The sequence below is a fragment of the Nocardia nova genome (genome assembly GCF_002933465.1).
In the GTDB taxonomy this organism is placed as follows: Bacteria; Actinomycetota; Actinomycetes; order Mycobacteriales; family Mycobacteriaceae; genus Nocardia; species Nocardia nova_B.
Genome location: NZ_PSZE01000039.1, coordinates 1 through 57,020, shown reverse-complemented (window position 1 = coordinate 57,020; position 57,020 = coordinate 1). Strand labels below are relative to the sequence as shown.

35 protein-coding genes and 4 pseudogenes are annotated in these 57,020 nt (G+C 67.1%); 26 read left to right on the top strand and 13 right to left on the bottom strand.

Going from position 1 to position 57,020, the window contains the following annotated elements:
- Positions 1-342, bottom strand: a pseudogene (locus C5E41_RS30270) (N-acetylmuramoyl-L-alanine amidase); the annotation flags it as partial.
- 353 nt (positions 343-695) lie between these two features.
- Between C5E41_RS30270 and C5E41_RS30265 the strand changes: the two are divergent.
- From C5E41_RS30265 to C5E41_RS30185, 17 genes and pseudogenes are all read left to right on the top strand, one after another.
- Positions 696-2,321: a SpoIID/LytB domain-containing protein gene (locus C5E41_RS30265; protein ID WP_258081361.1), complete on the top strand. Its 1,626-nt coding sequence runs from the start codon at positions 696-698 to the stop codon at positions 2,319-2,321.
- A gap of 69 nt (positions 2,322-2,390) precedes the next feature.
- Positions 2,391-3,593, top strand: a complete 1,203-nt coding sequence (glf, locus tag C5E41_RS30260) for a UDP-galactopyranose mutase (protein ID WP_104379127.1) — start codon at positions 2,391-2,393, stop codon at positions 3,591-3,593.
- A gap of 37 nt (positions 3,594-3,630) precedes the next feature.
- A pseudogene (locus C5E41_RS30255) lies at positions 3,631-5,589 on the top strand (glycosyltransferase); the annotation flags it as partial.
- A 155-nt stretch (positions 5,590-5,744) separates the two neighbouring features.
- Entirely contained in the window at positions 5,745-6,278 is a 534-nt protein-coding gene (locus tag C5E41_RS30250; protein ID WP_258081364.1) for a phosphatase PAP2 family protein, read from the top strand.
- Position 6,279: 1 nt separating this feature from the next.
- Positions 6,280-7,254, top strand: coding sequence for a decaprenyl-phosphate phosphoribosyltransferase (locus tag C5E41_RS30245; RefSeq protein ID WP_104379124.1), 975 nt, complete (start codon positions 6,280-6,282; stop codon positions 7,252-7,254).
- Positions 7,255-7,258: 4 nt separating this feature from the next.
- A complete protein-coding gene (gene zomB, locus C5E41_RS30240; RefSeq protein WP_258081360.1) occupies positions 7,259-9,217 on the top strand; it encodes a flagellar motor control protein ZomB in 1,959 nt (652 codons plus the stop codon).
- A 288-nt stretch (positions 9,218-9,505) separates the two neighbouring features.
- Complete coding sequence (locus C5E41_RS30235; RefSeq protein WP_258081359.1) at positions 9,506-10,510, top strand: alpha/beta hydrolase; 1,005 nt, start codon at positions 9,506-9,508, stop codon at positions 10,508-10,510.
- A 368-nt stretch (positions 10,511-10,878) separates the two neighbouring features.
- A complete protein-coding gene (locus C5E41_RS30230; RefSeq protein WP_258081358.1) occupies positions 10,879-11,889 on the top strand; it encodes an alpha/beta hydrolase in 1,011 nt (336 codons plus the stop codon).
- Between the two features lie 491 nt (positions 11,890-12,380).
- Positions 12,381-13,310, top strand: a complete 930-nt coding sequence (locus C5E41_RS30225; protein ID WP_036525379.1) for an alpha/beta hydrolase — start codon at positions 12,381-12,383, stop codon at positions 13,308-13,310.
- Positions 13,311-13,543: 233 nt separating this feature from the next.
- Positions 13,544-15,352 carry an alpha/beta hydrolase-fold protein gene (locus tag C5E41_RS30220; protein WP_104379120.1) on the top strand — a complete coding sequence of 603 codons (1,809 nt, stop codon included), beginning with the start codon at positions 13,544-13,546 and terminating at the stop codon, positions 15,350-15,352.
- Between the two features lie 133 nt (positions 15,353-15,485).
- Complete coding sequence (locus tag C5E41_RS30215) at positions 15,486-16,034, top strand: DUF732 domain-containing protein (RefSeq protein ID WP_181063489.1); 549 nt, start codon at positions 15,486-15,488, stop codon at positions 16,032-16,034.
- On the top strand, positions 16,031-17,023 hold the full coding sequence (locus C5E41_RS30210) for a cutinase family protein (RefSeq protein ID WP_181063488.1): 993 nt from the start codon (positions 16,031-16,033) through the stop codon (positions 17,021-17,023). Before C5E41_RS30215 ends, C5E41_RS30210 begins: the two co-directional genes overlap by 4 nt.
- Positions 17,024-17,238: 215 nt before the next feature.
- Positions 17,239-18,231 (top strand): LLM class F420-dependent oxidoreductase, encoded by a 993-nt coding sequence (locus C5E41_RS30205; protein ID WP_258081363.1) that lies wholly within the window; start codon positions 17,239-17,241, stop codon positions 18,229-18,231.
- A gap of 242 nt (positions 18,232-18,473) precedes the next feature.
- Positions 18,474-20,396 (top strand): long-chain-fatty-acid--AMP ligase FadD32, encoded by a 1,923-nt coding sequence (fadD32, locus tag C5E41_RS30200; RefSeq protein ID WP_181063487.1) that lies wholly within the window; start codon positions 18,474-18,476, stop codon positions 20,394-20,396.
- A gap of 376 nt (positions 20,397-20,772) precedes the next feature.
- The gene (gene pks13 / locus C5E41_RS30195; RefSeq protein WP_439956362.1) at positions 20,773-26,073 is read left to right on the top strand and encodes a polyketide synthase Pks13; all 5,301 of its coding nucleotides are present in this window, start codon (positions 20,773-20,775) and stop codon (positions 26,071-26,073) included.
- The gene (locus C5E41_RS30190; protein WP_104379116.1) at positions 26,070-27,614 is read left to right on the top strand and encodes an acyl-CoA carboxylase subunit beta; all 1,545 of its coding nucleotides are present in this window, start codon (positions 26,070-26,072) and stop codon (positions 27,612-27,614) included. The genes pks13 and C5E41_RS30190 overlap by 4 nt, the downstream gene beginning before the upstream one ends.
- 181 nt (positions 27,615-27,795) lie before the next feature.
- Complete coding sequence (locus C5E41_RS30185) at positions 27,796-27,996, top strand: DUF5988 family protein (RefSeq protein WP_036497026.1); 201 nt, start codon at positions 27,796-27,798, stop codon at positions 27,994-27,996.
- A gap of 93 nt (positions 27,997-28,089) precedes the next feature.
- Here the strand turns inward: C5E41_RS30185 and C5E41_RS30180 are convergent, their stop codons facing one another.
- From C5E41_RS30180 to C5E41_RS30170, 3 genes and pseudogenes are all read right to left on the bottom strand, one after another.
- A complete protein-coding gene (locus C5E41_RS30180) occupies positions 28,090-31,461 on the bottom strand; it encodes an arabinosyltransferase domain-containing protein (RefSeq protein WP_439956354.1) in 3,372 nt (1,123 codons plus the stop codon).
- 112 nt (positions 31,462-31,573) lie between these two features.
- Entirely contained in the window at positions 31,574-34,825 is a 3,252-nt protein-coding gene (locus C5E41_RS30175) for an arabinosyltransferase domain-containing protein (RefSeq protein WP_104379114.1), read from the bottom strand.
- A gap of 50 nt (positions 34,826-34,875) precedes the next feature.
- Positions 34,876-36,436 (bottom strand): annotated as a pseudogene (locus C5E41_RS30170) (glycosyl transferase).
- A 68-nt stretch (positions 36,437-36,504) separates the two neighbouring features.
- Here C5E41_RS30170 and C5E41_RS35810 point away from each other — a divergent pair.
- The 4 genes and pseudogenes from C5E41_RS35810 to C5E41_RS30150 all read left to right on the top strand — a co-directional run.
- Positions 36,505-36,732 (top strand): annotated as a pseudogene (locus C5E41_RS35810) (hypothetical protein); the annotation flags it as partial.
- A 280-nt stretch (positions 36,733-37,012) separates the two neighbouring features.
- Positions 37,013-37,435, top strand: a complete 423-nt coding sequence (locus C5E41_RS30160; protein ID WP_146097742.1) for a hypothetical protein — start codon at positions 37,013-37,015, stop codon at positions 37,433-37,435.
- Positions 37,436-37,440: 5 nt separating this feature from the next.
- On the top strand, positions 37,441-40,017 hold the full coding sequence (locus tag C5E41_RS30155) for a DUF4132 domain-containing protein (protein ID WP_104379112.1): 2,577 nt from the start codon (positions 37,441-37,443) through the stop codon (positions 40,015-40,017).
- 280 nt (positions 40,018-40,297) lie between these two features.
- Entirely contained in the window at positions 40,298-40,879 is a 582-nt protein-coding gene (locus C5E41_RS30150; protein WP_104379111.1) for a recombinase family protein, read from the top strand.
- Here C5E41_RS30150 and C5E41_RS30145 read toward each other — a convergent pair.
- The 3 genes from C5E41_RS30145 to C5E41_RS30135 form a co-directional block, all read right to left on the bottom strand.
- Positions 40,857-42,821, bottom strand: a complete 1,965-nt coding sequence (locus C5E41_RS30145) for a galactan 5-O-arabinofuranosyltransferase (protein ID WP_258081356.1) — start codon at positions 42,819-42,821, stop codon at positions 40,857-40,859. The two genes, C5E41_RS30150 and C5E41_RS30145, sit on opposite strands and share 23 nt — an antisense overlap.
- A gap of 175 nt (positions 42,822-42,996) precedes the next feature.
- Positions 42,997-43,758 carry a decaprenylphospho-beta-D-erythro-pentofuranosid-2-ulose 2-reductase gene (locus C5E41_RS30140; protein ID WP_104379130.1) on the bottom strand — a complete coding sequence of 254 codons (762 nt, stop codon included), beginning with the start codon at positions 43,756-43,758 and terminating at the stop codon, positions 42,997-42,999.
- 16 nt (positions 43,759-43,774) lie between these two features.
- Positions 43,775-45,265 carry an FAD-binding protein gene (locus tag C5E41_RS30135; protein ID WP_439956355.1) on the bottom strand — a complete coding sequence of 497 codons (1,491 nt, stop codon included), beginning with the start codon at positions 45,263-45,265 and terminating at the stop codon, positions 43,775-43,777.
- 192 nt (positions 45,266-45,457) lie between these two features.
- Here C5E41_RS30135 and C5E41_RS30130 point away from each other — a divergent pair, with 192 nt between their 5' ends.
- On the top strand, positions 45,458-45,940 hold the full coding sequence (locus tag C5E41_RS30130; protein WP_104379108.1) for a GtrA family protein: 483 nt from the start codon (positions 45,458-45,460) through the stop codon (positions 45,938-45,940).
- 25 nt (positions 45,941-45,965) lie between these two features.
- Here C5E41_RS30130 and C5E41_RS30125 read toward each other — a convergent pair whose 3' ends face one another.
- The 3 genes from C5E41_RS30125 to C5E41_RS30115 all read right to left on the bottom strand — a co-directional run bounded on the left by C5E41_RS30125 (position 45,966) and on the right by C5E41_RS30115 (position 49,770).
- Positions 45,966-46,586, bottom strand: a complete 621-nt coding sequence (locus C5E41_RS30125) for a pyridoxamine 5'-phosphate oxidase family protein (RefSeq protein WP_104379107.1) — start codon at positions 46,584-46,586, stop codon at positions 45,966-45,968.
- A gap of 369 nt (positions 46,587-46,955) precedes the next feature.
- Positions 46,956-49,169: a molybdopterin-dependent oxidoreductase gene (locus C5E41_RS30120; RefSeq protein WP_104379106.1), complete on the bottom strand. Its 2,214-nt coding sequence runs from the start codon at positions 49,167-49,169 to the stop codon at positions 46,956-46,958.
- 118 nt (positions 49,170-49,287) lie between these two features.
- Positions 49,288-49,770: a hypothetical protein gene (locus C5E41_RS30115; RefSeq protein WP_104379129.1), complete on the bottom strand. Its 483-nt coding sequence runs from the start codon at positions 49,768-49,770 to the stop codon at positions 49,288-49,290.
- 369 nt (positions 49,771-50,139) lie between these two features.
- On the opposite strand from C5E41_RS30115, the gene C5E41_RS30110 reads away from it, so the two are divergent.
- Positions 50,140-50,841: a DUF4282 domain-containing protein gene (locus C5E41_RS30110; protein WP_104379105.1), complete on the top strand. Its 702-nt coding sequence runs from the start codon at positions 50,140-50,142 to the stop codon at positions 50,839-50,841.
- 125 nt (positions 50,842-50,966) lie between these two features.
- Positions 50,967-51,839 (top strand): helix-turn-helix domain-containing protein, encoded by an 873-nt coding sequence (locus C5E41_RS30105; RefSeq protein WP_104379104.1) that lies wholly within the window; start codon positions 50,967-50,969, stop codon positions 51,837-51,839.
- Between the two features lie 79 nt (positions 51,840-51,918).
- On the opposite strand, the gene C5E41_RS30100 is transcribed toward C5E41_RS30105, so the two are convergent.
- Positions 51,919-52,272, bottom strand: a complete 354-nt coding sequence (locus tag C5E41_RS30100) for a MarR family winged helix-turn-helix transcriptional regulator (RefSeq protein ID WP_258081362.1) — start codon at positions 52,270-52,272, stop codon at positions 51,919-51,921.
- Positions 52,273-52,508: 236 nt separating this feature from the next.
- Here C5E41_RS30100 and C5E41_RS30095 point away from each other — a divergent pair, with 236 nt between their 5' ends.
- Positions 52,509-53,975, top strand: a complete 1,467-nt coding sequence (locus C5E41_RS30095; RefSeq protein WP_104379128.1) for an MFS transporter — start codon at positions 52,509-52,511, stop codon at positions 53,973-53,975.
- 53 nt (positions 53,976-54,028) lie between these two features.
- Here the strand turns inward: C5E41_RS30095 and C5E41_RS30090 are convergent, their stop codons facing one another.
- Positions 54,029-54,586 carry a dTDP-4-dehydrorhamnose 3,5-epimerase family protein gene (locus tag C5E41_RS30090; protein WP_104379102.1) on the bottom strand — a complete coding sequence of 186 codons (558 nt, stop codon included), beginning with the start codon at positions 54,584-54,586 and terminating at the stop codon, positions 54,029-54,031.
- A 1-nt stretch (position 54,587) separates the two neighbouring features.
- Positions 54,588-55,478, bottom strand: coding sequence for a glucose-1-phosphate thymidylyltransferase RfbA (gene rfbA, locus C5E41_RS30085; protein ID WP_104379101.1), 891 nt, complete (start codon positions 55,476-55,478; stop codon positions 54,588-54,590).
- A 229-nt stretch (positions 55,479-55,707) separates the two neighbouring features.
- Between rfbA and C5E41_RS30080 the strand changes: the two genes are divergently transcribed.
- The gene (locus tag C5E41_RS30080) at positions 55,708-56,739 is read left to right on the top strand and encodes an alpha/beta hydrolase (RefSeq protein WP_104379100.1); all 1,032 of its coding nucleotides are present in this window, start codon (positions 55,708-55,710) and stop codon (positions 56,737-56,739) included.
- The last annotated feature ends 281 nt before the right edge of the window (positions 56,740-57,020 follow it).

Genomic DNA, 57,020 nt, shown 5'->3' with positions numbered 1-57,020 from the left:
GGCATATGGCGTCGGGGTCGGGGTGGTGGTCGTCGGATCACCGAAGCGGGGTAGTGGGATCTCGCTGGGTAGCTGTAGGCCCGGCGGGGCGGGTAGGCCGGGCGGGACGGGAATCGACGTCGGCAGCGGGAGTTTCCGCAAGTCGGACAGGCGCAGATCAGGCAGGTTCAAGCCGGTGAGTTCGCGCAGCGGCAACACGATGTCAGGGGCGGACGCCAAGGCCACTTCGGCGAGTTGCGCGGGTATCGCGGCGAGATCGCTGTCGCCCGCTGGACGATAGCCGGGAGAGTCGCGCAGGGCCAGCGTCGCGAGCGGGGCGGCGACCGCGAGAGTCGCGACCACGGGGAGGACGACGGAACGTTTCGGGCGGCGGTACGGCACGAGCATCTCCCATTCAGGTAGAACCGGTGACCGTCAGCGTGGAACAGGGTGGCGCGCGGGGTTGATTCCTGACGGATCGATGGTCACACTAGTCCCAAATGCCACAGATCTAAACCTTTGGTTGAGGATTAGTTCTAGGATAGCTCGAATGTAACTTTCCAGTAGCCACACAAGGTTGGGACATGCCGAGCGAGCGGTGCGTTCGATCAACCACCCGGCTCGCCGAACCCGTTGGGAGGCACGATGGCTCACCGTCGCCCGAGTGCGCGCAGCGACAGCCGAGGGGCGCTGTCCACACACCGCAGGAGGGTTCGATGACCCGGCCCGAAGCCGCCCACACCGGCGCCGCGCCGCCGCCGGATCACTCGAACAGCGCGCCCGCGGACGGGGTGGTGGGCGGATTCCGGAGCCGACTTCGGCGTCGGCACGGTGAGCTGCTGCGTCGTCGGCGAATTCGGCGCGGCGCGCTGATCGGATTGGTCGTGGTCCCGGTGACCGGCGGGATCGTCGTCGCCTTCGCGGTGCCGATGTTCGGTTCGGGCACACGCAACGCTGCTTATCAGGCGGCCGCGGGCCCCGGGCATGGGCGCGGGATGAGTCAGGTGGGCGCGTTCGACCAGGCCACGGCGGGCGCGACGGCCGACGGCATTCTGGCGCACTACTACCCGGGCGCCCAACTCGGAACGATCGGGCCGACCGCGGTCCGGGTGCGGCTCACCGTCTACGACAACGAAACGCTCGACGTGTACTCCGATTCCGGGCTGACCGTCGCCGGCCGCCGGGTGGTGGCGGGACAGGCCGCGCACCTGACCCCGACTCCGGACGGCGGCGCGAACGTCGTGGTGACCATCGGTTGTGACGGTGATGTGCTGTGGCAGGGCTCCACCGACGACCCCTGGGCCTACCCCGCCGACCCGGGTCCCGATCGGCCCGCGGCCGAACATCTGAAGGTGTGCGACGGCTCGAGTTTCCGTGGGGTTCTCGGGGTTACGCAGGACAACGGGCAGCCCGTGACGGTGAATCAGCTCGACGTCGAGGACTACGTGCTCGGCGTGGTTCCAGCGGAGATGGAGGCCAATTGGGCCGACAAGGGCGGTGCGGAGGCGCTGCGCGCGCAGGCTGTCGCGGCCCGCTCGTACGCCTTGGCCGAACACCGCTACCCCTATGCCCAGACCTGCGACACCACCGACTGTCAGATGTATCCCGGCACCGACAAGGAAGATCCGCGCGCGGCCGACGCGGTCCACTCCACCGCGGGCCAGGTGCTGACGCGTGACGGCCACATTCTGCGCACCGAGTATTCGGCGGCGCCCGGCGGCGGGCAACCGATCGACATCACTACTCTCGAGGTCGGGCCGACACCCGCGGAACTGGAATCGGCGCCCGCCGCGCCCGCCGCGCCCGCGGCTCCGGCCGCCCCCGCCCCGGCGGTCCCCGAACAGGCGGTCCCCGAACAGGCGGTCCCCGAACAGGCGGTGCGCGGCAATACCGCCATCGATGCGAAGTATGCCGAAAGTGGCGGCGCGGCAGGACCTTTGGGCGATCCGATGGGTCCGGAGTCATTGTTGCCCGGCAAGGTCGGAACCTTCCGCTTGTACAAGGGTGGCGTCATCATCGCGACCCCGACCCTCGGTGCCCAGATCGTCGATTACGCCCGCCTGCTGCAGATCGCGCCGCAGGTCGGCCAGAGCGCGGGGGAGGGCGCCGGGGTGCAGGCCGCGGCGCCCGGCGGCACCCGCACGCCGGGGACTGCGGCGACTCCCACCCCGCCACCGGCTCCTACCGGGCAAAACGCGGCCACCGGCCCCGGCCCGGCGGACTCTGCCGGCACTCCGGCCGCCCCGGTGTCCGCGTCAACCCCCGGTGACACCCCGGTGAACACTTCCCGGCCCCCTCGCGGCGATATTCCGCTACCCGTCCCGGTCCGCGCACGGCCGTGACCACCGTCCCCGCTACCGAGACCTACGGCGTGCAGACGCGGTGACCCGCTACGGCTACGCTGGGCTCCCGTGACCGTCGCAGCTCCCTTCGATCTGATCGTCGTCGGCTCCGGATTCTTCGGGCTGACCGTTGCCGAACGCACCGCCAACCTGCTGGGAAAGCGGGTGCTCGTGGTCGAGCGCCGCTACCACCTCGGCGGTAACGCGTATTCGGAGGCGGATCCGGAAACCGGAATCGAAATCCACAAGTACGGTGCCCACCTCTTCCACACCTCCAACAAGCGAGTGTGGGATTACGTCAATCAGTTCACCGAGTTCACCGGTTACCAGCATCGGGTCTTCGCGATGCACAAGGGGCAGGCTTACCAGTTCCCGATGGGACTGGGGCTGATCTCGCAGTTCTTCGGCCGTTATTTCAGTCCCGAGGAGGCGCGGGCGCTGATCGCGGAGCAGTCCGCCGAGATCGAGACCAAAGATGCCGCGAATCTCGAGGAAAAGGCGATTTCCCTGATCGGCCGCCCGCTCTACGAGGCGTTCGTCCGCGATTACACCGCCAAGCAGTGGCAGACCGACCCCAAGGAACTGCCCGCCGGCAATATCACCCGGCTGCCCGTGCGCTACACCTTCGACAATCGCTATTTCAACGACACCTATGAGGGGCTGCCGGTCAACGGATACACCGCCTGGCTGGAGAAGATGGCCGAATCGGATCTTATCGAGGTGCGGCTGAATACCGATTGGTTCGAGGTTCGCGACGAAATCCGCGCGCAGAATCCGGACGCGCCCGTCGTCTACACCGGTCCGCTGGACCGCTACTTCGACTACAGCGAGGGCGAACTGGGCTGGCGCACCATCGATTTCGAGACCGAAGTGCTCGAGACCGGCGACTTCCAAGGCACCTCGGTGATGAACTACAACGATGCCGATGTGCCGTTCACCCGCATCATCGAGCCGCGCCATTTCCACCCGGAGCGCGACGGCTATCCAGAGGACAAGACCGTCATCATGCGCGAATTCTCGCGATTCGCGCAGACCGGCGACGAGCCGTACTACCCGATCAACACCCCGGAGGACCGTGCGAAACTGCTCGCCTACCGCGAGCGGGCGAAGAACGAAACCGCGACGGCCAAGGTCGTTTTCGGCGGACGTCTGGGCACATACCAGTATCTCGACATGCATATGGCCATCGGCAGCGCGCTGAGTACCTTCGACAACGTGCTGCGCCCGCATCTGGAATCCGGCGCACCGCTCACGGTCGGCGATCCCCAGTAATGTGCCACCGGCCCGTACCGCGGATGCAGGAAGTGAAATGACCGCACAAATGACCCTCGAGGATATGAGCACCGAGACTCGCGCGAAATCCCTGCTGCAGCGCATCATTCTGCCTCGCCCCGGCGAGCCGCTGGATGTGCGGACGCTGTATCTGGAGGAATCGGCGACGAACGCTCGCCGCGCGCATGCCGCCACGCGCACCTCACTGTCGATCGGCGCCGAATCGGAAGTGTCGTTCTGCACCTATTTCAATGCGGTGCCGGCCAGTTACTGGCGGCGCTGGACGATCCTGGAATCGGTGGTGCTGCGCCTGGAACTGTCCGGGCACGGCCGGGTGGACGTCTACCGCTCCAAGGCCGACGGCTCCCGAATCCACGTGCGCGGCAACGAATTCGCGACGACCGCGGCGAGCCGCGAATCGCTCACCGCGGTCAGCCGCGAATCGCTCACCGCGCCGGCCGACAGCACCACCGTCGAATTCGAGGTCGACCTGGCGCCGTTCGAGGACGGCGGCTGGATCTGGTTCGACATCACCACCGATTCCGCGGTCGAATTGCGCAGCGGCGGGTGGTACGCGCCGATCGAGGCGCCCGGTGAGGGCAGCATCGCGGTGGGCATGCCGACCTTCAACCGGCCCACCGACTGTGTGAACACTCTCGCGGCCCTCGGCTCCGATCCGCTGGTGCTGGAGAAGATCAAGGCCGTGATCATTCCCGATCAGGGCAACCGCAAGGCCGTGGACGAACCCGGATTCGCCGAGGCGGCCGCGGTTCTCGGCGATCGGCTCGCCATTCACGATCAGCCGAATCTCGGTGGTTCCGGCGGGTACAGCCGGGTCATGTACGAGGCGCTGAAGACCACCGACGCGCAATACATCGTCTACATGGACGACGATATCGAGATCGAGCCGGACTGCATTCTGCGCGCGCTGGCCTTCGCCCGTTTCACGCGCACACCCACGCTGGTGGGCGGGCAGATGCTGAATCTGCAGGAGCGTTCGCATCTGCACACCATGGGCGAGGTGGTCGACCGCGGGATCTGGATGTGGACCGCGGCGCCGAATGTCGAATACGACCACGATTTCTCGAAGTATCCGCTGCGCGACCGCGACAATTCCAAACTGCTGCACCGGCGCATCGATGTCGATTTCAACGGCTGGTGGACCTGCGTCATCCCGCGCGTGGTCGCCGAGCAGATCGGTCAGCCGCTGCCGCTGTTCCTGAAGTGGGACGACGTGGAGTACGGGCTGCGCGCCCGGGCGGCCGGATATCCGACGGTCACGCTCCCGGGTGCGGCGGTCTGGCACATGGCGTGGAGCGACAAGGACGACGCCATCGACTGGCAGGCGTATTTCCACCTGCGCAACCGCCTGGTGGTCGCGGCCCTGCACCTCGGCAACGACGGCCGTCCGATGATCGTCAATACGGTCAAGGCGACGCTGAAACATCTGCTGTGCTTGGAATATTCGACGGTCGCCATTCAGAACCAGGCGATTCGTGATTTCCTCGCCGGGCCGGACAAGCTGTTCGAACTGCTGCCCACCGCGCTCGGCCAGGTCGCCGCGATGCGGAAGGAATTCCCGGATGCGGTGATCGTCGGCTCCTCGACGGACCTGCCGCTGCCCAGCGGCGCCGATGTGGGCGCGGTCGGTGAACCGTCGAATCCGCTGGCCAAGATCGTCCGGCTCGGCAAGGGCGTGGTGCACAATCTGCGCAAGGCCAAGACCGAACATCACGACCGCCCGCAGTTGAACGTCCCGACACTGGACGCGCGTTGGTTCCTGCTCTCGCAGGTCGACGGGGTTACCGTGACCACAGCCGACGGGCGTGGCGTGGTCTACCGCAAGCGCGATCCGCGTCAGGCCCGGGAGCTGTTCACCGAGGCGATGCGGCTGCGCCGGGAACTGGCCGCGCGGTTCCCCGAGCTGCGGGAACGGTACCGTGCCGCACACGCGCGCTTGACCAGCACCGCGGCCTGGGAGAACGCGTTCGGACTCGCCGGGAGCGACGGGACCGAAGACGGCAGCGCGCGTAACCACGGAGGGACCCGCGGACGGCGCATCGAACACGACACCAGCGAGGACAAATGACCGCCTCAGCCTCCTCCGATCCGGCCGGCGCCCCGCATTTGCAGGTGGTGGCCGACCCCGGGGTGTCCAAGCCCGTGGAGGTCGCGATCCTCAACGCCGTCCAGGGCGCCATCGGCACGCCGCCGGTGATCAAGGCCGCGCGCGGGATGTCGCATTTCGGTGAGCACGCGCTCGGCTGGATGGCCATCGGCGCCGCCGGTGCCCTGGTCGACAAGCCCCGCCGGCGTCAGTGGGCCGGCGTCGCGGTCGGCGCCTTCGGAGCGCACGCCGCCTCGGTCGTCATCAAGCGCATCGTCCGGCGCCCGCGCCCGCACGACCCATCCGTGCAGGTCAACGTCTCGACACCGAGCAAACTGAGCTTCCCGTCCTCACACGCTACCTCCACGACGGCGGCGGCCGTGTTGCTCGGGAAGTTGACCGGGCTACCCTTGCCTGCGGTGCTCGTGCCGCCGATGCTGCTCTCCCGGGTCGTTCTGGGGGTGCACTATCCCTCCGACGTGCTCGCCGGATCCGCTCTGGGTGCGGCATCCGCCGCAGCCGTGCTAGCCGCCGAAAAGAGATTCGCCAGTGACCGCACAGGAAAGAACCCTCGCTGATATGAGTGAAGAGCCGACCGGCACGGAGGTGAAGGAAGCCGTCCGCAGCGCTGATCGCGACGACTCCGTCGTCGGTGGTCCGCCGAAGACGCTGGCCGGCGGAATCGTCAAGGCCGTGCGGCCACGGCAGTGGGTGAAGAACGTCCTCGTGCTGGCGGCGCCGCTGGCCGCGGGTAAGGACGCGGCCTCCGGTGCGTACGTGCTGGCGGATGCGACCGTGGTCGCCCATATCGCGATCGCGTTCGTCGTGTTCTGCATGGCGGCCTCGGGTATCTACCTGGTCAACGACGCGCTCGACGTCGAGGCCGACCGCGCTCACCCCACCAAGCGCTTCCGGCCCATCGCGGCCGGCGTGGTGCCGGTGAACCTGGCGTATTCGCTCGCCGCCGTGCTGCTGGTCGGTTCGATCGCGGTGTCGTTCCTGGCGTCCTGGCATCTGGCCGTCGTGATGGCGGTCTACATCGGCATTCAGCTGGCCTACTGCTTCGGCCTGAAACACCAAGCGGTGCTCGACATCTGCATCGTGTCCTCGGGCTTCCTGCTGCGCGCGGTCGCCGGGGGCGCGGCGGCCGATATCCGGCTCTCGCAGTGGTTCCTGCTGATCATGGCCTTCGGTTCGCTGTTCATGGCGGCCGGTAAGCGCTACGCGGAGTTGAAGATCGCGCTCGACACCGGCGCCAAGATCCGTAAGTCGCTGCAGTACTACACCCCTACCTACCTGCGCTTCATCTGGACCCTGTCGGCCACCGCGGTGGTGGTCTTCTACGGGCTGTGGGCCTTCGAAACCGATCACAAGCACACCCAGTGGTTCGCGATCTCGATGATTCCGTTTACCATCGCAGTCCTGCGCTACGCGGTCGACGTCGATGGCGGCGAGGCCGGGGAACCCGAAGAGATCGCGCTGGGGGATCGCATATTGCAGCTCCTGGCCATCGCCTGGATCGGAGCGGTAGGTGTCGCTGTCTATCTCACCTGACGAGATGCTGGTAGCGGGAGACGAACACGGGGAGGGGGCAGACGCGGCGTCGTCCGATCGCGCACTACAGCGCGATGGCGATGCCGCGCGCCGCTTTTCGGTGCTCTCCCGCACGGTATTCGTCGGTGGGGTGATCGTCACCGTCGCGTTGTTCGGTATCGGTGCCTGGCAACGGCGCTGGATCGCCGACGACGGCCTGATCGTCCTGCGCACCGTGCGCAATCTGCTGGCCGGAAACGGCCCGGTCTTCAACGCCGGCGAGCGGGTGGAGACCAATACCAGCGCGGCCTGGACCTATGTGATCTGGTTCTTCAGCTGGATCAGCGACGCCCGGCTCGAATACGTCAGTCTGGCTGTCGCGCTGACCCTTTCGCTACTGGCCGTCGTCTTCGCCATGGTGGGTTCGGCGCGGTTGTGGCGCCCGGTCACCGGTACCGCGCCGACGCTGCTGCTGCCCGCCGGTGCGCTGGTCTACATCGCCGTGCCGCCGGCTCGCGACTACGCCACCTCGGGCCTGGAGAACTGCCTGGTCATCTTCTGGCTCGGCGTGCTGTGGTGGTTGCTGCTGCGGTGGAGTCAGGATGAAAAGCCCGGCCTGACAAAACTTCTCGTAGCCGGCTTCTGGGCCGGATTGTGCTGGGTGGTCCGCCCGGAGATGACCGTCATCGGTGGCCTGGCGCTGCTCATGCTGTTCTTCGCGCCGGTGCCGCGTACTCGGTTGCGCCCGGTGCTGATTCGCGCGCTGCTGGTGGCGGTCGGCGGCGCGGTGCCGGTCGGCTATCAGATCTGGCGCATGGGCTACTACGGCCTGCCCTATCCGAACACCGCGGTGGCCAAGGAGGCCGGCGGTGCGAAATGGGGCCAGGGCCTGAAATATCTGTGGGATCTGGTCGGCCCGTACTACCTGTGGATCCCGGTACTGGTCCTCGTCGTGGTGGCCGCCGTGCTGCTGCGCGGGCGGCGCCGCCGGACTCCCGATACCACCCCGTCCGGCGATACCGGACGACGGATCCGGCTGCGGCGGTGGCTGCGCTCCCCGGCCGCGGTGGCGACGCTGATGGTCGGCGGCGGTCTGCTGCTGGTGCTGTTCAATATGCGCGTCGGCGGCGACTTCATGCACGGCCGCATGCTGCTGCCGCAGCTGTTCTGCCTGATGTTGCCGGTTTCGGTGCTGCCGGTCCGGTTGCCGGTCGGCGACCGTTCCGGATGGCCGCGGTGGTCGTTCGCCCTGCCGCTGCTCGCTTGGGCCGGGACGGTCGGCTGGGCGCTGTTCGCGGCCAACACCACCGCCGACACCTCGGGCGGGCAGATCAGTGCTTCGGGCATCGTGGACGAGCGGATCTACTACGTCCTCAACAGCGGGCACGACCACCCGGTGCTGGCCGAGGACTATCTGGACTACCCGCGTATGCGGGCCATGCTGCAGGACATCGCCGCCACGCCGGACGGTGGACTGCTGATCAACTCGCCCTCGTTCATGATGTGGTACGTCGCGCCGCCGCCGCTGCCGATTCCGCCCGGCGGGTACGGGCACACCGTCTACTTCCTCAACCTGGGCATGACCAGCATGAACGTGCCGCTGAGCGTGCGCGTCATCGATCAGGAGGGGCTGGCCTACCCGCTGGCCGCGCATACCGACCGGCTGGCCGACGGACGTATCGGACACGACAAGAACCTGTATCCGGACTGGGTGATCATCGACACCGGTATGGTCGATCAGCATCCGTGGATGCCGTGGTTCCTCGACGAGAAGTGGGTGCGCCAGGCGCGGACCGCGCTGTCGTGCCCGGCGACCCAGGATCTGCTGGCCTCGTATCGAGCGCCGCTGACCTTGGATCGGTTCAAGCACAATGTCATCCAGTCGCTGCATTTCGCGAAGTACCGCATCGACCGGGTGCCCAAGTACGAGATCCAGCGTTGCCACCTGGTGGACCCGACGACACCACCCCCGGTGCCGAATTAGACCGCCGACGGCAACGAAGAAGTCGTGTATTAGTCTCGGTTTGATAACGCCGACGTATCGATTTCACGATACGCTCGGTGACGGACGTCCGTCGGGGGCGCATCTCCGCATGCGCACGGGTGATCATTCGCAGAGAAGAACAGCGGTCGGACGGGCCGCGCTACGGGAAAGGCCGGACAGGGTATGCGAGGCGTGACTGTGCGATGGGTGCAGCAGAGACGTCGGAGACGGTCGCAGCAGCCGTCGGCGCCTCATCGAGCCGGGTGGCTCAAGCGGTCCGCGGTGGGCGTGGCTTTGGCGACGTTGCTGCCGTTCGGGGTGTCGGTGGCAGAGGCCGGACATGCCGCCGCCGCCTTCAATCCGACGGGTATCGACTTCTGGGTCGATTCGTCGATGGGCCCGATCAAGTCGCGCATCTTCCGTGCGGCCGACGGCAATACCGGACGGGTGGTGTACGCCCTCGACGGTATGCGTGCCCAGGGCGACCTCAACGGCTGGGAGAAGGAAACCAACATCATCCCGGCATTGGTCAACGCCAACATCAACGTGGTGATGCCGGTCGGCGGTCCGTCGAGCTTCTACGCCGACTGGAACGCGCCGAGCAACTTCTTCGGCATCGATACCGGTTCGGCCGGTTCGGCCGGCTCGGCCTCGACCGGTTCGGCGATGACCGGTTCCTCGAATTACAACGAGACGCTGGGCAAGGTCAACACCTACAAGTGGGAAAGCTTCCTCACCCAGGATCTGCCCAATGCCCTCAGCTCGCGGCTGGGCTTCAGCTCGCATCGCAACGGCGTCTTCGGCCTGTCGATGGGCGGTAGCGCCGCCCTGACCCTGGCCGCGTATCACCCGGACCAGTTCAGCTACGCGGGCTCGTTCTCGGGCTACCTGAACATCTCGGCGCCGGGTATGCGCGAGGCCATGCGCGTGGCGATGCTGAGCGCCGGTGGGTACAACATCGACGCCATGGCGCCGCCGTGGGGCCCGCAGTGGTTGCGGATGGATCCGTTCGTGTTCGCACCGCGGTTGAAGGCCAACAACACTCGGCTGTGGGTGGCGGCCGGCAGCGGCATTCCGTCGCCGCAGGACGCCGTCGCCCCGCTCGACATCATCCAGGGGTCGCCGCTGGAGGCGTTGGCGCTGGCCAACACCCGCGCCTTCCAGGTCCGCATGATGACCCTGGGCGCCGGCAACGTGACCTACGACTTCCCGAACGTGGGTGTGCACAACTGGCACAACTGGGAGGACGAGGTCTATCGGATGCTCCCGGATCTGTCGGCCAATATCGGCTGATATCAGCACGACTCACAGCCCCGCAGCGGACATCCGCTGTGGGGCTTCGTCGAATTCGGAGCCGTCGTGACGGCCTGTGCCGCAGATCACCTTTCGGACTATTTCCGTGTTGAATCATTCGGTCGCGCTACTCGATCACCGATACTCGATGGGTATCGAAGAACCCTGCAGTACAGCGGCGAGCGCCTTCGCCGAAACGCTTTGTCTGTGTTGTCCGGAATGAGCGGTGGTTCGTGCGGTGTGGGATCGGGTGCGACCGTCGCTTCAGGCGAAAGGTCGTGTCGATGCGAATTGCGCGCAGGAAGCCGTCGCTCGGAGGAAGGCCCGGTCACGGTCGGGGTCCGTGGCTCAGGCGCTCGGCGCTGGGCATGGCATTGGCACTGCTGCTGCCGCTGGGGGTTTCGGTATTCGGCAACGGCGCGACCGCGTCGGCGGCATTCGACCCGTCGGGTTTCGACTTCTGGGTGGATTCTCCGGTGATGGGTTCGGTCAAGTCCCGGATTTTCCGGGCCAGGGACGGCAACACCGATCGCGTGGTCTACGCGCTCGACGGTTTGCGGGCACCCCAGACGTTGAACGGCTGGGAGATCGAGACGAATGTCGCGCAGGTGCTGACCGACTGGAATATCAACGTGGTCATGCCGGTCGGCGGTCAATCCAGTTTCTATGCCGACTGGAATGCGCCCAGTTCGTTCTTCGGCGCCCCGCCGAGCAATTTCGGTTCCGCCAACAGCGGATCCGGTGCGACCGAGACATTCCTGGGTGGGCCGGGGAAGGACTATCGCTACGACTGGGAGACGTTCCTGACCGTCCAGTTGCGTAATGCCCTGCGCGACCGGCTCGGCTTCCGGTCGAGCCGCAACGGTGCGTTCGGATTGTCGATGGGTGGGAGCGCCGCGCTGACGTTGGCGGCGTATCACCCGGATCAGTTCAGCTTCGCCGGATCGTTCTCGGGCTATCTGAACAATTCCGCCCCCGGTATGCGCGAGGCGATTCGGATGGCGATGATCGACGCGGGCGGTTACAACGTCGATTCGATGGCTCCGCCGTGGGGTCCGCAGTGGCTGCGGATGGACCCGTTCGTCTTCGCGCCGCGCCTGATCGCGAACAACACCCGGCTCTGGATCGCCGCCGGCAGCGGCGTCCCGTCGCCGGAGGACCTGGGCCTGCCACTGCCCGCGGCGGCCGACCATATCGTGCGCGGTGCACCGCTGGAGGTGCTTGCGTTGGCGAATACCCGGGCATTCCAAGTACGGATGATGACGCTGGGTGCGACCAACGTGGTGTATTCGTTCCCGAATGTCGGTGTGCACGACTGGTTCAACTGGCAAGCCGAGGCATACCGGATGATTCCGGACCTCTCGGCGAATATCGGCTGAACATCCGCGACATCTCGGGCCCGGCCGAAACTGCCCGGGCCCGAGGCATGTTCGGGGTTTCCTGGTGAAATTGACCTGCGCAGTAGTTGATTCGTCATTTCACGCTGTCATTTCCGGCCGGACGCGATAGGGTCACTGCACGATTACGAATGGCGCACGGGCGGATTTCAGCCACCCGGCGGGGTCCGTGTTGCTAACGATTGGGCGGTCGAATATCGTCCAGCGAGCGCAAGTGTGACCGTTCGTAGCCGCGGCGTCGCTCATGTCGAAAGGTCGGGTTCGGCGTGGGTGCAGACCATGCCGTCGCTGACGGAAGTGGTCGTGGCGCGGCGACAACAGCAGACAGCAGCAGAAAGAGAGCAGTATCCATGCGTTTCGGCAGGTCGGCCGCGCCGGTTTCGCATTCGGCGCTCGCGCCGGAGTCAGCTCCCAGGGGGCGGCGAGGCGTTCAGCGTGGTTGGCGCACACGACTTCTCGCTGCGGGTGCCGCGATGGCACTCCCGATTGCGGCGGGCATCATGGCTCCGGCCGCCATCGCCGCTCCCGTTCACGCACCCGTGCACCAGACTCCCGCGGGCGGCTACGACGAACTGATGGTTCCGTCGAGCATGGGCCCCATCAAGGTGCAGGTGCAGTGGGCACGCAACGGCGGTAACGCGGCGCTGCTGTTGCTGGACGGCCTGCGTGCTCGCGATGATCGCAACGCCTGGTCGTTCGAGACCAACGCGCAGCAGATGTTCGGCAACGACAACGTCACCCTGGTGATGCCGGTGGGTGGCCAGTCCAGCTGGTACGCCGACTGGCAGGGCCCGAGCAACACCAACGGCCAGAAGTTCACCTACAAGTGGGAAACGTTCCTCACCAAGGAACTTCCGGACTTCCTCAGCAACTACGGGGTTTCGCGGACCAACTACGCGGTCGCCGGTCTGTCGATGAGTGGTCCGGCGGCGCTGCGCCTGGCGGCGTTTCACCGCGACCAGTTCAAGTACGCGGCCTCGTTCTCCGGTCCGCTGAACTGGAACGCCCCCGGTATGCGCGAGGCGATTCGCGTGATGATGCTCGACGCCGGCCGCTTCAACGTCGACTCGATGGCCGCGCCGTGGAGCCCGCAGTGGCTGCGTTCGGACCCGATGGTGTTCGCGCCGCAGCTGCGCGGACTGCCGATGTACATCTCGGCCGCCAGTGGTCTGCCCGGTCAGTACGACCACCCGAACGGCCTTGTCGGTGCGTTCAACACCGGCAACGCCATGGGCATCGAGCTGATCTCGATGGTCAGCACCCACTCGTTCAAGGCTCGACTGGACTCGCTGGGCATTCCGGCTGCCTACGACTTCCCGCCCACGGGCACCCACGCCTGGCTCTACTGGCAGGACGAGCTGGCCAAGGCTCGCACGGGCATTCTGGCCGCGCTGAACGCCTGATCAAGGGCCCTAACAACAGCTGAACCCGGCGCCGCGCAGATCTGATCTGCGCGGCGCCGACATGTTGCGGGCGGGCGCCGGTTGCGTTGTGCGCTGCGATTTCTCAGGTTTGCTGTCCGCGCGTCCTACCGCCTCGAGCCGTCCGGGCGCGGTACAACACTCCTGTGGCAGGTGTGGCATCTGGTAGACGGGGGACGGTTCGTCGTGGCCGCTGGGGCCGTCGACGACTCGCGATGCTGGCCGCTGCCGTGGTCGTGCCGCTCGCCTCCGGAATCAGCGTCGCACCGCTTCCGGCATTCGCCGAACCCGCCGCGGTGCCCGCACCGGCCGGGGCGACGGTCGAGAAGGTCGTCTGGCTGACCGATCGCCGCGTCGCCCTGTGGGTGAATTCGCCGTCCATGGGTTCCCCTGTCCAGGTGCAACTACTACTGGCCCGCGACTGGAATTCCCGCCCGGACGCGCGATTTCCGCTGCTGTTCATGCTCGACGGCCTGCGCGCTCAGGACGACGAGAGCGGCTGGACCAAGGATGCCGGGGCCGTCGACTTCTACGCCGACAAGAACGTCACCGTGGTGCTTCCCATCGGCGGCCAGTCGAGCTTCTATTCCGACTGGGTGCAGCAGGACAACGGCAAGAACTACAAGTGGGAAACCTTCCTGACCAAGGAACTGCCGCCCCTGCTGGAGAACCAGTGGCGTGCCACCGATGCCCATGGCGTCGAGGGGCTTTCGATGGGCGGTACGGCCGCGATGTTCCTGGCCGGCCGCAATCCCGGCTGGGTGAAGTACGCGGCCTCGTACTCGGGTTTCCTGACCACCACGAGTGTCGGTATGCCACAGGCGATCATGTTCGCGATGCGCGACGCCGGCGGATTCGACGCCAACGCCATGTGGGGCCCGCCGACGAATGCCGAGTGGTCCGAACACGATCCGTATCAGCTGGCGCCCAAGCTCAAGGGCATCAGCCTGTACGTCTCCGCCGGCAGCGGCACCACCGGCGCCTATGACAAGCCCTCCGACATCCCGGGCATCAGCACCAATTACGCCGGGATGGGCCTGGAAATGCTGTCCCGGCTGACCAGTCAGAATTTCGTCGACAAGCTGAACAAGCTGTCGATCCCGGTACAGGCCAATTACCGGCCCTCCGGCACACATTCGTGGCCGTATTGGGATTTCGAGATGCGCCAGTCCTGGCCACAGGCCGCGGCCGCGCTCGGCGTGGAAGCTGACAAACCCGCCTGCGCGGTGAACGGCGCGGTCGCCGCGGCCGTGCAGATCGACAAGTGGCTGGGTGACTGCGTCACCGGCGAGTACCAGGTGACCAACGGCAGCGCGCAGGACTTCAAAGGCGGCCGCATGTTCTGGTCGCAGGCCACCGGCGCCCATGCCGTCGCCGGAGCGATCGGCGGGACGTATCAGGCGACGGCCGGACCGGGGGGCCCGCTGGGTCTGCCCACTTCCGCCGAACAGCCACTGCCGGACGGTCAGGGTCGCTTCCAGACGTTCCAGGGCGGTTCGGTCTATTGGACGCCGCAGACCGGCGCCCAGGTGATCCGCGGGGCGATTCTGGCCGAATGGGAGCGGCAGGGCTTCGAACGCGGCCCCGCCGGCTATCCGACCGGGCCGGAGGCCAGGACGCCGAACAAGGACGGCGTGGTGCAGGGGTTCCAGGGCGGTCCGATGTACTTCAGCGACAAGACCGGGGCGCACCGGGTGCAGGGCCTGATCCTCGGCAAGTACGCACAGATGGGCTTCGAGAACAGCTGGCTCGGTTTCCCGGCCGCCGAGGAACAGCCGACCAAGGATCTGGGCCGCTACAGCAAGTTCGAGGGCGGCAATATCTACTGGAGTCCGCTGTCGGGGGCGTGGGCCGTGCGCAACGGCCCGATCATGGACGCGTGGGGGCAGCAGGGCTTCGAGAACGGCAAGCTCGGCTACCCGATCAGCGACGAGTTCCCGGTGCCCGGGGGCGTGCAGCAGAACTTCCAGACCGGATTCGTCGTCCTGCGCGACGGCAAACCCCCCGAGGTCCACGCAGCCTAGGTCGATAAATCACCTTTAAGTGGTTGATGAGGGTTCCGGCCATGGGATCCCTGTCCGCGCCCGTTGCCGTTAACCTGGAGCGCGACCTGCTAGGAGTTCTAGCCCTCAGCGAACTAGATCGAGGACACGATTCATGCTTCGGACCCGTCCGGTCGGAGAACGGTACATCGCCGGTGGCAAGGTCGCCGGCATCATGGTCGCGCTGGCGGCCACGGGATTACTGGCCGCCTGCGGCGGTAACGATTCCACGGCGTCGAGCACGCCCACGTTGAAGCCGTCCACCACGACCGCCACGGTCGCGCCCGCGCAGAGTGCGCCGAACAGCGCGTCCGCGGCGCCCGAGCCCACCCAGGAACAGGCCCCGGCCACCAGCACCGCGAACGAACGTCCGGAGCCGGCGCAGCCGAACTCGGGCGACAACACACAGTCGTCGGCGAAGGATCAGGCCTATCTGGACGAGTTGAAGAAGCGCGGGGTGAATCCGTCCAGCCCGGACATCGCGATCACCGCGGCCAACTACGTCTGCCAGAGCAAGGCGAGTGGCGCCTCCGAGCAGGAGGTCAAGACGTTCGTGAACGCGATGGCGGGCACCGACCCCTCCTTCGATCCGCAGAAGATGTCGGTTGAACAGGCAGGCCAGATCTACATCGACGTCGCGACCCAGTCCTACTGCAACAAGTGAACGCGCGACGACGTTCGGGATACGCCGGGGGCGGTCCCGGCCGCAACCGGCGGCCGGGCTGTCTGCTGTTCGTGCTGATCGCGGTCCTGGTGGCGATCGTGGCGCTGGTGCTGTGGTTCGTGCTCGCGGGCCGGTTGCACGTACCGAAACCGGGGCCGCCGAAACCGGGTAAGCCCAGCAGTCAGCCCGCTGCCTGCCCGGATGTGCAGTTACTGGCGATTCCCGGAACGTGGGAGTCGAACAGCAACGACGACCCGCATAATCCGACGGCCAATCCGGCGTCGTTGATGATGCATGTGACCAATCCGGTGCGGCAGCAGTTCCCGGAATCCCGGCTAGACGTCTACACCGTCCCCTACGTCGCGCAATTCTCGAACCCGATCGCGATTCCGCCGGACGGTCAGGTGTCCTACAACAACAGCCGCTCCGAGGGCACACAGCGTGCGCTCGCGGAACTGACCGATATGTCGCAGAAGTGCCCGCTCACCAACTATGTGATCGCCGGATTCTCCCAGGGTGCGGTTATCGCGGGTGATCTCGCTGCGCAGATCGGCGCCGGGCAGGGGCCGGTCGCCGCCGAGCAGGTCCTCGGCGTCACGCTGATCGCCGACGGCCGTCGTGTAGGCGGGCCCGGGCAGGCCGGTGAGATCGGGATCTCGCCGCCCGGTGTGGGCGCGGAGGTCGCGCTCAAGGGCTTGTCGGTTCCGGGGATCACGATGACGGGCCCGCGTGGCGGTTTCGGCTCGCTGGCCGGGCGTACCAACACCATCTGCGCGCCCGGAGACCTGATCTGCGATGCCCCGCCGCAGGCGCTGAATCCGGTGAATATCGTGCCCAGCCTGATGACGTTGGTGCATGCCGTGGGGAATCCGGTGCACAGCCTGTACAACACCTTCCAGGTGGACGATCAGGGCACCACCGCCACTCAGTGGGCCGCCGCCTGGGCGGAGGGTCTGATCAAGGACGCACCCCACCCGGCGCACAGCTGACGACCAGGGCGGCCGCGGTCGCCGGCGACCCTGGGAAAGGTCGCGGGAAAGGTCCCCGAAAAGCTCTCGGAAAAAAAGTAAACCCGAGGGTCACTCAGATTTTGGCGAAGGCTGTAAAGTGCAGCGATGATCGCGCCACAGCGCACATCCGCACAGCCAGGAGCAGAGAGTTCATGACAGAAGCCGCCGCCGCCGGCGCGACCAGCGGTGTCGAGATGACAGCGCTGGGTGTTCCGGCGCGCGCGTTCCGATTCGCTGCTGCCGGTGAAGGAAATCAGCAGGAGGGCGGTGCGCGGAAATTCGTCAAGCTCGCCCAGCAGGCCGAGGAATACGGCTACGACTCCTTCGCGATTCCGGATCACCTCGGCCCCCAGGTCGGACCGATCGCCGCACTCGGCGCGCTGGCCGTGGCCACCGACCGCATCCGGATCGGAACCTCGGTGCTGGCCAACGGTTTCCGGCATCCGGTGGTGCTGGCCAAGGACGCCGCGACGATCGACGTGCTCTCGCGCGGACGGCTGGAACTCGGTGTCGGCGCGGGCTGGATCAAGAGCGAATTCGAAGCCGCCGGCCTGCCCTACGAATCGCCGGGCGTGCGGCTGGAGAAGCTGGACGAGGCGTTGACCATTCTCGACGTGCTCCTGCGCGGGCAGGAATGCCATTTCGAGGGCAAGCACTATCAGGTGCGCGGCATCAAGGGCACACCGCGGCCGCGGCAGGGCCCGCGTCCGCCGCTGGTGACCGGCGGTGGCGGCCCCAAGATGTTGCGGCTGGCCGCCAAGCATGCCGACATCATCTCGGTGGTGCCGCGCACGACCAAGACCGGTAAGGGTCTGCTGTCGGGAATCACCCTCGAGAAGACCATCGAGAAGGTGAATCTCATCAAGGAGGCCGCCGGGACCCGGTTCCCCGACATCGAGCTCAACTGGACCATCACCGCCGTCGTGATCACCGACGATCGCGAGCGCACGGCCGAGATGGCGTTGGCGGCCCTTGACAAGGGTTTGCATCCGGATCTCGAGGTCGATGTCCAGTTGTCGGTGGAAGACATCCTGAATTCGCCCTATGTGGCCATCGGCACATTCGAGCAGATCGCCGACCAGATCCGTAACGTGCGGCGATTGACATCGATGTCCTATGTCGGAGTGTTTCCGACCCAGATGGATGCTTTCGCACCGGTGATCCCCTTGCTGCGAGAGGAGCCGTAGCGAGTCGCCACCGTGCAAGCCGGGAAATCGTTCGGCTCGCTCCGGAGACCGCTTCGGGGCCTGCTCTGTAACATGTCCCTGGCTCGAGTACATCTAGCCGATAGGTGGTCACCGCGCAGACCACCGGAAAATGCTGCAGGCGAGCTCTCACACCGCAGAGCGCCCGCGGGTGAAAGAGAGTCGGGGCCTCACAGGTAACAGCGGCCATGTCGCCGTGCTGCGTGTGCCTCGGAGGAGAAGGAATGACGGACGAGACTTTCGACGACTACCTGGACGAAACCGGGAACATCGCAATTCCCGAGGGCCGCACCCTGGTCGATTACGTCGAGAAGCACACCCGCAACGATGCGAACGATCTTGCGTATCGCTATATCGACTACTCCCGCGAGCGCGACGGGGAGTACCAGGACCTGACCTGGAAGGAATTCGGCGTCCGGCTGCGCGCGGTGGCCGCTCGCCTGCAACAGGTGACCAAGCCGGGCGACCGGGTGGCGATTCTGGCGCCGCAGGGCCTGGACTATGTGATCTCCTTCTTCGCCGCCATCTACGCCGGCACCATCGCCGTGCCGCTGTTCGATCCGGACGAGCCGGGCCACACCGACCGCCTGCACGCCGTGCTGGGTGACTGCACGCCGTCGGCGATTCTGACGGCTAGCTCCTCAGCCGCCGGCGTCCGCCAGTTCTTCCGGCCGCTGCCGGCCGCGCAGCGTCCGCGCATCATCGCCGTCGATGCGGTGCCCGACACCCTGGGCGAGTCCTGGGTGCGGCCGGATCTGGCCGTCGACGACATCGCCTACCTGCAGTACACCTCGGGTTCGACCCGGACCCCGGCCGGTGTGGAGATCACCCACCGCGCGGTCGGCACCAACCTGCTGCAGATGGTCCACGCCATCAACCTGGACTGGAATTCGCGCGGCGTCACCTGGCTGCCGCTGTACCACGACATGGGCCTGCTGTGCGTGATCCTGCCGGCGATCGGCGGCAAGTACATCACCATCATGTCGCCGAGCGCTTTCGTGCGGCGCCCGGGTCGCTGGATCTCCGAGCTGGCCGCGGTCTCCGACGGCGCCGGCACCTTCGCCGCCGCGCCGAACTTCGCCTTCGAGCACGCCGCGGCGCGCGGTCTGCCGAAGAACGGCGAAACGCTGGATCTGTCGAACGTGATCGGCCTGATCAACGGCAGTGAGCCGGTGACCACCTCGTCGATGAAGAAGTTCAACGAGGCCTTCGCCCCCTACGGGCTGCCCAAGACCGCGATCAAGCCCTGCTACGGCATGGCCGAGGCGACCCTGTTCGTCTCCGCGACGCGGGCCGAGGACGAGGCCAAGGTCATCTACGTCGACCGCAACGAGCTCAACGCCGGGCGCGTGGTGAAGGTCGACCACAGCGCGCCGAACGCGATCGCGCAGGTGAGCTGTGGCTACGTCGCGCTGTCGCAGTGGGCCGCGATCGTCGACTCCGAATCGATCGACAGCCCCGAGGGCGCACAGGAGCTGCCCGAGGGCCGCGTCGGCGAAATCTGGTTGCACGGCAACAACATCGGCATCGGTTACTGGGGTCGCGAGGAGGAAACCCGCCAGACCTTCAAGAACCTGCTGACCAACCGCCAGGCCGAGGGCTCGCACGCCGCGGGCGCCCCCGACGACGCGATCTGGCTGCGCACCGGCGACTACGGCGTGTACGTCGACGGCGAGCTGTACATCACCGGCCGCGTCAAGGACTTGGTGATCGTCGACGGCCGCAACCATTACCCGCAGGACTTGGAGTTCTCCGCGCAGGAGGCCAGCAAGATGCTGCGCCCCGGTTTCATCGCGGCGTTCTCGGTGCCGGCCAATCAGCTGCCGGCCGAGGTCTTCGCGGCGGACAGCCACGCCGGTCTGAAGTACGACGCCGACGATGCCTCCGAGCAGTTGGTGATCGTGGCCGAGCGGGGGCCGGGCGCGCACAAGGCCGACTCCCAGCCGATCGCCGACGCGGTGCGCGGTGCGTTGTCGCAGCGCCACGGTGTGACCGTTCGCGATGTGTTGCTGGTGCCCGCGGGTTCGATTCCGCGTACCTCGAGCGGCAAGCTGGCCCGCCGGGCGTGCCGAGCCGCGTATTTGGAGGGCACCCTGCGCGGCGGCTACCAGCAGCAGGCCTTCCCCGACGCACCGGACGAAGAGTAAATCGTGTTCCCGGTGAATTCCCACCGTGCCGAGATCGGGGTTTCTCGTCGCCCCGGCCGGTCCGTTGGTCGCTGTGACGTGCCTGTTGGGCGGCGCCGACCGGCATCCGGCAGCGGTGTGGGACTCGCCGGGACGTGCGGTCTGCCCGCGGGTTGTCCACAACCCGCCACTTATCCACATGACGGCGAATCGGCTGTCAATCCCCGCCCGCGCAACATTCGCACACAGGTAGCTTGAGGAATTGATGGCTGACAACGAGGGCACCCAGACGACGGAAACCACCGGCGACGCGAACGCCGAGGTGGAGCAGCAAACAACTGCGACCGAACAGAGTGTGACCGAACCGGGCGGCACGGCGAAATCCGGCGGCACCGATATGTCGGTGGCCGAGCTGCGAGAGTGGTTGCAGCGCTGGGTCGCCGATGCCACCGGACAGCCGGTGGAGCAGATCACCGTGGACCGGCCGATGGAGGAATTCGGCCTCGCCTCGCGCGATGCCATCGCCCTGGGCGGTGATATCGAAGAACTCACCGGCGTACTGCTCAACCCAACGATCGTGTATCAGCATCCAACGATCGCGGCGCTCGCGGAGCGGGTCATCAACGGTGAGCCCGAGGCGCCCGAGGAGGCTGCCGACGACGCGTTCTACACCGCCGGATATCAGCCGGGCGCGGCGCACGACATCGCCATTGTCGGCCTGTCCACGCGGTTGCCCGGAGCCGGCGATACGCCGGAGTCCACCTGGGATTTCTTGATCAACCGGGGCGACGGCATCCGGGAGCTGCCCGAGGGGCGCTGGTCCGAATTCCTGGCCGATCCGGATATCGCCGCCGCCGTCGAGAACGGCAATACCCTCGGCGGCTATCTCGATCAGGATGCGATCAAGGGCTTCGACGCGGAATTCTTCGCGATGTCGCCGGTCGAGGTCGAGCGCGTCGACCCACAGCAGCGGCTCATGATGGAGCTGACGTGGGAAGCGTTGGAGCACGCGCGCATTCCGGCGAATACGCTCAAGGGTGAATCGGTCGGCGTGTTCATCGGTACGTCGACCAATGACTTTCAGTTGGTGGCGTCTCTCGGCCTCGGTAAGTCGGATCCCGATGCCCCCGCCTCGGCCGATGCCTACGCGCTGACCGGCGGCTCCACCGCGATCATCGCCAACCGGGTGTCGTACTTCTACGACTTCCGCGGCCCTTCGGTAGCCGTCGACACCGCATGCTCGTCGACCCTGGTGGCGGTGCACGACGCGGTGCGCGCACTACGCAACGGCGACGCCGACGTGGCGCTGGCCGGTGGTGTGAACATGTTGCTGGCGCCCGCGATCACACTCGGATTCGATTCCATCGGTGCGGTCGCGAAAGACGGTCACATCAAAGCGTTTTCGTCCGATGCCGACGGCATGGTCCGCAGCGAGGGCGCCGGCATGGTGGTGCTCAAGCGCCTGGCCGACGCCGAACGCGACGGGGACCGAATTCTCGCGGTCGTGAAGGGCACTGCCGTCAACTCCGACGGTCGTTCCAACGGGTTGCCCGCGCCGAACCCCGAGGCCCAGGTCGATGTGCTGCGCCGCGCGTATCGGGATGCGGGTATCGCGCCGTCGACTGTCGACTACATCGAGGCGCACGGTACCGGCACCCCGATCGGTGATCCCATCGAGGCCGATGCACTCGGCCGCGTGGTCGGCCGTGGGCGCGAAGACGACAAGCCGGTGCTGCTGGGTTCGGCGAAGACCAACTTCGGACATCTCGAATCCGGCGCCGGCGCCGCCGCCCTCGCCAAGGTGATTCTGGCGTTGCAGCACAACGTCATTCCGCCGAATATCGGCTACGCGGGGCCGAGCCCCTTCATTCCGTTCGATCAAGCACACCTGAAGGTCGTCGACGAGCCGACCGAATTTCCGCGCTACAGCGGTACCGCCACCATCGGTGTCTCCGGATTCGGTTTCGGTGGCACCAACGCGCACGTGGTCATCCAGGAATACGTGCCGGCTGCCTCAGTCGAGTCGAAAGAGGAGGCCGCGCAGATTGCTTCGGCCGAGACGATCGAGGCCGAACTCGACAATGAGGCGACCGATGTGCTCGCCGGCGCCGAGGCCATCCTCGAGGGCAGTGATCCGCTGGCCGAACCCGAGCCCGTCGCCGAGGTCGCCGAGTGGACGCAGGAACGCACCGAGCCGCTGCCGGTGATCCTGCCGGTCTCGGCGTATCTGCCGTCGCGCCGTCGCAGGGCCGCGAGCGACCTCGCCGATTGGCTGGAATCCGAAGCGGGACAGGCGGCTCCACTCGAGGACGTGGCGCGGTCGCTGGCCAAGCGCAATCACGGCCGTTCGCGTGGCGTGGTGCTGGCGAAGACCCATGAGGAGGCCGTGGCCGGCTTGCGGGCCATCGCCGCCGGTAAGCCGGGACCGGGCGTATTCACCGCCGATTCCCCGGCCGCCCAGGGCTCGATGTGGGTGCTGGCCGGATTCGGCTCGCACCACCGGAAGATGGGTAAGCAGCTCTACCTGGAGAATTCGATCTTTGCCCGGACCGTGGACGAGATCGACGAGCTGGTTGTCGACGAGGCCGGATATTCGGTCAAGGAGATGATCCTCGACGACGCCCAGGACTGGGATGTGGGCACTTCGCAGGTCGGTGTGTTCGCCATCCAGCTCGGTCTGGCCGCGCTGCTGCGTGCGCACGGCGCCGAACCGGCCGGCGTGGTGGGACATTCGCAGGGTGAGGCGGCCGGTGCGTACATCTCGGGTGGCCTCCCGCTCGAGGACGCGGTGCGGGTGATCTGCGCGCGCTCGCGGCTGATGGGCGAGGGCGAGCAGATGATCACCGACGACCAGGTGCGGAATATGGCCCTGGTCGAGTACAGCGCCGAAGATATCGAGAAGGTGCTGCCGGAATACCCGGATCTCGAAGTCGCGGTGTATGCCGCCCCGACCAATACCGTGATCGGTGGGCCGCCCGACCAGGTGCACGCGATCGTGGCGCGCGCCGAGGCCGAGGGCAAGTTCGCGCGGGTATTGCAGACTCGCGGCGCGGGGCACACCTCGCAGATGGATCCGCTGCTGGGTGAGCTGGCCGCGGAGCTGGCCGGAATCGAGCCGACCAAGGTGACCACGGATCTCTACTCGACCGTGCACAAGGCGACCGTGTACAAGGCCGGTTCGGACCCGGTGCACGATGTCGACTACTGGGTGACCAACATGCGCGGCTCGGTGTATTTCACCAACGCGATCCGCCGCGCGGTCGACGCCGGTATCACCACCTATCTGGAACTGGCGCCGAATTCCGTTGCGCTCATGCAGGTCATGGGCACCACCTTCGCCGCCGGTGTGCACAACGCGGCCCTGATCCCCACGCTCAAGCGCAAGGAGGACGAGGCCGCGGGCGTCATCTCCGCGCTCGCCCAGCTGTATGTGCAGGGCCATCCGGTCGACCTGGTGTCGCTGCTGCCCGCCGGTGACTACGCCGACGTGCCGCGAACGGCCTTCCTGCGCAAGGAATACTGGCCCAAGGTCAGCATCGCGACGGGTTCAGGCAGCGGCCGTGCGCCCGGTGCGCACGTGGCACTGCCCGACGGCCGCCACGCCTGGGAGGTCGCGGCCTCGGCGGTCACCGATCTGGCCGGTCTGGTGAATGCGGCTGCGGCGCAGGTGTTGTCGGAGGTGGCGTTGGGGGCGACCATCGCGCATTCTCCGCTGCCGGCGTCCGGCACCCTCACCACGACGCTGACCCCGCATCCGGGCGGAGCCTCGGTCCAGGTGCACGTCCGCGAGGACAATGTGTTCCGGCTGCTGTTCGACGCGGTCGTTACCGCGAGCGCGCCGTCCACCAACGGGACTTCCGCGCCTGCCGTCCAGCCCGCCCCGGCCCCGGCCGAGACAGACAGCGGCACGGCCGATCTCGTCGTCGCGGAGAGTTTCGGCGAACGCTGGGATCCGAACGGGACACAGACCGTCGAGGAGCGTCTGGCCACCATCGCCGCGGAATCCATGGGTTATGCCGTGGAGGATCTGCCGATGGAGATCCCGCTGATGGAGCTGGGGCTCGACTCGCTGATGGCGATGCGGATCAAGAACCGCGTCGAATACGAATTCGACATCCCGTCGCTGCAGGTTTCGGCGGTGCGAGATGCCAGCCTCAACGAGGTCGGCAAGGTGCTGCGCTACGCCATCGAGCACCGCGACGAGGTCGCCGCGATGGCGGAAAAGCAAGCGACCGAGGGCGGTTCGCTCACCGTGGACGACAACTTCGTCGCCGCCGCGCGCGCCGCGATGGAGGCCGGGGAGGACCCGGCTGCGGCGGTGACGCAGCAGGTGGAGGCCGCCGAGCCGAAGCCGGTCGAATCGGCTACTCCCGCTGGAAGCGCTGACGCGGTGGCGGAAGCGGCGGATGTGGATCAGAAAGCAAGCGCCACAGCGGGTTCGGCGAGCCAGGCAGCGGAGCCGAAGGTCGAGGCTGCCGACGCGAAGGACGGTGCAGCCGATGCGAAGACCGGATCCGGGAAGGGGACCGCTCCGGCGCAGGCGGCGGCCGTCTTCGGCGGCGGCCAGGTGGCGGGCGCCAAAGAACCGGAAGCCGATGTGCCCCCGCGTGATGCGGCCGAGCGGTTGACCTTCGCGGCCTGGGCGATGGTGACCGGTAAGTCGGCCGGCGGCATCTTCAACACCCTGCCGATTCTCGACGAGGACACCGCGGACAAGCTGGCCGCGCGCCTGTCGGATCGGGTCGGCAGCACCATCGACGTCGACGATGTGCTCGACTGCGAGACGATCGAACAGCTGTCGGATATCGTTCGCCGGCACCAGGATTCGGCCACCGAGGTCGAGGGCTTCATCCGCCCGCTGCGGCCGCGGCCCGAGGGCTCGACCGCGATCCCGGTCTTCGTCTTCCACCCCTCGGGTGGTAACACGCTGGTGTACGAGCCGCTGCTCAAGCGGTTGCCGGAGGGCACTCCGATGTACGGCTTCGAGCGGATCGAGGGTTCGATTCCCGAGCGGGCCCGCGAATACGCCGCCGAGATCCGCAAGATCTTCCCTTCCGGCCCGTACGCGCTCTACGGCTGGTCGCTGGGTGCGGTGTTCGCCCTTCAGGTCGCTCAGATCATGCGTGCCGAGGGCGACGACGTCCGGCTCGTCGGTCTGATCGACCTGGCGCTGCCGGTCGAGGACGAGGACCCGTCGCCGGAGGGTCGTCGCGCGCGGATCGAGCGATTCCAGGCGTTCGCGCAGAAGACCTACGGCATCGAGGGACAACTCGACGACGAGATGTTGCAGGAACTCGCGGACGCCTCCGACGAGGAGCAGCTCGAAATCATCATGGGTCTGCTGAAGTTCGCCGATGTGAAGATCCCGGGTGGCGTGATGGAACATCAGCGCACGTCCTGGCTCGACAGTCGCGATCTGCAGAAGGCTCAGCCGTCGCACTACGAGGGCGACGTGACGCTCTATCTCGCCGACCGCTACCACGACGGCATGATCGAGCTCGAGCCTCGTTTCGCCGAACGCAAGCCGAACGGCGGATGGGACGACTACATCCCCAACCTGGAAGTCATCCACATCCCGGGTGACCACCTCCAGATCATCGATGAACCGCGCGTCGCGCAGATCGGTGCCGACCTCACCCGGAAACTGGCCGCGATCAGCACCGAAGCCGACGATGCACCCGGGAAGGGAGAGCAGTGAGTACGACCGCCGAGAGGCTTGCCGACCTGCGGAAGAAGCTGGAACTCGCGCAGGAGCCGGCCGGCGAAGCGGGGATTGCCAAGCGGGCGAAGAAGGGAATTCCCTCGCCGCGCGAGCGGATCAACATGCTGCTGGACCCGGGTACCTTCGTGGAAATCGGTGCGCTGGTTCGCAATCCGGCGGACAAGAACTCCCTCTACAGCGACGGCGTGGTCACCGGCCACGGTTTGGTGGAGGGTCGGCCGGTGGCGGTGTTCTCCCACGACCAGACCGTGTACGGCGGGACGGTCGGCGAGATGTTCGGCCGCAAGGTCGCCTCGCTCATGCGCTTCGCCGCCAAGATGGGTTGCCCGCTGGTCGGCATCAACGACTCCGGCGGCGCGCGCGTGCAGGAGGCGGTGACCTCGCTGCGCTGGTACGGCGAGATGGCGATCGCCCAGGAAGCGCTCTCGGGTGCGGTGCCGATGGTGTCGCTGATCCTCGGCAACTGTGCCGCCGGTGCGGTGTATCAGCCGATCTGCACGGATGTCGTGATCGCCACCGAATCCGCGCACATGTTCGTCACCGGCCCACAGATCACTCGCGAGGCCACCGGTGAGGATGTCAGCGCCGACGAGCTGGGCGGCGCCTACAACCAGGCCGACTGGGGGAATGTTCACCACGTCGCCAAGAACGAGAAGGCGGCGTTCGAGTGGGCGCGCGAATACCTGAGCTACCTCCCGTCGAGCTGCCAGGAGGAGCCGCCGATCGTCAACCCGGGCCTCGAGCCCGAGATCACCGAAACCGATCTGGAGCTGAACAGCTTCGTCCCGGATTCCGACAATGCCAGCTACGACATGCACGAGGTGTTGCTGCGGATCTTCGACGACGGCGGCTTCCACGAGGTCGGGTCCGATATGGCCCGCAACATCATCACCGGTTTCGCCCGGGTCGACGGCCGTTCCGTCGGCGTCGTCGCCAACCAGCCGATGTATCTGGCGGGTGCGCTCGACGCCAAGGCGTCGGACAAGGCCTCGCATTTCGTCCGGATGTGCGACGCGTTCGAAATTCCGCTGGTGCTGGTGGTGGATACGCCCGGCTTCATGCCCGGTTTGGACCAGGAGAAGGCCGGCGTCATCAAGCGCGGCGGCCGCTTCTTGTTCTCCTTCGTGGAGGCGACGGTTCCGAAGGTCACCGTCGTGGTTCGCAAGGCGTACGGCGGCGGCTGGGCGGTCATGGGATCCAAGGCCCTCGGCGCGGATGTGTACTTCGCCTGGCCCACCGCCCGGATCGCCGTGATGGGTGCGGAGCAGGCGGTCGGCTTGGTCGGCCGTCGCCAGCTCGAGGCGGCGCCGGAGGATCAGCGCGAGGCCATCCGCAAACAGATGATCGACTTCTACAACGCGACCGCCGCCACCCCGTGGCCCGCGGCCGAGCGCGGCTATATCGATGCGGTCATCGAACCCTCGGCGACCCGCTTGGAGATCCGCAAGGCCCTGACGCTGCTGCGCGACAAGCGCCTGCAGCGCAACCCGCGCAAACACCACCTGCTGCCGCTGTAGAAGGCACATGGGCACACAGCGCCACCCGCACCGCACGACCGGACCGGGTGGCGCTGTCGCGTGTTTCCGCCCCTCGAGGCGAGGTGGGCATTGCCGGGGTAACGCCCGGTTGAACGCCGGGTAGCGCGTGTCTTTCGTGGAATCGCCCGGTCGGCGGGCCGCCATATGAGAGCCTTCAGCTATGGGTAGCTCACCGAAGGCTGTACTCGAAGGCGGGCCGGCCGACCTGCCGCACCGCATCGTTCCCATCACCCCACCCGGCATCGAATTACGCGTGCAGAACGCCGGTGGCTACGAACGCTTCAAATCCACGCCACGCCGCCAGGACACTCCCGAAGGCAATCTCCCGGTCTACGAATGGATCGAACACGTCGACGTGTAGGGCCCGGTCCGGCAACGCCACATCGCCGCATACGACAACGGCGGGCGGCGCACCATATGTGCGCCGCCCGCCGTCGTCGGTCCGGACTGTCGATCAGAACACTCGCAGCTGTCCCGGACTCCAGAATCCGGAGCGCGTCGCGGTGCCGGTGTCCACCTTTGCCGGTGTGGCATCGGTGTAGTACCGGTCGTAGCGCTCCAAGGTGCCCCAGTCACGAGCCCAGTTGTCCTTCAGATAGGTCGGGATCGTAGTGGAGCCCGCCAGCATCTGGGTGAAACCGAGCGGGCCGCCGAATTCCTCGGCCTGCCAGGTATCGGTCGAGCTCACCGCGAGTGGGCGGTCGGGCAGGATGCGGTAGTTCGGCATGGTCGCCACGCCGTAGCGGTGCGGGAACGGATTCTGGCACGGGAACTGCAGACCCACCGCCCAGTCCTCGAGCACTGGTTGCTCGGAGCCCAGGAAGTTGTTCAACGTGACCATCTTCGGCACCCGCGGCGGTGTGAACGCCAGCCACTGGTCACCGATCAGCACATTGCGATTGGCCGAGATCCGCACCGCATCGGCATCCGCGGCGATCTCCGACAGCGGAACGCGCAGGTTGCGCCACGACGGCGCCGGGCCGATATCGCGCGGGACGTAGCTGCCCTCGAACTTCACCGAACCGTCGGGCTGGCGTTTGCCGTACTCGAGCTTCAGGTCCTGGCCGTACTGCAGCGCCCCGGTCTGGTCGAAGGACAGGATGCGGCCGGCCGCGGAGATGACCACCAGCGGTGCATCCGCCGAGCGGGCGGGCAGTTCGTACCAACTCGAGGTCAGGTGCGCGGGCTGCTGCAGGCCCTGTTGATAGCTGCCCATCACCGGCGTCGTCTTCGAGTCGAGGCCGAAGGGCAATGCGACGGTGGAGCCGTTGATGCCGGCCTCCTTGGTGGTGCCGCCGCCGGTGCCCGCGTTCTGGCCCTCGGCGAAGTTCGCGCCCACCGACTGGTTGGAGGTGTTGCCGGTGCCCGGCTTGACCTCCACCGCATCGGCTTTCAGATCGGTCGGCACGCCGTTGGGATCGAAGCCGGTCGGGTCGACACCGGCCAGCGGATCGTTGTCCTTGGGCGGATGCGCGGGATCGATAATCGGATTCAACCGGCCCTGGTTCGAATTCGACTCGACCAGAACGTCATCGGCGATCCCGCAGCGGTTTCCGTCGACCGCGTCGACGTTGCCGCGGGCCAGTGAATAGGCCGGGTACTGGGTCACCGCGCCCTTGGCCAGCGACAGCACCTCGAACAACACCATCGCCGCGGCGACGAGCGTCAGCGGAATGGCCGCGAACCGGCGAATGCGCTTGCCGCGCGAGGATTTCGAACTCGCCGGCGGTTTGGCGTAGCCCTCGCGCAGCGCCTGCCAGGCCACCACCGCGAGCGCGAGGCCGAACAGTACCAGCATCAGCGTGTTGGACTGGAAGCCGTGCAGTGAGACCGTCTTGTCGAACCACGGCACGCCGTAACTCGAGACGTACCAATAGCCGTTGGTGCCGGAGAACGACAGCGCCAGGGCGAACAGCAAGGCGGCCAGGAAGATCGAGCGGTTCTTGCGCGACCGCAGCGCCGTCGCCGAGACCGCGACCGCGGTCACCGCCGCGAGCGCACCCGCGATCCCCGCGTAGGCGCCGAAGTGGTGGGTCCACTTGGTCGGGTTGAACATCATGAAGAAGATGGTTCCGCAGACCACCCCGATCAACCGCCACGTCGGGCCGCTGGAGATGCCGGGAATCTGCTTGCGCCGCAACAACACCAGGGCGGTGGTGATCAGGCACAGGATCATCACGATGAAGGCGAACCGGCGCGAGACCGAGCCGTCGACGGTCTGGACGAACAGGTAGTAGTAGCGCAGGTAGTCCTCGTACCACGCCAGGTTCGGGCCGGTGAGGCGGCGCACCCGGTTGGCCTCCTGGATACCGGCGAAGGTCTGGTCGCTGTAGACGACGGTGAGTACCAGGAAACCGGCCGCCGCGATCGGCGCCAGCAGCGGTAGTGAGGACACGAATCCCGAAGCGCGCCAGCCACTTCCGGCGCGCGCCTGCAGGTCGCGCTTGCGGCGCACCACGATTCGCACCAGCGGGCGGATACCGGCGAGCAGCGCGGCCACACACATCAGGCCGGTCGGCGCCGCGGCGAGGGTGAACGCCGCGACCAGTACCGCGCCGGCGGCGGGCAACAGGCGTCCGGTGGCGATCGCGCGTTCGATGGACACCCAGGTCAGCAGTGCGCCCAGCGCGACGATCGGCTCCGAGCGCAGGCCGTTGTCGTAGGGCAGCCAGAAGGCGAGGAACACCAGCCCGCCGGTCCACAGCGCGACCTTCGAGGTCCGTACGCTGCGACCCAGACGCGGCACCACCTCGCGGCTGATCACCATCCAGCACAGAATTCCGCACAGCAGCGCGGGGATGCGCACCCACGGGCTGGCCGTGGAAATCTGCGCGAAGACCTGGATGACGTCGTAGTACCAGCCGAACGGCGCCTCCGGCACGCCGTACCAGCGGAAGTAGTTGGCCAGATAACCGGCGTGCGGCGCCACCCGCACCATGGTCAGGATGTAGCCGTCGTCGGAGGTGTTGGCGCCGATGAAATGCCACACCAGCAGGATGCCCAGGACCGCGCCGTCGGCCCAGGTCGGCTTCAGCCAGTGCGCGGGGAAGAAGCGGCGGTGACCGCGGCCGTCGCTGGTGTCGAGGCGGCCGAGCGCGGCCAGCGCGATGAGTGTGCACAGCACCGCGGCGAGCATCGCGACCAGTTTGATCACGGTCGGCGAGGACGAGAAGCGGGAATCGACGGTCATGTGGAACGACAGCCCGGCCGGCGCCGCACCCTTCAGATCCGAGAACACGCCGACCACCTGCGGCCGCAGATCACCCTGCAGGGCGCCGTCCACCGGCACGGTCACCGATTCGGTGCCGCCGTCGGCGGCGGGCCGTTCGACCTGCTTGGTCAGTCCCTCGAAGTGGGCGTAGGTGCGGTCTATATCGGAGGTGATGGTGATCGCGGTGCAGCCGTCGAGTTCGCTGCGTTTCGCGGAGGCGACGATCGCGTTTCGGTCGACCACGTCGACCGAATCGCTGGTAACACGCACGAACATGCCCTCGAGCGCGGCCCGGTCGCCCTGCGGCGGCGCGGTGTTGAGCAGCATGCCGCCCTGCGGCAGCGCTGCCACCGTCGAACACGGGATGGATGCCCGCAGATCCACCGGGACCTGCGACATCAGCGGCGCCTCGACATTGCCGATCGTCCCGCCCTGCGGCCAGTTCACCTCGGCGGTGGTCTGCTGGACCGGCAGAAACGGGGTGGCGAGCGCGAAGATCGTGCCGAGCAGGCCGGCGATCACGGCGATCATCCGGGCGGTGCGGAAATCGCGCGACGTTACCGGTTGTTCGGCGACCGTCGGTTTTGTCAAGACAGCTGTTGCGGCGTCGGGCACGGATGGTGATGTTATCTGCCCACACTGAGAGTGACCGTGTTCACGGGAACGGTTCGGACCTATCGATTATCCGAACCGTTGCCCCCATGTCCGCTACGTACCGGACGACCTGCTATTTCACTTTTATGGGCGCATCCTTGGCCCAGCCCCAGCGCGCCTGAACCGTCACCCCGACATCGGCCTGGCGTGCATCCGGGACGTAGGGGGTGAACCGTTCCAGCGAACCCCAGTCCCGGCCCCAGTCGTCGTTCAGATAGGCGGGGATGGTCTGGGCCGACAGCAACAACCCGGTCCAGCCCAATGGACCGCCGCCGATATCGTCCTGCCAGGCGTTGGAGGCATCGGAACCGACCCGGTCCGGCAGGATGCGCCACTTCGGCACCTCGGCCACGCCGTCCTTGTGGTCGAACGGGCGCTGGCAGGGGAAGGCCAGGCCGACATGCCAATCCTCGAGCACCGGATCGGTGTGCCCGACCACCGAATCGAGGGTGGCGAGCTTCGGCAGGCGTGGCGGTGTGACCGCGAGCCACTGCCTGGGCGTCAGATCGTTGGCGACCGCCACGATCCGCACCGCGTTGGTCCCGTCCGGAATGCGGTCCAGCGGTACCCGCATATTCCGCCACGACGGCGCGCCGCCGATATCCAGCGGCACGAACGAGCCCAGCGGCCGCACCGTGCCGTCGGCGGCGCGGTCGCCGAAGTCGACGCGCAGATCCTGGCCGTAGGTGACCACGCCGTCGGCGTTCACCGATTTGATCCGTCCGGCCGCGGTGACCACCAGAACCTTGCGGGCCGGATCCTGGCGGGCGCCGGACAGATCCACCCGATACCAGCCCGAGGTCAAATGCGCCTGCTGTTTGGTCCCGGTGGCGTAGCTGCCCATTACCGGGGTGCGGGCCGGGTCCAGACCGAACGGCAGTGCGACGGTACTGCCGTTGACGCCCGCCTGTTGTGTGGTGCCGCCGCCGGTGCCCGCGGTGGTGGTGCGGGTGGTCTTGTTCGCGGAATCGCTGTTGACCGAATTCGCGCCGCCGGTGGTCGTCTCCTCGGCGTCGGCGGTCAGATCCTTGGCCACACCGTTCGGGTCGAAGCCCACGCTGTCGGCGCCGAGCGCATCGGCCGCGGAACCCGAATAGGGCTGCAGCACGGAATCGGCGGTATCGGTTTCGGTGAGGACCGCGTCGGCCAGGGAGCAGGTATGTCCGCCCAGGGCACGGATATTCGACTTCGCGATGGAATAGGCCGGATATTGCGTAATCGCGCCCTTGCCGAGGGAGGCGACCTCGAACAGCACCATGACCGCGGCCGCGATGGTGAGCGGTTGCACCGCCCAGGTGTCGAACCGCCTGCGGCCCTCGGCCTTTCGATACGGCTCGCGGTAGTACTGATAGGCCGCGAGCAGCAGGCTCAGCACCGCGAGTCCGAGGAACAGCGTCGAGAGGCCCTTACCCGCGATCAGCGGCGCCTTGTCGTTCCACGGCACACCGTAGCTGGAGACGTACCACCAGCCATTGGATCCGGTGAACGTGATCGCCAGCAGGAAGAACACCGCGGCCGCGAACAGCGAGCGGTTGTAGCGGGCGCGAATTCCGTTGATACCCACCGCGACCGCGGTCAGCGCCGCGAGCGAACCGGCCAATCCGGCATAGACGCCGAAGTGGTGGGTCCACTTGGTGGGGGTGAACATCATCAGCAGCAGCGACATGAAGACGATGCCGAGGATGCGGGCCGAGGGGCCCTTCGACGTGCCCGGAATGCGGCCGCTCTTGCGCAACATGACCAGGACGCACACCAGCAGGCACAACAGCATGCCGAGAATGCCGAACCGGCGGGCCAGCGAGCCGTCCGGCGCCAGCATCAGCAGCGAATCCCAGCGGGTCCGCTCGTCGAACCAGGCCACATTCGGACCGATGATCTTGCGGACCCGGGTCGCCTCCATCACCGAGGCCAGTGTCTGATCGGCGAAGACCACCACCAGGACCAGTGCTCCGGCGGCCGCGCCCGGTGCGAGCAGGGCGCCGTACCGCAGGATCGCCGCGCCGGCCGGACCACCGCCGTGAGCGCGGGAGATGATGTGCCGCAGGACCGGTCGCGAGCCGGCGACCAGGGCGGCGATGCAGATCAGGCCGGTCGGCCCGGCGGCGAGCGAGAAGGCGGCGATCAGTACCGCGACCGCGGCGGGCAGCAGTCGTCTGGTCGCGATCGAGCGTTCGATCGAGCACCAGGTCAGCAACGCGCCCAGGGCGATCAGCGGTTCGGGGCGCAGGCCGTTGTCGTAGGGCAGCCAGGCGACCAGGAATACCAGCCCCGCCGTCCACAGCGCCACGGTGTCGCGGCGGACACGAGAACCCAGGCGCGGCAGCACTTCTCGGCTGATCACCAGCCAGCACAGCACCCCGGCCAGCAGTGCCGGCAGCCGCATCCACCAGCCGGCGTCGCTGACCCGGGTCATCCAGGCCAATACCTCGTACGGCCAGCCGAAGGGCGCCTCGGCCACGCCGAACCAGCGGTAGTAGTTGGCCATGTATCCCGAATGTTTCGACGCCCGGGCCATATTCAGGATGTAACCGTCGTCGGAGGTGTTGGCGCCGATGATGTGCCAGACCACCAGGGTGCCCAGCACCACCACATCCGCGACGGTGACCCGCCACCAGTGGGCCGGCAGGAAGCGGCGCGGCCGTCGCCCGTCGGCGGTATCGATCAGATGCAGGCAGATCAGCGCGATGACGGTGAAGACGACCGCGCCGATGATCGCGGCCAGCTTCAGCGGGCTCGGCGTCGACGAGAAGCGCGAGTCGATCGCGGCGTGCAGGTGGGCGTCACCGAGCTGCGCACGAGTCAGATCGGTGAAGACGCCGACGATTTGGGGTCGCACATCGCCGCCGACGGTATTGGTGAACGGTGTGCCGTCCTGCCGTGTGACACCGGTGAATTCGGCCGTCGTGGCCTGCGCGGTGGAGGTGACGACGAAACGCGCGCAGCCACCCACCTCGGCCAGCGGCGCCGACAGCAGCGGAATATCGCGCAGCAGCACCGAGAGTCTCCGTCCGCCCGGCTCGTCGGCGACCTTGGCGATCAGACCCTTCGCGGAGGCATTGGGTGCGTCGGCGGGCACCGTGGACAAGACGGTGCCGCTGGGCAGTTCGCGTAGCGCGCTGCACGGCAGCGAGGCGTCGACGGTGAGCGGCACATACGACACCAGCGGCGCGTTCACCGGGACCGATTGCGGCTGCGGCCAATCCAGGCTCGCCCGGTCCTCCCGCACCGGCAGCAGCGGTGTGAGCACCGCGAGGGCGACGGCGATCAATCCCGAGATGAGGGCGATCACGCGGATGCGGGGAAACGCTGGAGAGTCGGCGCGCACCCAGCGATGCTAAGCGACCGGAGCGACGGGCCCGGAGGTGGCAGGGCGCATCACCGCAGTCCGCGCACATCCCAGACGACGACATCGTCGACCACCTGCCCCGGGCTGCCGAGCAGCTGGTCGAGGGTCGCGCGGATCGCCCCGCCGTGTTCGGTGGGCGGCAGGACGACCACGTCGGCATGCCAGTAGGCGAGATCGGTCAGCGCTTGCGTCCTCGCCTCGGAATCGACCGGCTGGATCCGATCGGTTTGCTGCGCCCGCGTCAACAGCGTCGCGGTCGGCCGATCGTCGGGACCGTAGCGGCCCTTCTTGTCGGCCGTCGGCCCGACGAAATAGCCGCCCGCGAGTGGGAAACGGAAATGGGCATCGACCTGCCAGTTCAGCGGCCGGGCATCGAGCCGGGTCGGCGGCGGCGCGATCACGACCGAGCCGTCGCCGACAAAGCGGCCGACCGTGCCGTCGGTGAAGAATCGCGGCGTCGGATCGCGATGGGTCACCGGCAGCACGGTCGGTACCAGCGGGACCAGCGCCCAGCGACAGGACGCTGAAGACCACGATCACGGTCGTGGCCGGCAGCGGCCAGCCGAAGAAGGCGTTCTCCTCGGTCGGATTGATCGCCGGGGTCTTGCCCGGGGCGAAGACGCCGCCCAGCGATTGCGAGGGAAACTCGACCAGTGCCTCGAGGTCGTTGCCCATCGGCCCGTGATCGATGGACCGGTAACTCTGCGGCCCGAAGAACTGCCACCATAGTGGAATCGCCGTGACGACCACCGTGATCACCGCGGCCAGCGCCAGGGTCGGCGTGACGGCACGCACCACCCGCAGCCCGGTCCGGGGGTCGTGCAGGTAGTACACGAGGGCGAACAGGCCGAAGCCCAGGGCGAAGATCAGCAGCGGCTCCTCGCCGAGCGCGATCTGGAGCGCGACCAGAACCGCGAGCACCACGGCCTCCCGCACCTGCCGCGCCCGGCTCACCGTGTCGTCGGACGCGGCCCGGCGCGCCATCCGGACGACCAGGATCGCGAGCCCTGGCAGGAGCGCCAGACCGACGAAATTGGGGTGGGCGTTGGCGTGCGAGATCATCGCGGGTGCGAAGCCGCAGAACGCGCCGCCCAGGGCGGCGGCGAAACGGGACCGCACCAATTCCCGGGAGAACAGCCAATACCAGGCGAAACCGGTTCCGGCGAGGCCCAGGGTGAGCACGAGCGCGAAGGTGACAGTCGGGCCGAACAGCACCGTCACCGGCGTCAACGGAATCCCGACACCGAACATGGCAGTATTGGCCATCATGTTCACGCCGTCGGGATAGTTCTGCAGATTCGTGCCCAGCGGATTGTGCAGATGGATCACCGCATGTGCGGTTTCGGCGAAGAACCACTCCCACATCGACTGGTCCTGGCCGCTTTTCACCAGGTACCCGTGCGCGGTGTCGCGCCACTGCCCGGACAGCGCGTACACAGCGGTAGTGAGATAGAGGACGGCGATTGCCAGATCTGCGCGGGACGCGAGCAGCCGGTCGAGCAGCCGCGCGCCCCGGGAGGGTCTGTCCGTGAGTCTCGGATCCGGGGACGTGCGCAGCTCATGCCCCTCGGGCAGAACGGCCGTGCTCACCCCCGGACGCTGTGACTTATGACCGGACTCGCCATTCCATGCGGTAGCGGGTGTGCTGCCGCGGGCTGATGATGTTCCATGTGAACACCGCCGTCCCGTCGCCGTCGTGGCGGGCCGGCGGGGTCGCGATGGGGCGGGCGTCAGCGGTCGGGGAGGTTTCGATGCCCGGTGGCGCGCTCATCGGCCACAACGACCCCGACCACCAAGAACGCGTGGTCAAGTTCAACGAACTGCTCGCTAACTGCGCGATCTACTCCACCGCACTGGATATCACCGACGCCGCCAACCAGCTCGCCGCCGAAGGCCACCCCGTCGAGCGCGACGACCTGGCTACCATCCCCCTACATCCAGCACACCATCCGCCGCATGGGCGACCTCGTACTCAACCTCGCCCCGCCCGAACAAGCACCCGCGACCCGGCTGGTTCTGGAGCCGCGAGTGCTGTTCGGCCCACGCACCTGAAATCGGCCAGTACTGCCAGGCAGTACTCAGGAATATCGCCGGTTGAGGCAGGAAGGGACAAGGCCGGAAACGAAGGGAGGCGGGCTGACAGCCCCCTGCTTTATGGTGGCGGCCATGGTCGATATCGAGGTGCGCAGCCGGGTGCCAGGCATGTCCGGCGATGATCTGCCGGCGGTGCTTGTACAGCTGGTCGACGATCGCGCCACAGTGCGGGAGCTGATCCGGAGTGCAGTCGAGGAGCAAATCCGGCAGCTGCGCGCCGACACGGCGCATTGCCGGCGGATCCTCGACCGCCAGTACCTGTCCAACGACGATCTCCGGGCGCAGGCCACCACCGGTGTGATCAGGATGCCGCAACCAGCACCGGCGGCCCCGGACGTGGCCGAGGAGGTGGCCCGGGCGCACCGGGCTTTCGCCCGCGGCACGTTTGTCATCTTCGCTGGCGGACGGCAGGTCGCCGACCTCGACGAGGAGGTCACGCTTCGGCTCGGTGAGCCGGTCCTGTTCCTTCGGCTGGTCGCGCTGGTGGGAGGCTGATTACGGTGGAGCGATCCATACCGGAGATTTACATCGAGGCCGTGCGCGAACACCGCGAGGCGCTGTGGCGGCTGGTGGCCCAGGCGCGAGTCGAGGCGAAGGCCGGCGACCTGATGGATCTGCGGGACACCGCCGGGCAGATCCGGCTCCGGCTCAAGCAGGGCGACGATCAGACAGGCGGCAACCTGGAACCACACGTGGGCGACCTCGTCGCGGAGCTCGATGCGGTTTACGACGCCAGCTTCCCGGTCGACCAGCCGGACGACATCACCAGCCTGTTGGATGCGCCGTGGCCGACGGATCACCGGAAAGCCCTGCTCGCAGCCTTCCTCGGGCGCGACGTCCGGCATCATCTGCAGCTGGACGAGGTGGCTGAGCGGGCCATTCTAGACACTGACATCCATCTGATGCGGGTGCTCGTCTTCACCCCGCTCGGCACCTTGCGACGAGAGACCGTGGCACGGATTCTCGACACGCTGGACCGGGCTGACGCCTTGGACGCCACCGTGGTCGAACGGGCCTTCACCGACGACCCGTACCTCGGCTACGCCATCATCGGCCGCTCCCCGACCGGCGAGGTGACCAGCCCGCCGCTGGCCTGCGCAGAAATCGTACGCAGACACGCGGATGCACTGACCTGGCGGCTCGTGTCCGCACCAGTCCCAGCCGACTGGAAGGAGCTACCCAAGGTACTGGTACCGCGCGGCCTGCGGTTCGTTCGGACAGCGCTGACCTGGCACGGGGACCAGCGGGTGGCCGATCACCTCGGGGCGGCGGAGCTGACCGACGAGGAAGGCACTGTCCTGCTCGAGCTGTTGCGGGATCGGCCGGTGTCCGTGCAACGCCAGGTCTTCGGGTGGCGGCTGCGCGCGGGTGACGCCGAGGCGCTGCTACCGCTGTTCGGCCTGGAACACGCAGCGCCGTTGCTGCGCCTGATCCGGGCGATGCCAGTCGGCGAAGCCACCCGCCAGGACCGGGCGGTCCTGCTCGCCGCGATCGAGGGTGCCGGCGCGGACGCGGCCCGGCGCCTGCTGGAACTCGAACCGAATGAGCTGGTCTCCGCGGTCATGGGGTGGAACCGCGTCCAGGTGATCAAACGCGTCAAACACAACGCACTGCAGGGCATCGCTGCGTTCGGGATGCTGCCCCTGACTCCGGACGAGACCGTCCTCGACCGCTATCTGGCGTTGCGTGAGTCCGGCAAGAAGGGCGCCAAACTCGGCCCCAACCGAAGACACAGCCACGCCGTCGCGATCACGGTTGCCCTCGACCACCTGGCGCAGGTAGCCGGCGTTGCGGAGGCTAGCCGCCTCGAATGGGACTGCGAGGCACGCATCGCCACCGAGACTCCCACCGAAGCGGAGGTCGGCGACTACCGGATCGCGTTGCGGTTCGACGGCGCCGATCCGGCGATGACGGTCGGCCGGGCGGGCAAGGTGCTGAAGTCGGTGCCGGCCGCAGTCCGTGCCGATCCCGGCTACCAGAGGCTACGTGAGCACCAGGACAGACTGCGGGACCAGGCTCGCCGGATGCGGACTGGGCTGGTGGAGCGGCTGGTCGCCACTGCCGGGACACTGGCGCCGGACGAGCTGGCCCGACTGCTGTGCCTGCCCGCCGGTGCGGCGATGCTGCCCGCGCTGCTGTGGCGGGACCAAACCGGCGTGATCGACGTGCTCGACCAGATCGACAAAACAGGCCCGGTCACCGCCGTGCACCCCGTCGACCTGCACGAGCGTGGAGCGCTCGCCGATTGGCAGGCCGAAATCGTGCGGCGGCGCCTCCAACAACCGGTCAAGCAGGCCTTCCGGGAGCTTTACGTGCTCACCCCGGCCGAACGCGAGGCGGGTGATGTGTCGCGGCGGTTCGCCGGTCAAACCGTCAACGGCAGGGTGGCGGGCCAGTTGCTGTCCGGTCGGGGCTGGTTCACCCACGGTGAGTACGACGACCATCAGGCGACCCGCGTCGTCGGCGACGGCCTCATCGCTGCGCTGCGCTGCGACTTCCACAGACACTTCGGAATGGGAGACGTCCTTGTCGACGAGGTCCGCTTTCTGACCAAGAGCCACCGCGACCCGGGCCGCTACGGTGCCCCGACCGGCTCGCGCAGCGTCGGCGGCACGTCAGTGCCGCTGGTCGATGTACCGCCGGTGGTGTTTTCCGAGGTCATGCGAGACCTGGACCTGGTTGTGTCGGTCGCCGGCATCGAGCCGCAGGCATACCCGTCCTCGGAGCAGGCGACGAGTCGGGCGCAGGTGCTCGCGGCGCTCATCGCTGACCTGGGGCTGGTCCGGGTCACCGTCGAGGGGCACTCGGCCGTGGTGCGCGGTACCTGGGCGACCTATCGGGTACATCTGACCAGCGGCAGCATCCACGTAGACCCAGGCGGCTACCTTTGTGTGGTACCCGCCTCGTTCGGCGCCACCGCGCACCGGCAACTGTTCTTGCCGTTCGCCGACGAGGACCGCATGACAAGCATCATCCTGAGCAAGGTGCTCCTACTCGCAGAGGACGAGAAGATCAGCGACCCAACGATTCTGAATCAACTCGAATCCCTCACGGGCAAAAACCGCTACCTGACGTAACTTGGCGTAGTCCAGCAGGCGCATCCGACTACCCGTAACGGCTAATCGGGGATCGGCCAGAAAGGGGTTCCAGTAGAACTCGCCGAAAATCCCACGATGTTCGGCATATGCCCTGATCAGGGCTTGGTCATCGGCAGTCGGCAGAGCGCCGGTCGGCGTCGGGATACCAACGTTCGCGAGACACCCTCGGCCGCAGCGTGTTTCCGCAGGCCAGATCTGTAAAGGTTGCCGTGTACGCGCCAACGTCAACGTGTCGGGGGTTCGCAATACACTGCGCGCCATGCGAATCGGCTACGGGCGGGTCTCCACCCGCGACCAGCATCCCGAAGCCCAGCACGACGCGCTCACTGCGGCCGGGTGTGAGCAGATCTTCCTCGACAAGACCTCCGGCAAGCTGGCTTCCCGCCCGGAGTTGAGCAAGGCGCTGCTGGTGGCCAACCGGCCGAAAGATCAACTGGTGGTGACCAAGCTCGATCGTCTCGGCTGTTCCCTCGAGCACCTGATCGAGCTGTCGAAGACACTGCAGGACCGCGGCGTGGACCTGGTGGTGCTGGATCAGGGCATCGACACCTCCACCGCTGTCGGGCGCATGTTCTTCCAGATCCTCGGCGCGATCGCCGAGTTCGAACACGCGCTGATGTCCGAACGCACCCGCGACGGCCTGGCCGCCGCCCGCGCCCGCGGACGCACCGGCGGCCAGAAACCCAAACTCGGCCCCGGCAGGTCCAGTTGGCCGACAATCAGCCACCCACCGTACCCATCCGGACCGAGGCAGCGCCGAGTGAGCGTTGGTTATCCACAGGAACGGGCAAATTCCACAGTGTTATCCACAGTGGGAGTCAGGAGCGCGCGACCAGGGTGAACGGGCCGATATCCGTGATCCGGAAATGCGGATCGGCGAAGAGCGTCCCCGGGAACTCGACCGTGTAGCGGCGCACGTTGGGATCGTTGGGATAGACGTCCTCGGCCAGGCGGAGGGTGTAGTTCTCGCCGCTGCGGCGGAACAGAAAGGCGTCCGGCGCGCGCCACGGAGAGTGGTTCAGCGCATCGATCAACTCGGCCGGCGATTTCAGCTCGCTCCAGCGCTTGATCTCGGCGGCCCGGGCCGGGAAATCGGCGAGCGGGTTGGCGTAATGCGAGGTCAGCGCCTGGAAACCGAAGTACGGATAGTAGGACAGGAAGCTCGTGTCGGCCGTGAGGACCACCGTCTCGTCGCGCGGCCGCCCCGTCTGCTCGGTGAGGACCTGATCGATGCGGCCATAATGCGACACCGCCGAGGGGCTGCGCTTGTCCGCCCGCACCCCGTGGCCGTCGGTGTCGGTGTAGGCGGTGGTGATCTCGGGATTCAAGATGCCGGGAATGCTCTGCGTGAAGGCCAGCGCACCCAGGACCGCGACCACCGCGGTCGCCGCCCGGAACCGTCGCGGTTCGTCGACGGCCTGGTACACGGCCCGTGCGCCTTCGACGAATCCGAACGCTCCCGCCGCGGCGAGCAGTACCTGCAGGATGGGTTCCAGCCGGAAGGCCAGTCCCGTCGTACCGGCGGCCGTGACCAGCATGGAGGCCAGCGACCACAGATAGATCGCGACCACCGAGATAGCGAGTGCCTGGGCCCGTCGCGAACTCGCCGCCCGCACCACCAGCCAGATGGTGCCGAGCAGGCAGAGGGCGCCGAGCAGCGGTTCGGAGAAGTCGAACATCGGGAACGCCAGCCGCGAACCGGATTCCGGCAGGTAGTGGAAGGCGGTATTGGATTCCGGCAGATGCCCGGTCAGCACCTTCGCCAGATACGGGCCCCAGACGATCAGGGCCAGGAGCGCGGCGATCGCGCCCATGACGATCAGCCGCAGCAGAATCGGCCATAGCAGGCGGAAGACGCCGAGGCGCGGAGCGCGCGGCTGATGCACCGCGATCTCGCGCTGCTGCCACCACAGGGTCGCCCAGGCGACGAGGCCCATCAGGACCACGGTGAAGACCGCGAGCACGAAGAACAGCGTGTAGAACATCGCCGACAGTCCGAGGAACACACCCGCTCCGATCGCCGCGCCCCAGCCGCCCGCGGTGCGTGGGTCGCCGGCCGGACTTGCCGTCGCGCCGAACTCGGCGGGGCGATACAGCGCACCCCACGCCAGCACCATCGCCGGAGCGAACAGGATCACCAGCACGGCGCTGTAGGCCTCGGGGGAGGCGAACGCCACCATCACCGCGGTGGTCGTCGCCGCGACCGCGACCGCCCAATCCCAGCGAATCAGCTTGGACCACAACACGAGTGCCAGCACCGACGCCACCGCCAGCGACACGATCGCATACGGCTTGAACGTCTCCCACCCGGCCAGGCCGAGCAGATTCGCGACGCGTCCGCCGATCCAGAACCAGCCGGCCGGGTAGTACGCCGGAATGTCGGCGTAGGTCATATCGTGCAGCGCGGCGGTATCGGTGAGTCGCGTCAGATACTCGGTGCGGAATTCCTGATCCACCGAAATGCCGAACAGATACAGCTTGGTCGCCGCGAGCGGCATCCCCAGCGTCACGGTGACGAAGGCGGAAATACCCGCCCAGGACAGCACTTTCGCCACCCACGGCCACCGATGCAACCGGATCAGCACAATGGCGATCACCAGCAGCAGCGCCGCCCCCGCCTGCCCGACGGTGGTCAGCGCCCGAGTCACATTGGAGGAGTTGAACGCCGGCCACTGCACCGCCGACATCGCCGCCAGCCCGATCGCCGCCACCAGCGCGGCGACCACCGCCCCGACGACAGCCTCCCCGAGCCCGCCCCCGACCTGCCGGACTAGTACGCGCACAGTGCCTCCGGATCCTCTCTCGCCGCCGATCTGCCCGCGAGCCTACAAGCCGGGTGGAACCGGTTCGCGTCGGTGCGAAGCTCGCGCTGTGCGGCGGCCGTCCTCGCCGAAACGACGAAGGAGAGCCGGCGCTCGGTAGCGGCGACTCTCCTTCGCGGCTCGACTCCGAGCCGAACTAGATGGGAAGTTTGCGGAAGATCGGGCGCGGAACGTGGCGCAGGATCATCATGACCCAGCGGAACGTGCCCGGGGCCCAGACCAGTTCCTTACCCTTCTCGGATGCCGAAACCGCAAGGACCGCAACGTCTTCCTTGTTGACGGTGAGCGGCGCCTCGGCGACGTGCGCGGAGAACTGGGTACGCACCTGCCCCGGCCGCACGACGGTGACGCGCGGGCCGTGCGGGCGCAGCGCCTCGCCCAGTCCGAGGTAGAAACCATCCAGCCCGGCCTTGGTGGAGCCGTAGACGAAGTTGGCGCGCTTGACGCGCTCACCGGCCACCGAGGACATGACGATGATCCGCCCGAAGCCCTGGGCCTTCATCTTCTCGCCGACGAGCACGCCGACCGACACGCCCGCGGTGTAGTTGACCTCGGCGACCCGCACCGCCTTGAGCTGGTTCTGCCATAGCTCCTCGGCGTCGCCGTCGAGCGCGAAGGCGACAATCGCGACATCGATATCACCGTCGGCCCAGGCCTGTTCGATCACCTTGGGGTGGCTGCCGGTGTCCAGCGCGTCGAAGTCGACGATCTCGACCTTCGACGCGCCCGCGGCCTCCAGCGCAGCGACCGACTGCGCACGCAACGGATCGTTCGGCAGCGCCGCGAGCACCACCCGCGCCGGCCCCTTCTTCAGGTACTCCGCGACGATCGCGAGGCCGATCTCCGAGGTACCGCCCAAAAGCAGAATATTCTGCGGGTTACCGACTGCGTTGATCATTTCGCGCACTCACCGCTCACTGCAGCTCCAGCCTTCTCGCCATATCGGACATGAAAACGCCTGTGGGATCGACACTTCGGCGGACCTTGATCCACTCGTCGATCTTGGGATACATCTTGTGGAAGGTCTCCGCGGTGGTCCGGGAGTCCTTCGCGGTGTAGAGACGACCGCCGAATTCCAGGACGCGACGGTCCAATTCGGTGACCAGCTCGTTGAGGCCCGGGCGGATGGGGAAGTCGACGCAGATGTTCCAGCCGGGCATCGGGAAGCTCAGAGGTGCCTGGTTTCCCGGGCCGAAGAGCTTGAAGACGTTCAGTGCCGAGTAGTGGCCACTCGCCTGGATATCGACGATGATCTTCTTGAATTCCTCGACCGCCTCGATCGGCACCACGAACTGGTACTGCAGGAATCCGGCCGGGCCGTAGCCACGGTTCCACTCCGCGATCATGTCCAACGGGTGATAGAACTGCGTGAGGTTCTGGACTTTGCCCGTGTAGTTGCCGCCCATTGCGTAGTAGGCCTCACCGATGGCCTGCAAAGTCAGCTTGTTCATGGTCCAGCTCGGGAAGATGTCGGGCACCGTCATCAATTGAGGCGCATCGAACTTCAGCGGCTTCTTGCGCAGCCGTTTCGGCAGCTCGTCCACTGTCGCCAACCGGCCGCGGGTGATGGTGGCCCGGCCGAGCTTCGGCGGCGGGCTGATCACGTCGAACCAGGCGCTGGAGTAGACGTAGTTGGATTCGCTGCCGTCGCTGTGCGCCGCGACCGTCTCGTCGAGATCGGCGGTCTTCACGCCGTCGTTGATGAAGTACGCCGTCTCGGTAGGCGTCATCTCGATGGTCGCGCGCAAGATGATGCCGGTAAGACCGTTGCCACCGACAGTCGCCCAAAACAGTTTGGCGTTGCGTTTGGGGGTGAGGTGCTGAACCTGGCCGTCGGCAGTGAGCAGCTCGATCGAGCGCACATGATTGCCGAAGCTGCCCTCACTGTGGTGGTTCTTGCCGTGGATATCGGAGGCGATGGCCCCGCCGATGGTGACCTGCCGGGTGCCTGGTAGCACCGGTACCCAGAGGCCGAACGGCAGCGCCGCCTTCATCAGCTGGTCCAAGCTGACGCCGCCGTCGACATCGACCAACCGGGTGTCGCGGTCGATCCGATGGATCTGATTGAGCGCCGACATATCGATGACGAGGCCACCGGCGTTCTGGGCGTGGTCGCCGTAGGACCGGCCCAATCCGCGCGCGATAACACCGCGCCGCAAATGTGCCGGCTTGGACTCGTTGTCCTCCGCGACCATGGCCACGGCCTTGGCGATCAGTTCCGGATCGCCGGTCGAGAGCACTTCGGAGGTGGAGGGCGCGGTACGACCCCATCCGGTCAGTCGACGGGTGTGCGTCGGCAGCGAAAAGCTGTCGGCGGAGCCGTTGCTGCTTGCCTGTGACGCCTCGCCGTCGCCCGCGGAGTTCGCAGGACCCGCGGCGGTGGAGGTCTGAGCTTTCGTGGACATCGGCATAGAGGCTACAGGCATGACCGGGGTAGGGGTCGGCTGTCGCGTGTCCGGGGCCCGCTCGAGGCGGATTTCACAGCGGCGACCGGTGCGGGAGTGCCGCTGTCGCGGCGGTGCGGGAGTGCCGCTGTCGCGGCGGGGCGGGAGTGCCGCTGTCGCGGCGGGGCCGGCGTGACCCGCTACTCTCGTGCCGTGAGCGCGGAACCCCATCTTCCTCTTCCGGCCGAGTTGCCCCTGGTGGACGAGCCGGGCGGTACGGACGTCGATCTGAAGACGCAGATTGTTCGGTTCGTCCTCACCGGCGGATTGTCGGCGGTCGTCGACTTCGGGCTGTACGTGCTGCTCATGGCCCTGTTCGGAGTCCCGCGCGACTTCGCCAAGGCCTGCAGTTTCATCGTCGGTACCACCACGGCGTATCTGATCAACCGGCGCTGGACGTTCAAGGCGCCGCCGAGTCGCAGCCGCTTCGTAGCGGTGGTGATCCTCTACGCGGTGACCTTCGCGGCGCAGGTGGGTATCAACGCCCTGCTCAACGACACCCTGCCCGCGATGTCGGTGGATATCGCCGGCCATTCGGTGAAGGGCGCGGTGCTGATCGCCTTCGTCATCGCGCAGGGCGTGGCCACCGTGATCAACTTCGTCGTGCAGCGTGCGGTGATCTTCAAGATCCGCTGACGTTCCGGATCGTCGACCCGAACCGTCACCCCTCCGCGACGAGAGCCCGCGCCTGCGCCTTGGTGCCGAAGTAGTCCCCACCCTTGGCCCGGGGGCTGTCGGTACCCCATTCCCGTTCCTCGCGGGCGGCCGGCACCAGGTGCGGAATGTGCTTTCTGCAGTGGATATAGGCCTCCTCGACATCCACGACCACCCACCGCTCGGCGACGCGACCACGCTCGGCCGCCGGCAGGCCGGGTACCCGGACTCGCAATGCCTGATCGTCGACGATGCGTGCCGATCCGTTGATATGCAGCCCGACCAGGTCGCGGACGAAGTCGATCATCAGAATGCCGACGTGCGGATTCTCCAGGATGTTGCCGAGCGAGGCCATCACTCCGTTGCCGCGGTACTCCGGATAGGCGACCGTATGTTCGTCGATGACGTGCACGAATCCGGGTTTGCCGGCCCGGAAGCTGGTATCGCATTCACCGTGCCGGTCGGCGGTGGCGATGAAGGCCATATCCATCCGGCTCACGAACTCGCGCATGCGGGAGTTGAGGCTGCTCAGCACCTGTTCGTCGTAGAAACGCTCCGCGCGTTCCTCGGTGCCGAATCGGCGTTGCAGTTCTCGCTCGCCGTCACTGCCGCCTGTGGAACCGGACATGCCACACCCCTCCGGGTAGCTGAGATCCGCACGTGGATGGTTCGGCGTTGAACCTGAAATATGTCGAAATACTATAGGAAAGAACGTGTTTCGGATGGCAAAATCAGCGAACCTGCTGATGGAGTGCACTGTCTGTGAAGGTGATTTGTGAGCCGAGCCGCTCCCGCGCCTGAGTCTCGCGTACGGGCAAGTGCTCGGCAACGCCCGAAATGCCGTTTGCCCCAGGGCTGCTGACCGAATACGCGGGTATTTTCGCCCGAATTGCTTGTGAGCGTGGGCTTTTCACATCCACGACCAAGGGGATAGCGCCCGGGTTGCCCGTTGCGCTACGAGCGTTATCCCCCGTGCACGTGCCGGCTGGTCGGAGAATCACACCGGCGTGATGGTCACCGGAACTCCGTTGAACACCGCAGTCCCGGATACGGCGTCGACGCGGGAATCATCGGTCAGGGCATTGGCATTCACGCCGGCGTGCTCCCGCGCGACCGTTTGGGTACTGCCCGAATGTCCCCATCCGTGCGGCAGGCTCACCACGCCGGGCATGATCCTGTCGTTCGGTTCCACCGGCACGGTCAGCTTTCCGGTCGCCGATTCGATCGCGGCCAGCTCGCCCAGCCCGAGGCGGGCGACGTCGTCGGGGTGAATATGCAGCGTGCAGGTATTGGAACCGCCGACCAGCGCCGGAACGTTGTGCAACCAGCTGTTGTTCGACCGCAGTTGCCGCCGGCCGATCAACACCACATCCGGTCGGGCAGCGGACAATTCGGCCACCAGCCGGGTCGTATCGCCGAGCAGCGGCTCGGGCGCCAGCTCCACCTTCCGGGAGGCGGTGCGCAGCACGTCGGGCAGGCGCGGTTGCAGCGCACCCAAGTCGACGCCGTGCGGATTGTCCAGGAGAACCTGCAGGTTCAGTCCCTCGGGCGCGATATCGACACGCTGACGATCGGGATTCCACTCGCCGTACGGGCCCAGGCGCAGCATCATGTCGATGCGCTGTTCGGTGCTGTCCACGCCGATCAATTCGCCGCGTCGCTCGGTGAGTCCGGCCTTGTGCAGCGTCCCGGCGATGATCAGCTCGTCCACCGCGGCGACGCAATCGCGGCCGGGCTCCGGTTGCTGCCCCGCCAGGGAAAGTGCGAGGCGGGCAAGTATTTCCGGTTCCGAGGGCCGGTCGTCGGACAGGGCGAGCAGCGGCGGGGAATAGCGGGCGTAGTTGTGCACCGCGAACTGCAGCAGCGCGAAATCGTAGTGCGGCGCCTGCAGTGCGCGCGGCGGCGGCAGGATCACATCGGCATGGCGGGTGGTCTCGTTGAGGTAGCGATCCACACTGACCATGAAGTCCAGACCGGCCAGCGCTTCGCCCAGCCGTGCGCCTGCGGGAGCCGAGAGCACCGGATTGCCGGCCACCGTCACCAGCATCCGGACCTGTCCCTCACCGGGAGTGAGAATTTCGTCGGCCAGCGTCGCGACGGGGAATTCGCCCATGGTTTCGGGCAATTCGCGCACCCGGCTGGTCCAGCGCCCGAGCCGGAACGGCCGCGTCCGCACGATGCCCAGTGCCGCGGCGGTCGCGAACATCGCGCCGCCGGCCCGGTCGAGATTGCCGGTGAGCACGTTGATCACATCCACCAGCCACTGCGTGAGAGTGCCGAATTCGGCGGTGCAGGTGCCGATGCGCGCATAAACCGCGGCCGTCGGCGCCGCGGCCAGCTCCCGCGCCAGCCGTCCCACGGTCTCGGCCGGGATGCCGGTGCGTGCCTGCACCGCCTCGGGTGTGAACGGGACTGCCGCCGAACGGATCTGTTCGAGACCCGCTACCTCGACCCGGATATCGGTCAGATCCTCCGCGAAGAGCGTGTGCACGATGCCGAACAACAGATACGCATCGCTGCCGGGCCGGATGAACAGATGCTCGTCGGCGAGATCCGCGGTCCGGGTGCGCCGCGGATCGACCACGACCAACCGCCCGCCGCGTGCGCGCAGCGCCTTCAACCGGCCCGGATAGTCCGGGGCGGTACACAGCGAGCCGTTGGACTCCAGCGGATTGGCACCGAGCATCAGCAGGTAGTCGGTGCGGTCCAGGTCGGGCACCGCGACCGTGAGCGGATCGCCGAACATGAGCCCGCTCGAGACCTGTTTCGGCATCTGATCGGTGGTGCTGGCCGAGTACAGATTGCGCGTGCTCAGCGCCCGGATCAGCGCCGGCACGTACAGCGCGCCGGCAATGGTGTGTGCATTCGGATTACCCAGATACAGCGCCGCGGCCTGGCGGCCGTATTCGCCGAGGATGGCCGGCGCCCGCTCGGCGATGAGATCGAAGGCCTCGGGCCAGGTGGCCTGCCGCCAGGTGTCGGTGGCGCGATCACGGATGATCGGTTCGGCCAGCCGATCGGGGTCGGCGTCCAGCGCTCCGAGGCTCGCGCCCTTCGGGCAGATGAAGCCGCGGCTGAACGGGTCCTCGCGGTCCCCGCGCACGCGCGTCACCCGATCCTGCGCGTCCAAGGTGATCTCGAGTCCGCAGACGGCCTCGCACAGCGGGCAGGTGCGGTAGGTGGTCCGGGCTGCTGCGGTGACGCGCGTCATGACCCCATCATCGTCGGCGACTCGTCGTCGTGTCGAGAATCATCCGAAATGCGGGAAAACCGCGACACCGCGAAACCGCGAAAACACTGTTGTTCTCGCGGTTTCGCGGTTGGTCGATTCAGCTGGCGATGCGAGCGACCTGCGGCTTGCGGCCGGAGTTCGCCGAACGCACGGCCGCGGCGATCGCGACGACCGGCGGCAGCCAGCGGGCCTCGGTCGGGGCCACACCCCAGCAGGCCTCGCCGGCCGAGAGCTGGGTGGGCGGCAACGGGATGCCCGCACCGTCGGTGTACACGATCGCGCCCGCCGCGCGCAGCGCCTCGAGCGCCATCGCGGCCTTGGCGAGGCCTGTCACCAGGTGGATCTCGCGGCGCTCGGCGCCCGGGATCTCGATCACCGGTCCGGACAGGTTGTTGGCCCGCAGGAATCGGCGCACGTTCGCGGCCAGTTCGCCGGCGACCTCGATACCCGAAACATTCGTATCGGTGATCAGGCAGATGCCGTTGGCCGTTTCAGCGACCGTCCACCCGCGCCGGATGTAGTCCTGCGCGGTAGCGGCCAACGTCGCCGCGTGGACGGAAGTCGGAAACGCTGTACGCACTGTCTTCTCCATTTCCCCGGGTAGATCTGGGTCCTGCGTCGGTGTTCATGGGACGTATCGGGCCGCGCTACCGGCGGTGTTACAACTTGGTGGAAATTTCTTTGTGATGGTCGGATACGTCACAGGGGCAGGCGGTGATCGCCGGTGGCTATGAACCTTTCGGACCGCCGACTCGCCGCCGTTGTGAACTGCTACGACTACCACCTTTGTGCGCGTCGCTGTGAATCGAATGCGTTGCGGCTGTTGACTCCCTGGCAGGTCGCTGGGAAGAAATGGGATGAAAGTGTGATGTGAGTCGCATGTGACCGATGGGATTCGAACACGCCGGGACTTTGCCCGCTTCCGGTGTGCCGGGAGAGGATTCGAATCATGAGCGACGACCCGCAGCGGCCCGGGAACCGGGACTCCGATCCCGTCGCCGCGCGCGATTCCGCTGGGGGCGCACGAAATATGGGCGAAGCGCCCGAGTTGCCGACCGAACGCGCCGGAGTCGACGACCGGTCCGGCGAAGACGAACCGGGCGACGCCGACTACGCGGTGGAATCGCGCTGGCTCGCATGGAAGGACTCCGCCCGACGACGCCGGTCACCGGACGATGTCGCCGAGGAGGGCGATACCGCCGAAGAAGACGAGCGGCCCGATCCGTTCCGGAGTCCGGGCGCCTTCCGAGCCTGGTGCGGTGCGGCCGCCCGCGCGCTGCTGGATGTGCAGTTCCGCACGCCGGCCACGCGCACGCTGCTGCCGCTGGCCTATCTCCTGGGATTGGCCTTCGCGGTCGGCATCCCCCTGGTCCTGGTCGTGGTCCTGTGGCAGGTATCCGCGCTGCTGGGGTCGATCTTCGCGATCGTGGTGGCGGTGCCGCTCGGCCTGACCATCGCGGCCTCGGTGCGATTGGCGCTGGAATTCCTGGTCAACGCCTCGCGGCTGGCAACCCGGGTGGAACACATCAATACCCTCGCCGACGATCTGTTCCGCGCTCTGTCCGATGTCGCCGAGCCGGTGAACCAGCTCTCGGAAGACGTTCGCGCGGTGCAGTTCTGGCGGTTCCGCAAGCGTCCTCCGCGCAAGTAGGAGCGCACCCGCGGCCCGGCCGATCGGCGCGGCTGTCGGGCGTTGTTCTGTTGTGCAACAATCCGTTCGGGGGCGTCCGGAGCGAATCCCGATGCCCGCGAAGGTTTCTGCCGAGGGGGAAAAAAATGGCTTCACCGCAGGGGATCACCGGTTCGACCATGCCGCGGCGGCAACTGGGCCGCCGGTTGCGTGACCTGCGCAATCGCGCCCGGATGACGACTCGGGTGGCTGCTCGCCGGCTGGAATGGTCGGAGGCCAAGATCTGGCGGATCGAGACCGGTCAGACCTCGCTGCGCAGCCTCGACGTGGAAGCCATGTGCAAGATCTACGGCGCACCCGAGGCCGAGCTGGAACCCCTCACCGCCCTCGCCCGGGAAACCAAGTCGCGGGGTTGGTGGGCTCCCTACAGTGACGTGATCGCCGAGGGTTTCGACGTGTACATCGGCCTGGAAGAGGCCGCGACCGAAATCTCCACCTTCGAGAACGAATTCGTGCCGGGCTTGCTGCAGACCGAGGACTACACCCGCGCGCTGCTGACCGCGGCGCGGCCGAATCTGAGCCCCGCCGATATCGAGCGCCGGATCGAGGTGCGCGGGCAGCGGCAGCGTCTGCTCACCCGCACTCCGGAGCCGGTGCGGCTGGTGGCGATCATCGCCGAATCGCTGCTGTGGCGGCGGATCGGTGATCCGGCCGTGATCGCGGGCCAACGTGATCATCTGCGCCGCATGTGCGAGCGCCCGAATATCGATATTCGTCTGGTGCCCAACGATTCCGGTTACCACGAGGGTCTTGATTCCGGGCGATTCGTCCTGTTGGAATTCGGCGCAGCCGGTGTGGAAACGACCGAGCCGCCGGTGGTGTACGTCGAAAATTTCGGTGTATCCACCTATTTCGACAAAAATTCCGATATCGACCGCTATCGAGGCGCATTCGCGAATATCCGCGCCGTCTCGGTGGACGGGCGAGCGGCGCTGGACGAGGCCATCGCCGGCGCCTGACGCGCTCCCGGATTCGGTGCGGGACAGGATTCGGTGCGGGACAGGATTCGGTGCGGGACAGGATTCGGTACGGGCCCGATCAGCGCAGGGTGCGTTCCAGTACTTCGCGATGAGTCGGAACGGCGGCGGTGTGGACCGCGCGGCCCTTGTCGGTGAGGCAGACGAAGATCGCGCGGCGGTCCTCGGTGCACAGCGTGCGATCGACCAGCCCGTCGCGTTCCAGCCGTGCCACCGTACGGGACAGTGCGCTCTGACTCAGGTGGATGTCGTGCGCCAGATCGCTCATCCGGTAGCTGTCGCAGGAGGCGTCGACCAGGCGGTCCAGCGTCTCGAACTCACTCAGGCCGATGTGGTGTTCACGCTGCAGGTCCTTCTCCAGCGCGCAGGACACCGCGGCGTGGCGCGCGAGTAGTTCACGCCACTCGCCGACCAAGCCGCCCGGGCCGTCGTGCCGGCCGGCCGGAGACGGGCAACCGGTGCCGGTATCACTCGGCGCAGGGGACGGCAGACCTGCGGAGAGCGCCGTATCCGGCGCTACCGCGTCCGTCGAATGCGCCGGAAAAACTGTCGACGCCTTTGTCATGTCGTCATTCTAGTGCCTGCGACAGTTTCATGCAACCGCATTAAATGCTTGTGCATTAGATGCGTGCGCATGTAATGTCCCGCGACATGACTTCCACGGCAACACTTCCGGCCGCCTCGGCTGCCGACACTCGGTGGCCGATTCGGCTCTGGGGCATGCTCATCACGCTGTGCATCGTGCTGTTCCTGGACGGCCTCGACGTCTCGATGGTCGGCGTCGCGCTGCCGTCCATCGGTACCGAACTCCATCTCGAAACCTCGACCCTGCAGTGGCTGATCAGCGGATACGTGCTCGGCTACGGCGGCCTGTTGCTGCTCGGCGGCCGCACCGCCGATCTGCTCGGCCGGCGCAAGGTCTTCCTCATCGCGCTGGCCGTCTTCGCGGTCGCCTCCCTGGCGGGCGGGCTGGTCAGCTCGGGGCCGCTACTGATCGCGACCCGCTTCGTCAAAGGTCTGGCGGCCGCCTTCACCGCACCGACCGGACTGTCGATCATCACCACGAACTTCGCCGAGGGGCCCGCGCGCAACAAAGCGCTGTCCATCTACACCGTCTTCGGTGCGGGCGGCTACTCCATGGGTCTGGTCTTCGGTGGCCTGATGACCGGTTTCGGCTGGCGCTGGACCTTCCTGTTGCCGGTGCCGATCGCGCTGGCCGCCTTGGTCTCCGCGGCGATCCTGGTGCCGAAGGACAAGGGTGAGACCGCCGAGGGCGGCCACGATCTGCCGGGTGCGCTGTTCTCCACCGCCGCCATGCTGCTGCTGGTCTACACCGTGGTGTCCGCACCGCAGGCCGGCTGGGGTTCGGCGCGCACCGTGGGCTCGTTCGCGGCTGTGCTCGTCCTGTTCGCCGCGTTCGTCGCGGTGGAGAAGCGGGTGCGGCATCCGCTGATCCGGCTGGGCATTCTGCGCAAGGCCACGCTGGTGCGAGCCAGTCTGGTGATCGTCGCGGTGGCGGGTTCCTACTTCAGCTGGCAGTTCATCGTCACCCTGTACCTGCAGGACAGCCTGGGCTGGTCGCCGCTGACCCTGGCGATGGCGCTGCTGCCGGTGGGTGTGCTGGTGGCGCTGTCGTCGGTGTTCTCCGACAAGCTGGTGGACCGCTTCGGCACCGGCCCGATCATCGCGGTCACCACCACCGTCATGGCGGTCGGCTACCTGCTGTTCCTGCGAATCGACACCGCACCGTCCTATCTCGCGGTGATCCTGCCCGCGGTGCTGCTGATCGGCATCGGGTGGATCGGCTTCCCGGCCATCAACATTCAGGCCACCAACGGCATCGACGACGAGGAACAGGGCCTGGCGGCCGGCGTGCTGCAGACCTCGATGCAGGTCGGTGCGGCCATCGTCCTCGCCATCACCACCGCGCTGATCTCCTCGGGGCCGCACGGCAATTCACCGCAGGCGGTACTCGACAGCTACCGTCCCGGCCTGATCTTCGCGGGCATCGCGGCGATCATCGGCGCCCTCATCGCCTTCACCCACTTCCTGCCCACCCGCAAGAAGCAGCGGGAGGTCGAGGACTCCGAACAGGCACCGGAACTCGCGGCGGCCTGAGTCTCCACCCGTCTGCGCGTTCCGGGCCGATCGGTGGAACCCGGACGCAGCCCTCAGCGCAGTTCGCGCAGGCGGGGCGCGGCCGCGTCCTTCGGCGAGCGGACGAAGGTCAGCGGGTTGCCGTCGGAACCGACCGTGGGCCAGTCGATTCCGAGATCCGGGTCGAATGCGTCCACGTCCCGGTCGAATTCGGGGGTGTATTCGAGCGAACAGAGATAGGTGACGGTGGAATCGTCGGCCAGTGACAGCAGGGCGTGGCCGAGCCCTTCGGAGAGAAATACCGAGCGGCGGGAGACGTCGTCGATCACGACACTGTCCCAGCGGCCGAAGGTCGGGGAGTCGCGGCGTAGATCGACCACGACATCCAGGAAGGCGCCGCGCATGCACGTGACGTATTTCGCTTGGCCGGGCGGATTTTCGGTGTAGTGGATGCCACGCAGGACACCCGCCGCCGAGGTGGAGGTGTTCATCTGCAGCAGGTCCAGGGGCCGTCCGGTCGCCTTCTCGAATTCCGAGGCCTTGAACGTTTCGGCGAAGATCCCGCGTTCGTCGCCGCGCAGTTCCGGCGTGAACTCCCACGCGCCCGGGACCGCCAGTTCTCGAATCCGCATATCAACCGTCCTGTCCGTAGGAATCGTCGCGTCCGCGATTCAGCAGATCCAGCAGGTAGGTCCCGTACCCCGAGCGCACCAGCGGCTCGGCCAACCTGCCCAGCTGTTCGTCGTCGATGAAGCCCATCCGCCAGGCCACCTCCTCCGGAACGCCGATCTTGAGCCCCTGTCGCTCCTCGATGGTGCGCACGTAATTGGCGGCATCCAGCAACGAATCGAAAGTCCCGGTATCGAGCCAGGCGGTACCCCGCGCGAGGGTTTCCACTTGCAGCCGCCCCTGTTCCAGATAGGTGCGGTTGATATCGGTGATCTCGTATTCCCCGCGCGCGGACGGGCGCAGTCCCCGGGCGATCTCGACGACGTCGTTGTCGTAGAAATAGAGGCCGGGAATGGCGTAGTTGGACCGCGGGAGTTTCGGCTTCTCCTCGATGGAAACGGCTCTACCCCGGTCGAATTCGATCACGCCGTAGGCCGAGGGATCGGACACCCGATAGGCGAAGACCGCGCCGCCGTCGAGTCCGTCGAAGCGCCGTAGCCGGGTGCCGAGACCCGGGCCGTGGAAAATATTGTCGCCGAGCACCAGCGCCGCGCATTCGCCGCCGATGTGGTCCGCGCCCAGCACGAAGGCCCGGGCCAGGCCGTCGGGTTCGGGTTGCACCACGTAGTCGATCGCCAGGCCGAACTGGGTGCCGTCGCCGAGCAGCCGGCGGAAGGCCTCGGCGTCCTCGGGGGTGGTGATCACCAGGATGTCGCGAATGCCCGCCAGCATCAGCGTGGAGAGCGGGTAGTAGACCATCGGCTTGTCGTACACCGGGACCAGTTGCTTGCTGACCCCGCGCGTGATCGGGTGCAACCGGGACCCGGTGCCCCCGGCCAGAATGATTCCGCGCATGTGACGCAAGTCTGCCAGCTCTTACCCGTTCGGGCTCGATGAGGTTCCGACTGGACCGCGAAATGGTCACGATGGTTTCGGCGGACCCTGGTCGGGCGATCAAGTATTGCGTAGGTCACACATCCGTGGTGTTCTGAAACATCAGTGTGTGAGATGTCAGCGCCGACACCTCAGCTACCGAATCCGCCGGTAGCCGGTCACTCGGCGCCGAGTGGCAGGTAGGTGCGCGATGACGGCGATTCCCATCGGCGAGGCCGAATACCGGCCGGGGCTCGAACCCGGTGTTGTCGTGGATCCGGTGGTGGTGAACCCGGACCGTGCGAGTCTGCATTCGCAAGCGGTGCTGCTGACCTGCCGGGGCGTGGTGGGCCCCGTTATCCGGCGCTATCCGATCACCCCGATGACCATGCCGGTCGCGCGGGTCCTGATCGACCGGCTGGCGGCACTGCGACCGCAGGTACGTGGTGTGGAACGCGAACAGGTGCGGATGAGCGGCTTCCGGATGGAGATCATCCGCCCGGCCGGCGCCCGGCGATCCCTGCGCGACGGCGCCGTGATGTACATGCACGGAGGCGGCTTCTTCCTGTGCGGACTGGACTCGCACCGGCCGGTGGCGGCCAGCCTGGCGCGTCGTACGGGGCTGCCGGTGGTGAATGTGGATTATCGGCAGCTGCCCGGGACGAATATCGCCGGTTCGGTCGAGGACTGCCTGACGGCCTATCGCTGGTTGTTACGACACGGCGCCGATCCGGCGCGCATCGTCTTCGCCGGAGATTCGGCGGGCGGTTTCCTCACCTTCGCCACCGCACTGCGGGCGGCGCAGGCCGGACTGCCCGGCCCGGCCGGCCTGGTCGGCCTGTCGCCGCTGCTGGATCTCGACTACCGAATCAAGGGCGAGTACATGAACGTCGGTCGCGACGCCTACATCCCGATGGCGGCGGTGCGGCAGATGGTGCGCTACGGGGCCGAGGCGGAGCAGCCGCTCGACTCGGCGCTGTCCCCGGTCAACGGATCGCTCACCGGCCTGCCGCCGGCCCTGCTGATCGTCGGTGAGGACGAATTGCTGCGCTGCGACAGCGAATTGATGGCCCGTCGGCTTACCGCGGCCGGAGTGCCGAATTCGCTGGAGCTGTGGCGCGGACAGGTTCACGCCTTCATGAGCATCCTGCCGAATATGCCGGAGAGCCGGGCCGCGCTGGCCCGGGTGGCGCGATTTGTGCGAGCGCGGCTCGAACCGGAAGAGGCAGCGCGGACCGCCTGAAGGACAGGGCGAAACGACCGTGCCCCGCCCACCGTTCGGTGGGCGGGGCACGGTCTCTGATCCGAGGTATCCGCCCGCTCAGGGGTCGCGACGGGCAGCCTGCGGAATTACTTGGCCGGCGCCGGCGGGTTGAACGGCGCGGTGGTGGTGGCCCAGTACTGGATCGCGGCGCCGATCGCGACCGGGGCGGTCACGAGGATCTGGCCGGCGAGCACACCCAGGAAGCCGACGGCGGCGGCACCGGCGACACAGCCGCCGAGCGGGCCGAGGCCGAACAGGGT

Bases quoted from the DNA above. Each gene is read 5' to 3' on its own strand.
- pks13 (WP_439956362.1), top strand. From the start codon at position 20,773: ATGTCGGTGGCCGAGCTGCGAGAGTGGTTGCAGCGCTGGGTCGCCGAT.
- C5E41_RS30220 (WP_104379120.1), top strand. From the start codon at position 13,544: ATGCTGGCCGCTGCCGTGGTCGTGCCGCTCGCCTCCGGAATCAGCGTC.
- C5E41_RS30080 (WP_104379100.1), top strand. From the start codon at position 55,708: ATGACGGCGATTCCCATCGGCGAGGCCGAATACCGGCCGGGGCTCGAA.
- C5E41_RS30265 (WP_258081361.1), top strand. From the start codon at position 696: ATGACCCGGCCCGAAGCCGCCCACACCGGCGCCGCGCCGCCGCCGGAT.
- C5E41_RS30215 (WP_181063489.1), top strand. From the start codon at position 15,486: ATGCTTCGGACCCGTCCGGTCGGAGAACGGTACATCGCCGGTGGCAAG.
- C5E41_RS30230 (WP_258081358.1), top strand. From the start codon at position 10,879: ATGGCATTGGCACTGCTGCTGCCGCTGGGGGTTTCGGTATTCGGCAAC.
- fadD32 (WP_181063487.1), top strand. From the start codon at position 18,474: ATGACGGACGAGACTTTCGACGACTACCTGGACGAAACCGGGAACATC.
- rfbA (WP_104379101.1), bottom strand. From the start codon at position 55,478: ATGCGCGGAATCATTCTGGCCGGGGGCACCGGGTCCCGGTTGCACCCG.
- C5E41_RS30105 (WP_104379104.1), top strand. From the start codon at position 50,967: ATGGCTTCACCGCAGGGGATCACCGGTTCGACCATGCCGCGGCGGCAA.
- C5E41_RS30120 (WP_104379106.1), bottom strand. From the start codon at position 49,169: ATGACGCGCGTCACCGCAGCAGCCCGGACCACCTACCGCACCTGCCCG.
- zomB (WP_258081360.1), top strand. From the start codon at position 7,259: ATGCTGGTAGCGGGAGACGAACACGGGGAGGGGGCAGACGCGGCGTCG.
- C5E41_RS30245 (WP_104379124.1), top strand. From the start codon at position 6,280: ATGAGTGAAGAGCCGACCGGCACGGAGGTGAAGGAAGCCGTCCGCAGC.
- C5E41_RS30160 (WP_146097742.1), top strand. From the start codon at position 37,013: ATGGTCGATATCGAGGTGCGCAGCCGGGTGCCAGGCATGTCCGGCGAT.
- C5E41_RS30205 (WP_258081363.1), top strand. From the start codon at position 17,239: ATGACAGCGCTGGGTGTTCCGGCGCGCGCGTTCCGATTCGCTGCTGCC.
- C5E41_RS30225 (WP_036525379.1), top strand. From the start codon at position 12,381: ATGGCACTCCCGATTGCGGCGGGCATCATGGCTCCGGCCGCCATCGCC.
- C5E41_RS30125 (WP_104379107.1), bottom strand. From the start codon at position 46,586: ATGTCCGGTTCCACAGGCGGCAGTGACGGCGAGCGAGAACTGCAACGC.
- C5E41_RS30140 (WP_104379130.1), bottom strand. From the start codon at position 43,758: ATGATCAACGCAGTCGGTAACCCGCAGAATATTCTGCTTTTGGGCGGT.
- C5E41_RS30095 (WP_104379128.1), top strand. From the start codon at position 52,509: ATGACTTCCACGGCAACACTTCCGGCCGCCTCGGCTGCCGACACTCGG.
- C5E41_RS30150 (WP_104379111.1), top strand. From the start codon at position 40,298: ATGCGAATCGGCTACGGGCGGGTCTCCACCCGCGACCAGCATCCCGAA.
- C5E41_RS30090 (WP_104379102.1), bottom strand. From the start codon at position 54,586: ATGCGGATTCGAGAACTGGCGGTCCCGGGCGCGTGGGAGTTCACGCCG.
- C5E41_RS30135 (WP_439956355.1), bottom strand. From the start codon at position 45,265: ATGTCCACGAAAGCTCAGACCTCCACCGCCGCGGGTCCTGCGAACTCC.
- C5E41_RS30185 (WP_036497026.1), top strand. From the start codon at position 27,796: ATGGGTAGCTCACCGAAGGCTGTACTCGAAGGCGGGCCGGCCGACCTG.
- C5E41_RS30110 (WP_104379105.1), top strand. From the start codon at position 50,140: ATGAGCGACGACCCGCAGCGGCCCGGGAACCGGGACTCCGATCCCGTC.